Below are 57,671 nucleotides of genomic sequence, written 5' to 3' on the forward strand. Positions count from 1 at the left end.
CAGGCCGGAAGATCCAGAAATCAGTGCGATTCGCATATTTTATAATGTTGCAGCAATCAGGGGGATCAATTCCTCTGTTATTGCTTTATTTTTATCCCGTGCATACCAAAGGTGAGTACCGTCCGCAAACTCCTTGGAAGTAATGTTTTGTTGATCCAATTTATATGCCTTTAGACGGTTTTGAAGAAATTCCGGTCTAGGTCCCCAGACGAAAAGCTCCTTACTCAAATCACCAGACAAGCTAATCAAAATCGGAATTGATCGTGCTCCCTCGGTAAGATAAGCATCCATCAGGCCCGGATTCTCATCCCGCAAAACAAATTTCAAGTTGATTAGTGGATTCAATTCAGCCAGCTTGGCTATAAATGGTAAACTTTGAGCTGCATCTCCGCACCAAGCTTCAGTAATCACCAGCCAAACTTGGGGAGAAGAAATTGACTTTACCACTTTCTCCAGCTCGGGTGAAATCTTTGCCGTTTTATCCCAGCGATTCATTCGCTGCACATTCATCTTAGTATAATCCAGATAACTCTCTGAATGATTGATTCCAGTAGTCTTATTTTCAGCCAAAAGCCGATCAATCATTTCTCTATATTCTGCGTATGTCTGAGCCGATTCAATTAGCTTAGAAGAAATTAATACTGTTTGTTGGTCTAGCATTTCCTGTGATTTTGGAGACTAACAGACCTAGCTAGTCTTGAGTTCTCTCCCAATCCAAAAAATCTTCAATTTCATCTTTTACTTTGGCATAAATAGCCAAGACAACGCTTAGATCATCTGCAAAGCCAAAAAAACCCAAAAAGTCAGGAATGATATCAATGGGTGAAATAAAGTAAACTAAAGCTAAAAGTACCAAGCCAAGAGTACTATTGGTCAATTTATGCGCTCCATTAAAATGTGCCTTGATCATGCGGATAAAGACAGATAAAGGCTCAATAAGTTTTTTTACTCTTGGATTATCCCCAACACTTGAAAGCTTATGTCCAACTCCAGCAATTAACTCCGTCACTTTTTCTTTTTGCTTTATGAGTGCATCTACCTTTTTACCAAAAAGTGCTTTGGCATTATCGATAGTTGCGGAAGTCTTTGCTTTTAAGCTGCTCATTTTCAAAAGTAAATTTGAATTTCTGATTTCACTTGTTTCAACGCATATCCGATCGGATCGTTCTTTCTGTCTAAAGCTTGCGCAAAAATCGCCTTAGCCATATCCAGCCCAGTGGCTTCCTCATTAAGTACTTGTCGACTTTGATTGATGATTGTAGTCACTTCTTCTACAGCTCTTTTTACTGCTTCCCAAGTTTCCTCAGAAAAATACACTTGCTGGGAAAAATTATGATTGAATTCCTCACGAACTTCAGCAAGCAAAAGAGAGTGTAATTCACCTGAAGTCAGACCTCCTGGGTTAGATCTTCTCACCAAATTATTTGGAGTAATTCGCTCAAGAAAAAGGCAAATCCGTTCAGCCGCCTGCAAACGAATAGGAAGAATGGTTTGGGAGTTTTGGGTTTTCAACTCCACCAGTGTCTTTTCCCTTTCCTTTGAAAGAAAAGAAACGACCACTAGATACATTCCATAAAGGACTATGCCTGCTGGCAAAAGAATTTTCAATAAATCGACTGCGTATTCCATTTTTGGGGATTAAACTCGAATTTGCACAAATTATCCCCGTCAAAAAACATAAGGGGAATGTAAATTTGTATTGACGCGAACCAATTCCCTGCCAAAATCATTTTCACCACATGATAATTCCAATAAAGATCACCGAAAAGGCCGAGGTAGAGATCAAAAATATCATGGCCAATAAGAACATCCCTGCTGACTATCACCTACGAGTGGGCGTGAAGGGTGGCGGATGTGGTGGTATGTCCTACGCTTTGGGTTTTGACAAGCCGAAGGAGGAAGATCAGAAATTTGAATTAGCAGGGATTCCAGTTCTGATTGAGAAAAAGCATTATATGTTTTTGATGGGAATGCAGATTGATTTTTTTGAAGGAGACGAGGCTAGAGGATTTACGTTCGTGAATCCCGAGATTCCAAAGAGACATGATGTGTAATTTTCATTTTTAACCGCGAAGGACATGAAGGTTTCGCAGAGAACGCCATTGAAAAAGTTGTTCTGCTTCTCCAGAAGCTGGCATAAAATAGCTCTTCATAATCTGAGCATTACCTCAGAATTTTTAATAAATTCATATAGAACAAAACCTTTCCTATGAAAAAGTCAATACTCTCCTGCATTCTACTTTTTATATGTTCAATAGCTTTTTCTCAGGTGAAGCAACTTGAAAAGGATCAAGAGCCTGGTAAAGGACATGTCTCTGACTTGGATTGGCTGGAAGGTTTTTGGACCGGAACTGGTTTTGGTGGAGAATGCGAGGAAGTTTGGATGCCAGCAGTAGATGGGAATATGATTGGGACTTTTCGCTTTTGGAGTGAAGGCAAACTTGTCTTTTCTGAATTCATGAATATCGTGCAAGAGGGAGAGACTTTTTCATTGAAGCTCAAGCATTTTAATGCTGACCTTTCACCTTGGGAGGAAAAAGACAAATGGACCACATTTCGATTGGTGGAAGTTGCTGAGAATACCGTTTATTTTCACGGATTGACCATGAAGCGTGTGGGCGACGAAATCAAACTCTGGCTTGCTATGACAGAAGACGGGGTCAGTACAATTGAGGAATTGAAATACGTAAAGCGGGAGTTTTAATAATTGATGATTTCTATCAATTTTCAATTCATTGGAAATCGATAGAGTATAAAATCATTTTGATTCCGTCCTTTCAGGACTTCATTAGTTCATCTTTCCTCTATACTACAACCATCACTGGGGTATTTGCCCCTTTCAGAGCCAAAAAACCAACTCTTTACCTGAATAAATTACATCTGGCGTTGAAAAATTTGATTCTTAAGAGCTTGTTGGAATCAATAGCAATCGCATCATTAAATTCACTTGCCCTGTAAGGGCAAGATAACAAAGCAACGGTCGCTAGGCCGTTGTAAGGTTTAAGAAACATTCATTTTTAAAGCCCTGAAAGGGCGTAATAAATTATGGGACAGTCACTCGTAAAGAATTATGTACATATCATTTTTAGCACGAAGAAGAACAGAGCCATTCATCCATCGCAATTGGCAAGGTGGCTACGACGCATTTTCAGTTAATCCGAGCCAGATTGAAATTGTTAGTATTTATATACAAAACCAACGAGAGCATCATGTAAGCAAAACTTTTCAAGAGGAATACAGAGCATTTATAAAAAAAATATAAGGTAGACTATGACGAGAGGTATGTTTGGGGCTAATGCTATAATTACGCCCTTTTAGGGCTTAGATAAATATCTATCTATATATATCATCGATGGGCTTCACCCATCGCTGAGGTATTTAGCCCTTTCAGGGCTAAATTGATAATCGAGCACCCAATAAAAAATTGGCTCTGAATTGGCCCTAAAACAAAATAACTGTAGAAAACTGTTAGGAGGGAAGTTTAGTGATTTGACTCAATACTTAAATGTGACGACATGAATTTTAACTCTCAAAACCTGGCTTTACATTACTCCAAAACTCATCCAAGGCGATGATTCTGGGTTTGAGGAATGAAATGATCTCTGGCCAATCTGCTTCATTCATCACATTCACGGCTGGTAATTTTTTTTCTATTCTGGAAACCAACTGCCCAAACTCATTCTCTTGGTGCAAATTCCAACTCCACTCTTCGCCTACCGTGACCTCCAGCATTTTCCTAAACTGAGCAAATTGATCAAAATACAACTCCTGCAATTCCTCGTCAGCATGACCGATCTCTATTCCAATCGACGCAAAATCACGCTCAGCTTTCATCCTGAAATAAATATTCCGAACGCCTGTTTTGTAATTCGGCCAGTTAATTCGCCTTCCTTCCGCATTCGGAATGGGTTTCATGTATTGCCCAAAAGCAATCCAAAACTCCGAACGGATTCTCGATGTTTCAGCTTTGTTGTACAAGATTAATAGGTAGTATGGCTGTCGCTAGGTAAGACAAGGATAATTTCACCGGCTTTTGCATTTTCATCATCCAGTTTATCCAATTGATCTTGTGTTACCATGTGGATATCTAAAATTTTCAGATCTGGGAACTCTCTTTTCAAATACCACAAAATACCCTCTCCGTCTTTGGTATGGTAGGAACCATTGATATGATAGATCTGCTTTCCTTCACGAATAGGCTCAAAAAGTGATTCTGCCATGGTCGCATCTTTCAAAGCCTGAGCTTGAATCATAAAATCGGAATTGCCCGGCGCGCCATGCATCATATCCTTCATGGCAACATAGCCTGGCATGCTCATATCTACTTCTACCGGTAGCTTCGCAAAATATTTTTTCGCTTGGGAAGAAAGAGAATCCAAAGCGCCTAAACCAGCTTTACTGACTAGAGAAGCATATTTTCTTGGAACATTTGTGGCAATAAACCTTAACCCTTTCTCCTTAGCATAGCGCAAAATAGGGCGGTAATCGCTATTGTAATTCTTCCAAAGATTTGCCTCAGCTTCGAAATTGCTTTCGGTAATTTGACCTGAAAACCACTCGTCCAAGTTCAACTGATCTTCTCGCTCAAAAATCTCTGATCCTACCACCAAATCAGGATTCTGCGCTTGCAATCCTTTTAGCACCTGCAATTTTAACCAGTGCCCAAGACTGTTATTATGAAGCTCTCCAAAGAAAACCGCATCAACATCTTTAGCGTCTTTGAGAACATCCTTCAAATCTATTTTTTTGCCTTTGTTAGTAAAAAACTGATAGGCCTCTCCCTGAGCTTTGAGGGTTCCAAATGAACCAAAAACTAGCAGGAACACTAGAAAATAATTACGCATAATCTTCCGGGTATTGAATTTGCACAGAGGAGAAGCTTACTAATCCTCCGAGAGCAGGATGATGCTTTTTAAGCGTTAATCTAATTGTTGTGGTTTTGGGATAGGCCTCTAAAATATCGGTCACAATCATGTGGCCCAGATGTTCGAGCAGTTTCACTTTCACATCCATTCTGGCTTTGATCAATTTGTACAATTTGGAGTAATCCACAGTTGCACTCAGGTCATCATGAAGCATCGCCTGTCTGAAATCTGTTTCCAGTTCGAGATCCAAGGTAAAGCGATTTCCAAGTATGGATTCCTCGGGATATGCTCCGTGGTAGGCGTGAAACTCAATCCCTTCGAGACTTACTTTCCCCATCAGTCAAATTGGTCAAAAAATGAACCTGATTGGTTCTTAGCATCATCAGTATATTTCGGTTGGGTAGCCTGAGTCTTGAGCGGTTCTTCAAATGGCTTCTTCTCCTTAGCCTCCTCTATTTCTTCTATATCCTCTTCAAGAACCTCGTCTTCCAGCTGCATCTTGGTGTCTTCTAATTCCAGCTCCTCCTCTGCATCTTCTTCGATTTCTATCTCCAAATCAGGTGTTGAATCATGATCTTCTAGCTCTAAGTCCTCTTCTATCACTTCCATTTCAGCTAAAGGACTTTCATCTATTTCTTCTTCGAAAATCTCCTCTTCGTATCCAAGATTCTCAAGATTTCCGAAAGTGAATGTTTGTGACCTGCTTAGTTCATCTATCGCTCTGGCATGAGCCTTGGCGTCAATTCTAGAGTAATGCGCTTCCGAAAGATCAATCTGATTCAAGGTGTCCTGTGCAATTCTCTTGAGGCTTTTCACCATTGATTCTCTTTGCTCAGCTAGGCCTTCATAAGATCGGACTAGGCCTTGCATGCTTTCTCTGAGCTCTACGATAGTCTCTTTCGCCTTGGTTTCCGCAGCGCCGATGATCGCAGCAGCCTGCTCCTCAGCTTGTTTCCTGGAGTCAGCCAGCATCTGATCAACGTGCTTAGTCGCATTGTCAGCAGTTTCATTTGCATCAGCGATAATCAAGTCCGCAGCTTCATTCGCTTCTACAATTATTGCAGCTCCGGTATCTTCCGCAGTTTTGAGGGTACGGAAAAGTGATTCCTCCACATCCTTCAATCGCTTTGCCTCTGCTTCTGTATTTTGAAGCTTAGTTTTCAGCTCCATATTTTCTTTGTGAAGCAGGTCGACTACTTCAGATATTTCGTCCAGAAATGTGGTAACTTCTTTTTTCTCATATCCTCTGAATCCAACTTCAAAGGTTTTTTGCCGAATGGCTGCTGGTGTGATCTTCATGTGTTTATAATTTGTCTTTTAAAGGCCCCATGGAATCTCGCGTGGCTATAATCCGATATGCTTTGAGACCTTGAATCATGCTCGATTTCATAGGTTAATTCGCTTCAATTTGCCAAATAGAAATAGTACGGTCGTCTGACACAGAAATTACATTGCCTTGATAGCTACTCCAAATCACCTTGTTTATTGAAGTACCATGACCTGCATTTCTTGCTTTGTCTATGACCTTGAGGAGTTTCCGTTCGCTTGCATCCCATACCTTGATGGACTTATCCATGGAGCAGGTGACTAGAAGGTTTCCGTCCTCCTTGAAATATAAATAATTAATGGCATACATATGTGCCACAATGTTTTCTTGTAGAGAATAGCTGTCAGTTTCCCAGAATTTCAACCGAGCATCCCGACCGGCACTGACCAAAATCGACTCATCAGGAGAATACGAAAGTGCAAATACAGAATTGGTGTGGCCTGTTAAATTTGCAATGGGTTTAAAACTATCTGATAAATCAAGAATTTTTACGGTATGATCACTCAGGCCAATTGCCAGTTCGCGTTTATCTTTTGCCAAAGACATCACGCGAATACTCTTCTCACTCAATTTGATGTGCTTTTTGATCGTTTTTGAATTAATATCAACTACAATAAGCACCCCGTCACCTGTACCAATGTACGCTTCGTCCCCAAAGATTTTGATATCAAAAATTGCCTTATCCGTTAACTTCAATGACCAAATCTCCTTGCTTTCATTCAGGTCAATGACGTGAATCCCTTCGAAATTATGGCCTATAAAAAGCAAATTCCTACTTGGGTCTACAGCAAGTCCATAAACTGAATGTGGCAGTCTAGCGATCAACTTACCATCTTTCGGCTGATCCAAGTCCCATTCCACTACCATACCATCTCCAGCTCCGGTATAAAAAAATCTGGGATCACTCCCTTCTACCAATGCATAGATGCAGTCATTGTGTCCTGTTAGTGTTTGTAATTTATTAACTTCTATTTTTGACATATATTGGACTGAGACTTTGGTTGCCCTGCTGGCTATGCAAACAAAAATAGAAAAAATAGATTCTTCCTCGGCTTTGGCCATCAAGATTATCGAAACTCAAGATGAAAACGACCTGGATTTTCTCAGCTTTAGAGAGAAACTTGGTTACGCCAACATTTCGCATCATGAGAAAAAACGAGAATGGGCCACTGCAAGAATGGCAATCCGAGATGCTTTGGATGTATTGCATGTTCCATATCCCGGTTTTTTCAAAGATGAGCATGGTAAATCTCAAACCATGAATGGACATGGATATATTTCACTTTCTCATACCATGGGATATGCTGGCGCTATTTATCACAGGGAAAATCCGGTTGGAATTGACATGGATTTGATACGGGAAAAAATCCTGAGGATTGGATTTCGGTTTCTGGATCAATCAGAATTAGACTTCTTGGCTAAGGATCCCTTACATTACACCATGGCTTGGTCAGCTAAAGAGTCTATCTTTAAATGTCAGGGGAAAAGAGGCGTTTCTTTTCGAGAAAATATTCTCTTAGAACCCTTTGACCCAAAGGCAGGAATCATCAGAGGTAAAGTCCGAGGTACGGATTTTACAGATCATCATTACACAGTACAGGTTCGGGTGATCTCAGACGTTGTACTAACATACACTATTTGGTAAATGCAAAAGCTAAGCTTAATTATCCCCATTCTTCTTTCTATAACTTTTTCGCTTTCCGCTCAAAGTCTGGAAGAGATCAATCTCACTGATGCGGTAACTGGCAAAGAGGTTAATGTAGCCTCTCAAATTAAGGGGAAAGGTTTAGTCTTGATTTTCCATAGTTTGGGATGCCCTTTTGCAAAAATGTATGAAGCTCGTTTGATTGCTTTGCGAAGCAAATACCAAAATCAGGGTTTTACATTTATGCTGGTAAACCCAGAAGTGAGTCAAAAAGAAGAAGATAAAACAGCCTTGCGAAGCTATATAGATCAGTCCGATATAAACATGTCTTACTTGATTGATGATAGCCAAGCGTTGACCAAATTCTTTAAAGTCACCAAAATCCCTGAAGTAATTTTACTTACCCCAGGAGCTGTGGTCAGTTATAGAGGAGCGATTGATAATAATCCTCAAGCTGAAAATGCCGTGTCATCAAACTACCTCGACAAAGCAATGGATTCCCTATTGAAAGGTGAGTCGCCGACACCAAGTCAAGTTAGAGCTGTTGGCTGTAATGTGCGGACTTATTGATCGTTCAGCAAGGCTATTAATTCCTTAATCTCTTGAACTTTGTCAGCCTCGCCAAGCTTCTCGAATGAATTTTCCAGGTTTCTGAACATTCGAAGCATAATTTGTAGATGCGCACAAGGTTCGAAGTAATCCTCTTTTGGCTCAATCTTCAATTGCTCCAGATAGTTAAAAATATCCTTTCTACTAAAAATCAATCCTTTGTTGAAGGCATTGATGTAAAAAGTGACATCCGCTGATTTATAGGTGAGCACAAATAGATTTGGGAGGTTCACTCCATAAATCGGTAACCCCAACTTTTTTGCTACCAGTAAATAAATTGAGCATAATGTCAGGGGATTTCCACGTTTTGAATCCAAAACCGAGGAAAGCATACTATTGGCCGGTGAGTGAAAGTTTTTGGTATTCGCAGAGAATCGGAGAGTGTTGAAAAGCACATTGTTAATTGCCCTCACCTGCTCATATGGACTCAAATCATTTTTGAAAGCAGTCCAAACCTCGAAGTAAATCTGATGCATCTCAGCATTTAGCCTCGCATATTCGAGATCTGGATATTGATAAGTATTGATAATCCACAGCCCAGTCAGCAAGTCCCGATCGTCGGTATCCCGCCAATCTTTCAACCTTTCCTTTAGCAGAGAAAACTGAAGATCATGAACCAATTCTTCTATTTCTTTCTGAATATCCGGATTGAAGCTATTCTCCCATTTTTTCTCCAAAAAGGGAATAATATCATTCCCCAAAGAAATGATTCTATCCCTCACATGCATTCTTACTTCACGATCGGAATCATCCAATAAGGAAACCAAGGCATTTAATTCTCCGGGTGTCAAATCACTCATCGTCAAAAGGCTACGGTTAATGGAACGAAACTATAAAATAAGATACTAAAAATTGGCTTAAGTTTGAATCACGCCTACATTAAATCTTTCAGTTATCGGAGCATGATTAGCTGCTTCTATACCCATGCTGATTACCTTTCTAGTCTCACGAGGATCGATTACTCCATCCACCCAGAGTCTCGAAGCCGCATAAAATGGGCTCAGTTCCTCATTGTATTTGGAAGTGATTTCATCCAGCAATTCCTTTTCATCTTCAGGCGTGATCTCCCGCCCTTTTTTCTTCAAACCTGCTACTTTGATCTGAAGCAAAGTATTTGCTGCTGCAGCTCCCGACATCACTGCCATCTGAGCTGTAGGCCAAGAATATATCAAGCGCGGGTCATATGCTTTGCCACACATGGCGTAATTACCGGCTCCGTAAGAATTTCCTAGTATAAAGGTAAATTTCGGCACCACAGAATTAGCCATGGCATTGACCATTTTGGCTCCGTCCTTAATAATCCCTCCATGTTCAGCTTTGCTGCCAACCATAAAGCCGCTGACATCCTGAAGGAAAACAAGTGGGATTTTACGCTGGTTGCAATTCATGATAAATCGAGCTGCTTTGTCCGCTGAGTCAGAATAAATCACTCCGCCCATCTGCATTTCTCCCTTGGCAGTTTTGACGATCTTCCGCTGATTTGCTACTATTCCCACTGCCCATCCATCAATCCTTGCAGTGCCACAAATCAATGTTTTGCCATAGTCTTCTTTGTATTCATCGAAGTCACCAGCATCCACAAGACCTTTTACGATCTGCAACATGTCATATGGCTTCACACGCTCAGTCGGGAATGAGCCAATAAGTTCATCTCCTGTCAAGCCTGACTTGTGGGACTCTACGCGGTCAAAACCGGCAGTAGGATTATGACCTATTTTATCAAAAATCTTTCGGATCGCATCCAGACAATCCTGATCAGTATCGTATTTATTATCCGTCACTCCTGATATTTCGCAGTGCGTGGTAGCACCACCTAGTGTTTCATTATCAATCGTCTCTCCGATTGCTGATTTCACCAAATAGGAGCCTGCCAGGAAAATAGACCCAGTCTTATCCACAATCATTGCCTCGTCGGACATGATCGGCAAGTAAGCGCCCCCAGCCACACAGCTTCCCATGATCGCTGCAACTTGTATAATTCCCATTGCAGACATTTTCGCATTGTTTCGGAATTGTCTTCCGAAATGCTCTTTGTCTGGGAAAATCTCATTTTGCATGGGGAGGAAAACACCTGCGCTATCGACCAGATAGATAGCAGGAATCTGATTTTCCATGGCTATTTCCTGAGCACGAAGATTTTTCTTTGCAGTCATCGGGAACCATGCTCCTGCCTTCACAGTCGCATCATTGGCTACGATCATGCACATTCTCCCACTCACATAGCCAATTCCAGTCACAACACCACCGGAAGGACAACCTCCCTCCTCTTCATACATGCCGTCAGCTACGAAAGCCCCAACTTCTAAAAAATCAGTGTTCTTATCACGCAAGTAGTCTATTCGCTCACGAGCGGTGAGCTTCCCTTTAGCATGTTCTTTTTCTATTCTTTTGGCACCTCCACCTAGTTTAACGTGCTCATATTTTTCTTTTAACTCATGGAGTAGACCCTCCATGGTTGGATTAGAATTTCCAGTAGTTGCTGTCATTAGTCAAATTTGGGTTTAGAAATCATAACCAGTGCTTTCTGCAAATAGTTAAGCTTCCAAGTTAAAAAAGAAAAAGCTAACAGTCGTAGTATTCTAGGTTGCAGTCACCCTATTCAGTCTCAAAACAGTATTCTGACAATCCCACAAAAAAGCCCTTTACTCACAAGAAAAGGGCTCTGAATGTTAAATATTATGAAAATTAATTTTTCTCGATTGACTCTTTGTAGTCTCTTATTGACCGGTAAATCGCAGAGGCCATGTATTCTTTTCCTTGTTGACTCATTAGGAATTGCTCCTCTGTTGAATTGGATAAAAATCCCAATTCCACCAAAACAGATGGCATTGAAGGAGTCCAGAGCACATAAAAAGGCCCTTGCTTCACGCCTCTACTTTTGCGACCAACTCGATCTCTAAATTGAGTTTCTACATTATCTGCTAGAGTCACGGAGTTCTCGAAATGAACTTTAGACATTAAATTGAACATCATGTAGGATTCAGGTGAAGATGGATCAAACCCTTCGTAGTTTTCCTCGTAGTTATCTTCCAACAGGATCACCGAGTTTTCTCGTTTTACAATATCAAAGTTTGCATCAAAATGCTTTGTCCCCATCACGAAAGTCTCTGTTCCAAATGCTGATTTATTTGCAGCAGAATTGGAATGAATGGACACAAAGAGATGTGCTTTGTTATTATTGGCGATCATAGGTCGTTCCTTGAGTGAAGGAAAACTATCATCGTCCCGAGTGTATATCACCTCTACATCAGGCAAGTTTTCCTTGATGTATTTTCCAACTAAAAGTGTAACTGCAAGATTAATGTCTTTTTCCTTTGACCTAGAACCCAGATTACCAGGATCTTTACCTCCGTGGCCAGCATCCAAGACGATCTTTGTCATCTTAAAAGATGGTACCATGGATTCATTTGTGATAAATCCGCCAAATACAAAGGGAATACATAAAATTAGACTAAGAAGAATTTTTTTGTTTTTGGACCGTTCCATGAGGGCAATAAAATTAACTTTACACGAAATTTCACTCAAATTAAATAAAGCGTAAGCAACAGTGCAGGGATTCAGGCTCTTTTTATTTTGCTTTTTTGGGCTATTGATTGTTCCGCTGTTAGCGACTGCGCAAGACCCAGTCCGCAAGCTTGAAGAAAAACCACTAGTCGTTCCAGATTCTTTAATGCCACTTTCTCGGGAATTGATGGCTATGGACACTTTGTCCACTACTGCTGATACGCTCGCACTTACTGATTCGACAAAAATTATGCCCAGGAGTGATATCACCACAGATATTACTTATTACGGTGAAGATAGCATCGTATCAGATTTCACGGAAAACAAAGTTTACCTCTATAACCAAGCTTGGTTCGAGTATGGTACCATGCGTTTGGAGGCTGACTTGATCATTATTGACTGGAAAAACTCAGAGCTCTACGCCTCCGGAGTTACGGATACTTTGGGGAATGTGAAAGGAAATCCATTTTTCAAGGATGGAAACTCCTCCTATGAAATCAGGAAGGAGATGAAGTATAATTTCAAAACCCAAAAAGCTATTATCAAGGATGTCGTTACGGAACAGCAAGACGGTATTTTAAGAGGAGAAACGATCAAAAAAACAGAAGATGGGAGTATTTACTTAGCCAATGGTTATTATACGACCTGTACACTCACTACTCCACATTATCATGTGGCAGCAAACAAAATCAAGTCTATTGAAGGAGGTCAAGTAGTAGCTGGCCCTTTCAATCTCTACTTTAATGGCATCCCCACGCCACTTGGGCTACCTTTTGGGATCATACCAAATACCCCGGAAGAAAAAGCCTCAGGATTGATTTTCCCAAGCTACGGTCAAGAGCAAAAAAGAGGACTGTACCTTCGTGACTTAGGCTATTATTTTGCAATCAATGATTATATCCACGCCAGGGTAACGGGTGACATCTACTCTAATGGAGGCTGGGGTTTGAAATCACAATCTGTGTATAAAAAGCGATATAGATTTAGCGGCTCTTTCAATATTGACTTCCAAAAGTTCAAATCTCCAGAAACAGAGCTGAACCCTGTCGATTACAACACATTCAGAATTCAATGGTCACATAACCCTGAATCACGTGGAAATAGCCGATTCTCAGCCTCTGTAAATGCTGGCTCAACGAGCTACTTCAACAATATCGTTAATCCGAATAATTTCACGAATAACGTAACTTCGGATTTGTCGTCAAATATCAATTATAGTAAGACATTTACGGGAACTCCATTTTCCTTTGGAGCGAGTATGAGACACTCCCAAAGTGTTCAGACTGGAGAAGTTCAATTAAGTCTACCTACCATGAATTTGAGTATGAATAGACAGAGTCCGTTCAAAAATGTGAAATTCGAACCGCTCAAGACCTTAAATATCGCCTACAACTTTGACCTCCAAAATTCTATCACCAATAAGGTGACTCAGGAATTCGGAGTAGATCCTGACTTAGTTGAAAATACAGATACTCCTGACTTGGTACCTTTCACCCCTTCTAATTTTGGGTACTTACTTCAGAATGCTAATAATGGCGCAAGAAACAGAATTCCAATCAGCTCAAATTTCAGGCTTTTTAAATATTTCACAGGCACTGCATCTGCCAACCTAACTGAATTATGGTACCTGAAAAGGATTAATTATTTCTATAACCCGTCTGAAGAGCGAGTGGATAAAATAATAGAAGAGGGATTTAACAGAGTTACTTTTTATTCTAGCTCATTCAGTTTGAATACCAATATCTATGGATTTTTCAACTTCAAAAAAGGGAAAATCCAGACCATACGTCAGCATATTCAGCCTTCTTTGAGTGTAAACTTTTCTCCTGATTTCTCAGATCCTTCTTTAGGGTATTATCAAGAGGTAAAAGTTAATAATGATGGGGACACTCGTTTGTTTGACAGGTATCAAGGATTCTCCTATAGCGGTGCTCCATTAGGAGAAAGTAGAGCGATGGCATTTAGCATCCGAAGTGTATTAGAGGCAAAGGTGATTGATAAAAAGGATTCTACTCAAGAGAATGCTACTAAGAAAATACCTTTACTTGAAAATATCGACCTGAACTCCAGCTATAATTTCGCTGCAGATTCATTTAAGCTAGCTCCCATCCGAATCAGTGCTCGAACCAGCTTTTTCGACAGAAAGCTCTCGGTGAATATGAGTTCTACGCTTGACCCCTATGCCACGGAGACATATATTAATTCCAGTGGTTCTAACGCCACACGCTCCATCAATCAATTTGCCTGGAAAAATGGACAGGGGCTAGGATCCATTCGAAATGCTTCGCTAAACATGAATGCCTCCATCAACCCAAGTAGTGCGCAAAATCCTGGGGAAGTACGAGATGAGCTTACCAATGAATTTTTGCAGCAAGGCGGTGTGATGAATGAATTTGTAGAAAGTGAGATTAACAGAATCTCGACTGACCCTAGTCAATACATAGATTGGAATATTCCTTGGAACATGTCATTTGGCTATGTATTATCTTACAGTAATCCGGTATCCGGAAATAAGAGAGTCACGCAAACTCTCAGCGTACGTGGTGATTTCAAACTTTCTGAGAAGTGGGCAGTAAACTTCAATACAGGCTATGATGCCCAAACCAAGAAGCTTACCCAAACAATGGTAGGTATAGCTAGAGATCTTCACTGCTGGCAGATGAATGTCTATTGGGTTCCTTTTGGCGCCTTTACTTCATACAATATTGACATTCGAGTGAAATCAACAATCCTTCAAGATTTGAAGGTATCTAGGAGACGATCCTTTTTTGACAATTAGACGATTTCGGGTTTTGATTGCATTTCAGATTTTGGTGCTAGGAATTAAATGTAGATTTCCCCATCCATCAATTGCCATTCTTACTTGAGGTAAATATCAGGTTCGCTGATCCGAAATCAAACATCCGAAATCGCTACACTCGCGATCTACTAATCGGCATGGTCATGCATCTTGGTCCGCCAAGGCCCCTGGAAAGCTCCGAAGATGGGATTTCCAATACCTCCACTCCCATATTTCTTAATGCCCGGTTAGTATGAATATTTCTATTGTAGGAAATCACTCTTCTTGGGCCGATGGCAAAAACATTTGCACCGTCAAACCACTGCTCTCGCATCGCATAATCAGGATTTCCTGCTGCGGTGTGCAAAATTTCCAAATGTGGAATCTCTCTTTCCAAAATAGTCAATAGTGACTCTTTTAGCACTTCTCGCTTGATGTGCACTTTGTCATCCTTGATTTCTTTCAGGGTATAAAGGGATGTTTGCAAGACTGCATTCATCGCATCAGGGTAAGTAAGCACCAGATTCTCATCCAAAATTGTAAATACTGTATCCAAATGCATAAACTGCCGCTTCTGAGGTAGGTGTACTTCATAAACACGCTCCACAGTCCCTTCAGCTAATAGTGCTTTTGCGGCATGGTAGATTGCCTTTTCATCCGTACGCTCCGAATTTCCGATTGCTACCGCCTTTTGAGATAAGATAATAACATCTCCTCCTTCTATGCTCGGCGGATTATCATGCCCTAATACTGGATATAGTTGATGGATATTATCTTTAAAATCCATGTGATTTTCAAAAATAGTCCGAAGTAAATCCGCCTCGCGTTGTCTTCCTTCCATTCTCATACTAGAAAAAATAACCCCACCCGGAGTTATAGCCATGGGATCCCTCTGAAAGTACAAGTTTGGACAAGGAGATATCACAAAGGCAAATTCCATCAACTCCCCAGCATTCAGTTTAGGTATTTTACGCCGCAGTTCATGCACCTTCAATCCAGCTGTCAAAATCCCTGCACATTCGGCAGTAGAATAACGCTCCAGTATGTCTTCTGCCAAATGGACCATGCCTGATCTCTTCAATGATTCTCGCATCAATTGAAGCAGCATTTTCTGATCATAAAGCACTCGAATCAATAATTCCCGTAGTTGATAGACCGTAGCACCCGTAGATTCCTTGATTAGATTGGAAAAAGCATCGTGTTCCTGCTGCAAAGCTTCCAGATATGGCACATCATCAAACAGCAAAAATTCCTTATTATAGGGAGTTAACCGGTCAATTTCCTTCCCGGGTCTATGCATCAAAACTGCTTTGAGGGTACCGAATTCTGAATTAAGTCTAAGATTCATTTCATTAACAGTTTATCAGCTATTTTAAGTAATAATTGCCATATCTCAAAAAATATAAGCTTTTGTTTAAGAAAATGAAAATAATGATTTTTGTAAATGCTTCTAGATTAGTATATATTCTAGTAACAATTACCCTCAAATTTAATTGAGGTATCATTGTTGAATGGAAATAGGCTTACTTAAGATAATTCCCATGAAATTAGAAAATACGAAATTCAAAAAACTTTCCTTCACTTTTGCATTAGCCAGTGCCCTTTTTCTTGGAAGCTGCGAAACACTAACTCAACTGAGCAAAGGCTTAGACTTCGGCACTCCAACGGATGCTGAAATCAATTCAGGTCTAAAAGAGGCATTGGAATTTGGAACCAGCTATGCTTCAGAGCGTCTTTCAAAAGAGGATGGATACTTGGGAAATTTGGCTATCAAAATTGCTTTCCCTGAAGAAGCGAAAAAGGTCGAGAACACGCTTCGCTCTCTGGGCTTAGGCAGTCTTTGTGATCAGGTAATCACAAGTGTAAACCGCGCCGCTGAAGATGCTGCCATAGAAGCTAAGCCGATATTTGTAGCAGCAATCAAAGAAATGAGCATCACTGATGTTAAGAACATTCTTTTAGGTGCTGATAATGCTGCTACGCAATATTTTGAAAATAAAACGACGGCCTCGCTAGAAGGGAAATTCAAACCAATTATTGAAAGTAGCCTGACTAAAGTAGGAGCGACCAAATACTGGTCCGATGTAGTGACACGATATAATAAAATTCCGCTGATGACTCCGATCGAAGCCGATCTATCCAAGTATGTCACACAAAAGGCAATAGAAGGTCTTTTTTATGAAATTGCTAAAGAAGAATTGAAAATCCGGGAAAATGTAGCAGCCCGGAGCACTATTTTGTTGCAAAAGGTGTTTGGCTATGCAGACGCCCAAGGATCTTAATTAAAATAATCTTAATTCCTCAAGGCTAACTCCACTGGAGTTTGATTACCAGATAAAATCTAATTCACTGATTTTATAATTTCCTAAACCCAGCTATTTGACCGACATACCGTCGATCCAATTCCATAGTTACTCCATTATATTTCTAATATATTTGTAGTGGCCTTGAAATAGAAGGCTACTAGTAAATCTTTACCATGAACGAAAAGTTAACAATCTTTTATACTGATGACGACATTGATGACTTGGAATTTTTCAAGACTATTGTAAATATGATTACCGACGATTATGCGGTGGTAACTCATATGGACGGAAATCAATTGCTTCATGCACTTGACAACCCTCCTCCGACTCCCTACCTGCTTTTCCTGGACATTAACATGCCCGGAATGAGTGGTTTGGAAGTATTACAGATCGTAAGAAAATCAGAAAAGCACGCTGCTTTGCCAATAATTATGTTTTCTACTACTCAGGATAAATCTGTCATAGAGAAAACAAAGGTATTAGGAGCAAACTATTACCTACCAAAAGCAGAAAACTTCAAGCTTCTTCGCAAGTCTATAGAGCACACGCTTAAGATCAATTGGAGTAGTTTCAGTGCTGACAATACTAATTACCTCTACAACAATAATTAACAGTTTGCCTGCATGAGTAACGCAGTTTTCACTAGTACTTTTCCTCAGAGATTGAAAGTTGAAACTTCAATTCTCCATCAAGAGTTGGAGGATCTTCCTCTTTCTAAAGCAATCCTGAAGGAAGACATTTCCACTAGGGATTACATGGAGTATTTGCATCGCATGCATGATGTGATTAAGGAAGTAGAGACCTTAATTTTCCCACTACTTTACACTGAGCTATCCGATCTTTCTCAGCGAATTAAAACTCCTTTATTGGAGCAGGATTTCAATAGCCTTAGCTATATAAAAACGCAATCCGCCCCCGTTTTCAAAAACCTAGACAAGCAAATCTCAACTGCTTTTGCCTTGGGTATGCTGTATGTGATAGAGGGCTCAACGCTTGGTGGGCGAGTGATTTACAAGCACATACACAAAACACTAGGATACGACAATCAGTCTGGAGCTGCTTATTTTTCCGGATATGGCGAAGAAACTGGATTGTTTTGGAAAAACTTCATGACTACACTTGTAGCCTACGAAAAAAATCATAATACTTCGGAAAAGATTATTGAGGGGGCTAACTATACTTTTCAAGCAATCAAAACTCACTTTCAAAGTGAGTCCGAGCTATAGGTAATATGAAGGTAAAGGACATTGTTAATAGGGAAATTGTAAACCTCACAAATTGTGAACAGGAACCTATCCACATTCCCGGCAGCATTCAACCTAATGGGTTTCTTATCGGTCTGAAGGAAGACTCGCTTCTAATTGACTACTGCAGCGCAAATACCCTTGAATATATTGGTATAGCGCATACAGAGTTATTGGGAAAAGCATTCGGTGTCGCTTTTGGAGAAAAAGCCAAAAAAGAATTACTGGATTACATTTCCAATGACAGGATGCTGTCCTCGCTCCTACTTAAAACTACACTTCTAGAAAAGGAATTTCTTTGCACTGTGCACAAAAGCAATTCTACGATCATCATAGAAGCTGAACCGATCAATTCAAAAGTCAAAAAGGCAAATGAGGTATATGATCACACCTCGCAATTCCTTTCCTACATGCATACCACTCAGAGCCTTCAAGATCTTTGTAGTCTGGTAGCGAAAGGAACCCGAGAAATCACTGGGTATGACCGGGTGATGATCTATCGATTTGATGATAATTACAATGGGGAGGTATTTGCAGAAAGCTGTCGAGAGGACCTTGAGCCATTTTTGGGATTACATTATCCTCACACGGATATCCCGCCACAGGCAAGAGAGCTTTACATGAAAAACCTATTGAGGATAATCACAGATATTGATTATTCCCCAGTTCCGATTTACACTATAGATGATCAGAAAGACAAAAACCTAGATCTCAGCCTTGCTATTTTACGCAGTACATCTCCCATCCACGTGCAATACCTGCACAATATGGGCGTAGGTGCTACATTGACGATCTCTCTGATTTATAAACAAAGACTCTGGGGTCTCATTGCCTGTCATCATTATTCGCCTAAAAACCTGACGCCAGAATTGAGGTTGGCGGCACAGCTTCAGGGGCATTTCATCACTTCCCAGATTGATGTAAGGCAATCCAATGAAGAATATGAGGTTTCCAGAAAAGTCAATGCTTCCTACGATAAAATAGATGCTTTCGAACTTACTGAAGGGGCAGAATCCTTAGCAAAACTGATTAAGCAGCCAGAACTTATCGGCCTTTGCAATGCAAATGGCGTTTCTTTGTTTTTTGAAGGAAAAGTCTACAGCAATGGTGTTACCCCTTCAGACGATGAGGTGAAATTCTTAGCAAGCTATTTTGCAGAATACACTGAAAACACGAATATCAGCACCAGCAAATTGTTGGATTTACTACCAGATTTTAAATCACTCTGCGAAAACACCCCAGGAGCAATTTATCATTCACTGGATGTAGAAGGCGACAATTGTATAATCTGGTATAGATCGGAAACTAAAAAGGAAGTAAACTGGGCCGGGGATCCGAGCAAGTCTATCATTCTGGATAAAAAGGGCTTGTCTCCTAGAAATTCCTTCGAATTATGGAAGGAAATCGTGGATTGTACCAGCAAACCTTGGCTCCAACCTGAGTTGGACACAGCGGCGGCCTATGCTAATGGACTGCAGCGCCAAATTAACTTAATCAAAATCACACAGGAGGAACAAAAATATCGCAAGCTCAGCGAAATGCTCAGAGAGGCAAATGCTGAACTTGAAAACATGAACTGGATCAGCTCGCATGACCTTCAGGAGCCGTTGCGTAAGATGCAGCTGATTTCATCTCATTTACTTTACGAAGATGAGGTCCCCGAAAACGTTCAAAAATCCCTTAAGCGCCTTAATATTTCCGCAGAGCGAATGCGAACTTTGCTTCAGGACATCCTAAAATACACGCGCCTGAAATATTCTGAAGAGGATTTTGAACGGGTAGATTTAAGCAAACTAGTAGGAGAAGTAGCGCGAGAACTTGGTGATGATTCTGATCCTAACACCATCCAATTGGATGAATTACCAACGGTGCTGGGCGTACCATTTTTTCTAAAACAGCTCTTTTCTAATTTGATTTCAAATTCTATTAAGTATGCGAAAGCATACGAGCCAATTAGAGTAAAGGTGAAATCAGCGCCAAAGCCAGTAAATTATCCAACTGAAAAAGACGAACCGTATTATCTGATCAAGGTGATTGACAATGGGATTGGTTTTGACCAGAAATATGCAGAGTCAATTTTCAATATTTTCACCCGTCTCCACCTAGCCACAGAATACAGTGGATCAGGAGTGGGATTGGCTCTTTGTAAGAAAATAATGAAAAACCACCGAGGATACATAAGCGCTGAAAGTACTCCGGGGAATGGCACAGAAATCAGCATTTACTTTCCGCTCATTTGATTTTATTAGAGACACCAAATTACTGGTACAAACCAGAAATTACTTACCAATTAGCTTGATTAGCATCCCTTTACTCAGCTGGTCTGTCAGGTGCATCCCATTCAACAAAGAAAGCTCCTCATATCTCTCCGCCGGCATTCCGTAGTACCTAAAGGCAGCTTCTAGTGACATAACATTTGGCAAAGTCTTGATCTTAATTATATCTGGTTTACGATTAAGCTTTTCCGAATCCCGTAATTCCTTGAAGTCTCTGATGGTTTTAGAAAATAGGGGCTGATACGAATTAAAATTAGCTATATCCGTCACTCCCATGAGACTGTAAATATTCCCTTCAAACTCAATAACAGAAGAAAGGACTCGAAGCGTAGCTGCTTGCTCCTGTAGACGATCCCCAACCAACAGAACTGCAGGCATTCCATTGATAGTTTCTTTCTTAGATTCTACCAGCGTCAATCCATAATTTTCTAAAATTGCATTCGCAGCCTCCTCTAGGTTAGATCCAGAAGCTAAGGTGAGAATCATTACCGCATCGCCTTCTGCTGGCGCCATTTGAAACTGTTGTGGAGAATTTTGATGCTGCCACCCAGTTGGGATAGGAAACTGGATTTTCAAAACTGGATGATAGAATGCACTGTTCTCCACAAAGCCTTGTTTGGGATCTGCACCCACAATCAAGCCATCAATTTTCCTTAGGTAACTATCTCGATTTATTTCAAACTCGGTCAATTTGGACTTATCCTGCCACTTTTGCGCAAGCACTTCCACGGTTGCATTTCGTTCTACTGGGGATGGGTGGGTGGAAAGAAAAGGTGGGATTTCATCCGCTCCGGTATTTGTTTGCTGTCTTTCCAGAGTCTCAAAAAAGTCAGCCATTTCTCTGGCATCGTACCCGATCTGGGAAGAATATTCCACACCTAGCTCATCTGACTGTCTCTCAGCATCTCTACCAAACTTCAATAAAGCTAATTGCATTCCTTGGGAGAGAGGGTCTACAAACTGACCAAGTTCAGGCACCAAAATAATTCCTGCCAAAAGACCTATTTGTCCCAAAATCTGGTTTCGTTGCTGGATCACTGAGTGCCTGGCAGTCACGTGACCTATCTCATGTCCCAGCACTCCGGCAAACTCGGCTTCATTGTTAAAATGCGCCATGATACCGCGGGTAAAATAAACAAAGCCACCCGGCAAGGCAAAGGCATTAATCACAGGTGAATCGACTATTTTGAACTCATAGGCCAACTTTGGCCGGTGTGAGATCGCAGCCATTTCAGATCCTTTAGTGGTAATAAACTCTTGGAGTTCTGGGTCTTCATAAAGCCCAAAAAAAGCAACCACTTCAGGATCCGATTGCTGTCCCATAGCAATTTCCTGAGCTTCAGACATCAGAACAAGTTGCTTTTTTCCCGTTACTGGATTGATGGCGCAGGATCCTAAACTCAAGAGAAAAAGGGCCGAAAAGAGGCTAAGGTAATTCTTAAAAGTTCTCATTAAAAGTTGAAGTTGGTGGCTATCTGTTAATGAGGTATTGAAAATTTCATTCCAATTAATTTTGGAAAGGGAAGTAGCCTTCATCGCGGGTGATTTGGAAAACCTTGGGTGAAGACATTCACGGCGACAGAGCTTAGGCTCTTTGACAGTAGCAAGACTAACTATATCGCCTACACTCTTTCTTTGAGCTTAACCCCTTCGCGACTCTCTGCGCAAAACTCCGCGCCCACCGCGGTAAAAACCCAGCCACAAAAAAAACCGAGCCTCGCAGCCCGGTTTTTACTTTTATATCAATCTGGATTAGTCAACTAGTGATACAGTGATCGAATCACCTTCTTTAGTCACTTTGGCGACACCCTTGCCTGTTAGGCCTTTCATCGCTACATCCCATTTCTTTCCGCTTAGTCCAGCTTTTCCTTTCAGATCAGCGATAGCCACAGGAGACTCTGCTTTCAGCAATTCGAAAATGCCTTTTTCTTCTTCAGTCATTTCCACCTGCTTTTTCTCAGGTCTCATCTGAGGGAAGAACAATACTTCCTGAATAGTAGTATTATTTGTCAACAACATAGTCAAACGATCAATACCAATACCCAATCCTGAGGTTGGAGGCATTCCATATTCCAAGGCACGAAGGAAATCCTCGTCCATCGCCATCGCCTCATCGTCACCACGCTCAGCCAATTTCAACTGATCTTCAAAGCGCTCACGCTGATCGATAGGATCGTTCAATTCAGTATAGGCATTTGCGATTTCTTTTCCATTAACAAATAGCTCAAAACGCTCCACCAAACCTGGCTCAGTTCTATGCTTTTTCGCCAAAGGCGTCATCTCAATAGGATAATCCGTGATGTAAGTTGGCTGGATCAAATTAGCTTCCACCTTCTCACCGAAGATCTCATCCACCAATTTGCCTTTGCCCATAGTGGCATCGGTCTCAATGCCCATCTCAGCGCAAACCTTACGAAGACCATCCTCATCCATTTTGCTCACGTCGATACCTGCATATTCCTTAATGGAATCATACATAGTTAATCTTCTATATGGACCAGCAAATTCAATTTCATTATTACCTACTGTGATTTTGGTTTTGCCGTGAATCTTTTCAGTTACCTGCTCGATTAGCTCTTCCACCATTTCCATCATCCAGATGTAGTCTTTATAGGCCACATAGATTTCCATGGAAGTGAATTCAGGATTGTGCGTGCGGTCCATGCCTTCATTTCTGAACATTTTCCCAAACTCATACACCCCATCAAATCCACCTACGATCAATCTCTTCAGGTATAGCTCATTCGCAATTCTCAGGAAAAGTGGCATATCCAGAGTATTGTGATGCGTATCAAATGGACGCGCTGCAGCCCCACCATGCACAGCTTGCAGGATTGGGGTCTCTACTTCCAGCCATCCATGATCATCAAAATAGCGACGCATCTGAGTGATAATTCTAGAGCGAGTAATAAAGGTCTTCTTCACCTCAGGATTCACGGTCAAATCCACATAGCGCTGACGGTATCTCATCTCAGGATCGGTAAATCCATCGTGGACATTGCCGTCTTCGTCTCTTTTCACCACCGGAAGTGGCTTTACAGATTTAGAAAGCACGGTCAACTCAGTTACGTGAAGAGAAATCTCTCCAGTCTGCGTAGTGAAAATATAGCCTTTCAGCCCTAAGAAATCACCAATTCCCAGAAGCTTTTTGAAAACTGTATTATATAAGGTCTTGTCTTCGCCTTCGCAAATATCATCGCGACGAACGTAAAACTGTAATCTACCAGTAGCGTCTTGGATCTCGCCAAAGGAAGCTGAACCCATGATTCTACGGCTCATCAATCGACCTGCTATTGAAATGCTCTTGTAGTCATTCTTGCGATTTTCATAGTTACGATGAATATCCTCGGTGGTGACATTGATCGGAAACGCCTCAGCTGGATAGGGATTGATCCCTAGCTTCATCAGTTCTTCCCGATCTTTACGTCTTTCTATTTCCTGTTCGCTCAAAAGTTGCATTTGTATTGATTTGAGATTTGTTGTCTATATTATTGTTGGGTGTCAGATGACCGATACCCGGTGTTCGTCAGAACCTTGTCACTTTACCACCTTTTCACTTTCTACCTCACACTTTTCACTTTACTTGGCAAACATCGGTCACCCGACATCGGACATCAAGCCTTTTATTTCTCCTTCTTCCTTCTCTCCACTTCTTTCTTGATCATCGAAAACTCGCGACTGCTTTGACCAGCTATACTGGAATTCTCAGAAGCTCTACGGATCAGGTATGGCATTACCTTTTCCACAGGTCCATAAGGCACGTATTTCAAAACCCGATAACCTGCATCTGCTAGATTAAAGGAAATATTATCACTCATCCCATAAAGCTGAGCAAAGAAAACACGGTCAGACTTTTTGTCAATTCCATACTTTTCGATCAGCTCAACTACGAGATGGTTACTTGCTTCATTATGCGATCCACTTACTAAGTATACTCCATTAGCAATGCAAAACTCCACACCTAGATTATAGTCTGTATCAGTAGCCGATTTGCTAGGTTGAATAGGACTAGGATAGCCCATTTCTTCCGCTCTCTCTGCCTCTTTCTCCATGTATGCACCACGTACCAACTTAGCTCCTAAAAGAAACCCAAGTTCATCTGCCAAAACTTTAGCTTCCTTCAATCTCCCCAGCATGTCGTGGCGATACATCTGATATGTATTATATACCACACATCTTTCCTTATTGTATTTCTCCATGGCTTCATAGGTCAGCGTGTCGACCACATCTTGAAACCATGACTCTTCTGCATCGATCAAGATCTTCAATCCTAAATCATAAGCAGTTTTGCAAAGTAGATCCACTCGGGCTTTACAACGCTCATACGCCTGATATTCGGCAGGAACGAGAGCCTCACCTGCTTGGATTTTGATCAGAATATGATAATCTCCCAAACCGGTAACCTTAATTACTCCAAAAGGCATATAATCAGTCTTGGCAGACTCCACCATCGTTTGGCGGATTTCCTCACAGGTTTTATCAAAACTCTCTTCGTCGCCTTTTCCCTCCACGGAGTAGTCCAGGATTGACTCCACTCCAAATTTGGCAAGACTTTTACAATCTTCGATAGTTTCTGAGATTGTTTCACCCCCACAGAAATGCCCAAACATAGTTTGCTTCATAATACCTTTGATTGGCAAATGAAGCGCAAAACCGATTTTGGTCAGTGCAATCCCCATATCTGAGACAAATTTATTGTTCAACATGGCAAAGACTAAATGCATTTTCTTCAGTTCTGCGTCACTTTTTGAGGCAAAGGCAACTTTTAAGTTGTCAAAAGAAATAGTGGGTTTGGCGGGCATATTCCAGAAATAAAGCTGCAAAGATATCAAAAAAACTGCTTTTGGGTTGGTTTTGTTGGGATAATTGAACCAGTGAAAAGCGACTGTATTGTAGGCATTAGAGACTGAAGAAAAGCAATTGCTTGTTTCCTTATGTGATTCATTGCAAGTAAAAGTAAAATTTTACCCAGACGCTTATTCTTTCTAAAACCAATATCCTTTCTCCTTAAACCCTGCCAGCATTTTTAAATTATTCCAAAAAATATTTCACAGCTCTAAAGAGAAGTATTTTCATATAAGTCAAAATATAATTCCGAAAGCACTGAATATTTTGTCAAGATTTAGAAATATTCAACAAATCACCTGAATCTTTGCCGATTAAATAATACCTGTGGCAAAAAATTAATTTTGATTTTAAAAATCACCACTTTACATTTGGCACATGTTAAACACAGCAGCGACATATTTTAGCTTCTTTTACTTTTACTTTCGAAGACAAAATCGAATCGGAGTTGTGTATTGCCTTGCCTAAACTTAGAAACAAAATATAACACATAAAGCCCGATTCGAAAGAGTCGGGCTTTTTTCATTTAAAGCTCAGTATGATGAAAGAACACAAGCAAATCAAAGACTGGGGCCTAGGACTAACAGGCCCAACAATTATCGCAGGACCTTGCTCCGCTGAAACTCCAGAACAAATCGAACAGATTTGTATCGAGATGAAGGAAAATAATGTCATCCCTTCTATGTTTCGAGCAGGAATCTGGAAGCCTAGAACTAGACCAGGAAGCTTCGAAGGCATCGGGGAAGAAGGATTGAAGTGGATGGAGATCGTTCGTCACCACTTGAACATTCCGATCACTGTAGAAGTAGGAAATGCAGCTCATGCTGAAATCGCCCTTAGAAATAATGTAGACGTGGTTTGGGTAGGCGCTAGAACTACTGTCAACCCATTTGCAGTTCAGGAAATTGCTGATGCATTGGCAGGTTCTGATATCCCAGTGATGGTGAAAAATCCGATGAATCCAGATCTTGATCTTTGGATGGGTGCTTTGGAAAGATTCCATGCCGTAGGACTTACTAAGTTAGCTGCGATTCACAGAGGATTCTCTGATGCATACGACAAGAGATTCAGAAACAAACCAAACTGGTCTATGCCAATGCACTTAAAGCGTGTTTGGACTGGAATGGAAGTAATCAACGATCCTTCTCACATCGTTGGAAAGAGAGATGGAATTCTTGAAATCTCCCAGAAGGCAATGAATTTCGGTTTGGATGGTTTGATGATCGAAACTCACCACGATCCGGACAAAGCTTGGTCTGATGCTAAGCAGCAAGTGACTCCAGCACGATTGAAAGAAATTCTATCTGCTATAGATTTCAAAAAACCAATGGAATCTGAGCAGCCAAGTGAGCGTCTGAACGACTTAAGAAGGGCTGTTGACCACATGGATGATCAATTGTTGGATATCCTTCAGGAGAGATTTGCAGTGATCGATCAAATCGGTGCGCATAAAAGAGAGCATCATCTATCCGTATTTCAGTCTGATCGCTGGAAAGATGTGATGGAGAGCCGTACTCAAAAAGGCGTTGCAAAGAATCTTAGCGAGAAATTCATGAAGGAGTTGCTTTATTGTATTCACGAAGAGTCAGTAAAGCGTCAAGAAAAGCAGCTAAGAGAAGCTGATCCAGTAAAAAAGTAAATTCATAATCACTGAGCTTTTAGTAAATCTGAGGGGAATATTTCTCCTCAGATTTTTACTCTAATTTTAAGTTCAGTAAAATTTCTTCTTCGTGAACTCAATTATCTTTTCTGAAAATGCATCTGTCGATTTGACTGCCGTACTCGGTGAGATCAAATTTTCAAGTCTTTTTATTCTGACAGATGAAAACACCAAGGAGCATTGCCTACCCTTGGTTGAAGAAGTTTTTCCTTCCAACACCACTTTTTATACGATTGATTCTGGCGAAAAAAACAAAACCATCGCTACCTGTATGAATATCTGGGCTGCGATGACCGAAGCGCAGCTTGATAGAAAAGCTCTTTTCATCAATATAGGAGGCGGCGTTTTGGGCGATATGGGTGGCTTTTGCGCCAGCATATACAAAAGAGGAATCCGTTTTATCAACATGCCTACTACCCTACTTTCCCAAGTAGATGCTAGTGTTGGCGGAAAATTAGGAGTGGATTTCGAAGGATTGAAAAATCACTTGGGCGTATTCAATGAACCAGAAACGGTCATTGTAGCATCCGAATTTTTAAAAACTTTACCCCAGCACGAATTAAGATCTGGCTTTGCTGAGATTATCAAGCACGGTTTGATTCGGGATAAAAAATATTTCGAAAGCTTGGATTTTGAACACTGGGAAAAATCCTACTGGACTCCCTTGATCCATCATTCTGTGGAGATCAAAAAAGCCGTGGTCAAAGAAGATCCTAAAGAAGCAGGCTTGCGCAAAATCTTGAATTTTGGGCATACAATTGGACATGCTTTTGAAACGTACTTTTTGGATGGACCTAGACATTTATTACACGGAGAAGCCATAGCAGTTGGAATGATTTGCGAAGCATGGCTTTCACACAAGAAATTAAACCTTTCGATGGCAGAAGTGGAGCAAATCCAGGCTGCCTTTTTGAAAGTTTATGGCAAAATAGAAATCCTGGAAACTGACCTGCCTGCGGTCCTTGATTTCTGCCTGCAAGACAAGAAAAATGAAGGCAAAGAACTGATGTTTTCTTTACTCCGTTCGATCGGCGATTGCACTTATAATATTCCAATCACACGGGAAGAAATCCGGGAAGCAATCCATTATTACCAAAATTTACCTCAGACCTAATTACCAATATTTTGACTACTGAAACCAAGGAAACGATTCATCTGGCTCAGAAAACAGATTTTTCGGCTACACATATCCCACTTCCGTCTTCGAAAAGTGAATCAAATAGAGTTCTTATAATTGATGCGCTGACAGAAGGCAAAAACGAACTCAGCAATCTCGCCGAGGCTCGTGATACGCAGACTATGATCTCCTTGCTGGAGAAAAACCCACCAGTTTTTGATGTCTTGGACGCAGGAACGACAATGCGATTTTTGACAGCTTATGCTGCCATCACCAATCAAAACAAAGTCATGACTGGAACTCCACGAATGTGTGAGCGTCCAATCGGGATTTTGGTAGATGCGCTACGAACTTTAGGAGCTGAAATTCATTATTTAGGTGTGGAAGGATACCCACCTATGGCAATTCATGGACTTTCTGAGCAGAAGAGCAATCAAGTAAAAATACGAGGGGATGTTTCCAGTCAATACATTTCTGCCATTCTCATGATCGCGCCTTTATTGCCTCAAGGCTTGGAACTCGAATTGGAAGGAAAGGTAGGATCGCGTTCTTACATTGAAATGACCTTGGATTCCATGTCTCAATTTGGGATCAGCTATGAATGGGTAGAAAATAAAATATCCGTTGCACATCAAGCATATCAACCAACCACGTTCGCAGTAGAAAGCGACTGGTCAGGCGCTGGATACTGGTTCAGCTTATTAGCCTGTGCTGATTCCGGAGAGCTTTTTCTTTCTGGCTTGAAAGAAAATAGTCTTCAAGGAGACTCTGCCGTGGTGGAAATCATGGGGCAACTAGGCGTGAAAAGCACTTTTAAGGATGGTGGCGTCTTATTGGAAAAACAAGCAGTGAAAGGGTTAAGACATTGGGATTTCACACATTGCCCAGACTTAGCGCAAACTATCGCTGTGACATGCGCGATTCTAGGACAAAACGCGACGTTCACAGGATTGGAAAGTTTGAAAATCAAAGAAACAGATAGAATCTACGCTTTGCAGCAAGAGCTGGCGAAGTTCAATGCTGACTTGAAGGAAATCGAACCGGAAGTTTATCAGGTGATTCCTTCAGTGACCATGCCTCCTGAAGTGAAAATACATACTTACGATGACCACAGGATGGCTATGGCTTTTATGCCTTTGATCACCAAGACGCGCGTAAGTATTGAAGATCCATCCGTGGTGGATAAATCTTATCCAAGTTTCTGGAAACACTGCCAGCTTGCAGGAATATCCATCGTCAGCCAATCATAAGGAGATTCTAAGCTCTGTAAAATCATTGTGGGAAATCATAAAATTTTTGAAACTGAAAGACTTCTGCTCGTTCCTATATCGGTAGAGGATGCAGAATTCATCTATGAGCTTTTCAACCTGCCCACATTCATCGAAAACATAGGAGAAAGAAATATCAAATCTGTGGACATGGCAAAGGAGTATATTTTAAATAATATGCTTCCTCAACTGGAAAAACTCGGTTATTCTACTTACACAATTGTCACCAAAAATAATCATACGAAAGTTGGAACATGTGGCTTGTACGATAGAGATGGATTAGAAGGCATAGATATTGGGTATGCGCTGTTGACAAAATTTGAAAAAAGAGGATATGCTTTTGAAGCCGCTGAAAAATTAAAAACACTTGCATTCACTGAATTTGGTCTTGAAAGACTGAGTGCTGTTACTTCTAAAAATAATTTGGTTTCACAAAAGCTATTGGAAAAACTGGGTTTGACTTTGACTGGAACGACCAAATTACCAACTAGTGAAGAGGAGTTATTTTTGTTTGAAATAAAAAAAGAGTCTTTAGTAAAATGAATAAACTTAAAATAGCCATTCAAGGAGTTCCTGGCTCTTTTCATCATCAAGTTGCTCTGCGCAATTTCGGTGAAGACATAGAAATCCTAGATTTCACCACCTTCGAACCGGTAGCAAGAGCTGTAGCAAATGGCGATGCAGACTTTGCCGTGATGGCAATTGAGAACTCCATTGCCGGTGCGATTTTGCCAAATTATGATCTAATAGATCGCTATGGCCTGAGCATTCGAGACGAATATTACCTTCCTATTGGGCATCAATTTATGGCTCTTCCTGGCCAAACTATTCAGGATATTTCGGAAGTTCGCTCCCACCCTATGGCTCTTTTGCAGTGCAAGGCCTTTTTTGCGCAGCATCCACATATCGCACTTAAAGAAGATACCGATACGGCTTCTGTAGCAAGAGATATAGCTGCCGGAAACTGGAAGGGAGTAGCTGCAATTGCTTCGAGTATTGCTGCTGAGATCTATGGAATGGAAATTATTGCGCCGGATATTCAGACGGTTAAAAGCAATTTTACCCGCTTTATTATCCTTCAAAAAGAATCAGTCGAAGCTGTTGAAGCTGTAAACAAAGCATCAATTAAAGTCACCATTCAAAATCAAAAAGGTGGGCTGGCAAAATTGCTAACCTTGATTTCTGAGAAAGGAATTGATCTAAGTAAGATCCAGTCGATTCCTGTAATTGAAAAACCTTGGGAATATGCATTTTTCATCGATCTGGTTTTTGAAGATCATAGCGTCTTCACTCAGACAATTGAAGAAATTCGAGCTAGCTTTGGTGAAGTGAAAATTTTTGGGGAATACCTAAGTAGAAAATAATGAAGGGCTTTGCAGATCGAGTGAGTAGTGTAGAGGAATATTACTTTTCCTCCAAACTACGTGAGGTGAATCAGATGATTGCTGATGGAAAACCTATCATTAACCTAGGAATTGGAAGCCCTGATTTGGCTCCTGACAAACTTGTGATAGATGCGCTGAAAAGCACAGCCGAAAATTCCCAAGCTCATGGTTACCAAAATTATCAGGGAATCCCGCAGCTCAGAACTTCCATTGCCTCCTTTTATTCAAGAGAGTATGGTGTCACCTTGGACCCTAACAAAGAAATTCTCCCTATGATGGGATCCAAAGAAGGAATCATGCATTTAAGCATGACTTTTTTGAATCCAGGAGATGAGGTATTGATACCAAACCCAGGCTATCCTACTTATACTTCAGTGAGTAATTTGGTTGGTGCACAACCGAAATATTATGGGATTGACCTGACAAGGGCAGGTAGACCAAATCTGGAAGAGCTGGAAAGTCAAGACCTTAGTAAGGTAAAAATCATGTGGATAAACTATCCTCATATGCCAACTGGCGCACCTGGAAACAAAGCTATTTTACAGGAGTTGGTAGCTTTTGCCAAAAAGCATCAAATCGTCTTGCTTCATGACAATCCTTACAGTCACATTTTGACGAAGGAGCCAATCAGTATTTTATCAATCCCTGAAGCTAAGGATGTTGCAATGGAATTGAATTCACTAAGTAAGGCTTTCAATATGCCAGGCTGGCGAGTCGGAATGCTTGCAGGTCGGGAAGACTGGATAGCAAAAGTCTTGAAGGTGAAAAGCAACATGGATTCCGGGATGTTTCTGGGAATTCAGAAAGGAGCAATAGCCGCTTTGAATTTAGGGGAAAGTTGGTTTTCTGATATTGAAAGCACTTACCAAAGCCGCAGAAAATTGGTGTGGAAACTTGCAGACAAGCTTAATCTGACCTACGACACCAAAGCAGCAGGACTATTCGTCTGGTGCCAAGTGCCGGAAGGAAAGACGGCAGATCAGGTGGTTGACGAGTTACTTTATGAGAAAAACATATTCATAACTCCCGGAAAAATCTTTGGATCAGCCGGAGAAGGCTACGTTCGCTTTTCGCTATGTATGCCTGAGTTCAAGATTTTGGAAGCAATAAACAGGATTAAGTAATATCTTAACCGCATTTTTATTATTGGCTTAAATTTCTTTGGTTCATGGGCTGGAAGACCGAAGACAGGAGACAGAAGAGGCCTCAATACCAGAATTAAGCATATAATTAAGCTTTGAGAAAAGCAGAAAAAAATTAAAAAATAGACACATGAAAAAAATACATATTATCGGCTTAGGACTTCTGGGAGGCTCTTTTTCCTTGGCGGCAAAGGACAAATTTCCGGAGATTTTCATCACAGGAACTGATGCTGATGAGAAGAATTTGCAGGATGCATTGAATCTTGGAATTATCCAGGAAGCTAAAGATACTCCTGCTGCTGATACTGACATCGTTATTTTAGCAACTCCAGCAGATACCTTGGGAGATCTTCTACTCAAAACTCTGGATCAGGTCGGTGAAAACACTCTGGTTTTTGATGTGGGATCTACGAAAGCTAAACTTTGTGCCATGGTGGCTCAACACCCAAAAAGAAAGCAATACCTCGCCGCTCACCCGATTGCCGGTACGGAGTATTCGGGACCAAAAGCAGCTTTTGGGGATTTGCTAGATCGCAAAGTCATGATCATCTGTGAGCTGGAACAAACTGACCTAAGTCTGAAAGAGAAAGCTTATGAGCTATTTGATGCTCTGAATCTAAAATTGAGATTTATGGATCCAGAGGAGCATGACCGCCACTTGGCTTTTGTGTCTCACCTTTCGCATATTTCTTCTTTTATGCTGGGCAAAACTGTCTTGCAGAAAATGGCAGATGAGAAAAACATCTTCGATATGGCGGGTTCTGGCTTTGCCTCCACAGTTCGACTAGCGAAGTCAAGTCCAGCAATGTGGTCACCTATTTTCACTGAGAACAAAGACAATATCTTATCTGCACTGGATGGATACATCTCCAATTTGAGCGCTTTCCGCGAAAAAATTGCCGCAAGCGACGGGCAAGGACTGTCTAATGATATGACTGAAATCAATAAAATTGGAGATATTCTGGATTTGGAGAAGTAAATCGATTTCGGGGTTCCGATGTATGATTTCGGATTTTAATCAACGCCATTTGAAAGTTCAAGTGGCGTTTTTTTTAACTATGAGTACGCTGAGTTTTTCCTGGAGGGTGCAAGAAAGTTGATCACCGGACTATTATAATAACCATTCCAAATTCAGTAATTTGAACTCCATAAAACGACCCAATCCTATGAAATCCTTTTTCACGCTAGCATTTCTCCTTATTGCTGTATCAGCATTTTCTCAGTCCAAGGATCACTGGACGACTATAGAAACAGAAAACTTCCCCCTTCCAAGGCATGAAAATTCCTTTGTAGAGAACAATGGTAAATTTTATCTTTTAGGCGGACGTGGGATAAAACCTATTGAAGAATACGATCCGAAAACTAACATGTGGAAGACAATGGCAATGGCTCCTATGGAATTCCATCATTTTCAAGCCATCTCATTCAAAAATGAAATCTACGTGATTGGAGCCTTAACAGGTGGATATCCTCACGAAACGCCATTGACCCATTTTCTGATTTTCAATCCAAAAACAAATGAATGGCGACAGGGAGCCGAAATTCCTGAAGATAGGAGAAGAGGCTCAGTTGGAGTAACAGTTCGTGGTGATAAAATCTACCTGGTATGCGGTATCGTCGATGGACATTATGCCGACTTTGTTCCGTGGTTTGACGAGTATGATACCAAAACAGGCCAATGGACAGTTCTTCCGGATGCACCAAGACCCAGAGATCATTTTGGGGCTGTATTGGTAGAGGATAAAATCTATGCAGCTGGCGGGAGAACTTCTCACGCCGAAATTGGAAAAGTGCTGGATTTGGTAATTCCCGAGGTTGATTTCTTTGATTTCAAAACTAATTCCTGGAATACAGTAGAGGCAGGTTTGCCTACCCCAAGAGGAGGCACTTCATCCATTGGAAATGGAAAATATTTACTGGTGATGAATGGTGAAAGTACAGTGCAAGAATCCTCTCATGCAGAGGTTGAAGTTCTCGATACTCGAACTGGCGAATGGTCAAGCCTTCCTGATTTGAATCGAGGGCGACATGGCACTGGAGTGATCTACTACAAAGGCAAGCTCTATGTGGCAGCTGGAAGTGCCAAACGCGGTGGAGGCCCAGAGCTGAACACCATGGAAGCACTGGACTGGAAGTAGGAATCTCTTATTTCGGAATTTTTAATTAGGAAGTTGGCAACGTTGAAAATGATAAGTGAAGATTGAGTTTTGAATTCCCATTCCCTTAATTTCCCTTAATTGACACTTTGATTTATAAAACTGGCTTCCATTTTGAATACATGTAGTCGTAACTAACCAAACTGATATGAAAAATTACTTAACCATACTATTCGCCTTACTCTTAGCCGTTCCAGTTTTTGCGCAAGACGATATGACTATTCCTTTGATCGAAGTGGAAGGGTTTAGCGAAAAAAAGATCGCACCTGACGAAGCGACTTTCCAAATTAATCTGGAAGAAAAAGCAATGAAAGTTACCGATGCCGTTGCAGTGATCAATAAGAAAACGCAATTACTCGCTGACGCCTTGAAAAAAGCTAAAATCAAGGATTATAAATTAATTGCAGACAATTATTCTGTAGATGTGAATCGAATCTATCGAAGTGGTGTACAACGGGATTCAGGCTATGTAGCACGTCAAGCTTTACGGGTGGTGACTAACAGCAAAAATGAAGATTTGCAGAAAATTGTAGAGTCTATCCAAGGAGCTGGAGACATGAGCTTTAATCTTCATTTTCAGATCTCAGAAGCTACTCAAAAGTCTCTAGAAGACGAATTGCTTGCTGCAGCATTGAGAAATGCAGAAAGCCGTGCACAACTCATCGCCCAGACATTGGGAATCAAATCCATCCGAGTACACAGAGTCTCATTGGATTCTCACCCAATTCCTGTGGCCTATGCTAAAATGGAAATGATGCGAACCAATGCAGATGGAGCTCCTGCACCTCCATTGTTAAATCCTGATGAGCAAAGTCTTCAAAAGAGGGTATATGTGAAATATACTTACTAAATTTAAATCCGCGAAAGCGGATTTTTACGTTACTTTTTGGGTCTTCGAACTCTACCAACTTTAAAATTTTTATTAGATGAATCTTTCAGCAATTGTTAATAGACCTAGAGCACATGCTACTATTGAAGCAAAATGTCAAGAAATAGGCTTTGATAAACCTTCCGATATTTACATAGGGACACTACTGAAATCACTAGTAGCGAGCAAACCTTGCGGAAATTTCCTTGAACTTGGGACTGGAATTGGGCTTTCGCTTTCTTGGATGACCGATGGTATGGACGATTGTGGAAATATCATATCCATAGACACTGATCCGCAACTCACAGAAATAGTGAGCCATTTTTTCATGCTAGATCCAAGAGTAGATATCCTATGTCAAGACGGCTCAGAATGGATCAATAACTATTCAGGAGATAAATTTGATTTGATTTTTGCTGATGCATGGCCAGGAAAATTCAGCGATTTGGACAAGGTGCTGGAATTGGTGAAAATAGGTGGCATCTACATTATCGATGATATGAATGAGCAACCAAATTGGCCTGATGGCCATGCCCAAAAAGTAAAAAAGCTAGTATCAACTCTAGAAGCACGAGAAGATTTTTGTATGACCAAAATGGACTGGTCTACGGGAATTATTTTGATGACAAAATTGAAATAAGCCCCATTCATTGCTCAATAGCAAATACCACTTTTACAAAACATCTTAATATTACTTTCCTTATTCTTAAAATCTGGATTCTTGCATTTGCGCAAGCATAAACTATCACATGAGAACCTTAAATGATTAGGGGAAATGTGGAGGGGATTCGTTAAAGCTTTGCGTGAAAAACGGGCGTTACTAGTTACTTACGTGAATGCGATATGGTGCGCTTTCGAGTATATTACAAAGCGATTAAGTAAATAAAAAACGTGATCACTCCTATCGCCAAACCAATGATAAAAACAGTGTAAGCATGCGCCAAAAGCTTATATTTTCTATTTAAAACCTTTCCTTGATAGTATAAGGAAATAGCCATCTGCTCTTGAACTTGTTTTTTGCATGGTAAGATTTCGTCCAGTTCTGTGAGGTATTCCTGAAGGGTAAAGTTGGAACTAACTCCAAAAAACATCATGCTGGACTTCACTTCCTCTTCATTATTTTTTCTCTTACCCAGAAATTTGGGTCTAGCTGCCTGCACCGCCAAGATAGTAGACACCAAGCAAGTAGTAATCAAAACCATAATTGGTATCAAAGTAACTGTCCTTTCGTAATCAAATTGATGGGATAGCGTACCGTAGCCTATAATCGCAACTACTGAGGAAATCACCAGCGCATTGATGCTGATTACAATATTGGCTTTATTGTCTGCGATCTGAAGCAGGTTACAATTATTCATGAAAGTCACACGGAAAAAAGTCTGAGTTGCTCTTTCTGTTTTATCTTTTTTAGGCTCCAAAATTTCTTCCATTTCAATAAAATTGTTCGTCCTGAATTTACAAAATAATTTACCGATCCGAGGTAAGTCTTTGAAAGAGTTCAAATTAGCCATTTCCTCTCAAATTCATAACAAAAAGGAAATCATTGATTACTTATCGGAAATGGAAAAAGTCCCTATACTTATCCTTCAAATCAATAAGAAATGAACGATTCAAGAAGAGAATTTTTAAAGAAAGCTGCCTTGGTAACAGGCGGAGCAAGTATATGGAGCTCGATGCCTATGGCTGTGCAACGCGCAATGGCTATTCAAGCAGCGCCAGGAACAACTTTTTACGATGCCGAACACGTGGTGATGCTGATGCAAGAAAACAGGTCTTTTGATCACTGCTTTGGCACCATGAAAGGTGTGCGCGGATTCAATGACCCCCGAGCTATTTCTCTTCCTGACCAAAACCCAGTCTGGCTTCAGCCTGATAAAGAAGGAAATCGCTTTGCGCCTTTTCGCTTTGACATCAAAGACACAAATGCAACCTGGATGGGCGGCACTCCTCACTCTTGGGAAAATCAAGTAGATGCCAGAAATGACGGAAAATATAACAATTGGATAGAGGCTAAAAGACCTGGTAAAAAACATTATAATATCCCACTGACAATGGGGTTCTATAGTCGTGAAGATTTGCCTTTCTATTATGCACTTGCAGATGCTTTCACCGTCTGTGATCAGCACTTTTGCGCAGCTCTAACTGGAACTACTACGAATAGGAGCTATTTCTGGACAGGAAAAACACATGGAGAAGATGGGGAAAAAGCAAAAGTGCGAAATGGGGAATTGACCTATGGGAAAGAAGGGAATTGGAAGACATTCCCTGAGCGATTGGAGGAAAATGACATCTCTTGGAAGGTCTACCAAAATGAATTAAGTATCACCACAGAATTGGAAGGTGAAGACGAGTCACTTCTGGCGAATTTCACAGACAACAACTTAGAGTGGTTTTCACAGTTCAATACAGGTTTTCATCCCGCACATTACCTCTTTCTCCAGGCAAGAGAAAAGGCCCTTCCTGCCGAAATCGCAGCACTCAAGGTAAAACTGGCAAGTAACCCAACCAATCTCGAGGAGCTTCAAAAAGAATTGAAAGAAAAGCAAGATGGCTTGGCTTACCTGAATATCTACTTGAAAAAGTGGAATGCTACTGAGTTTGAAAAACTCTCAGAGCGCTCTAAAAACCTGCATAAAAAGGCCTTTCAGACAAATACTGGCGACCCTGATTATCATAAAACGGAAAAACTTTCTTACCAAGAGAATGGAGAAGATCGCGAGACGCTAATCCCAAAAGGAGATATTTTGCATCAATTCCGAAAAGACGTAAAAGAAGGAACACTTCCTACTGTCTCTTGGATGGTCGCTCCGCAAAAATTCTCTGATCACCCTAGCGCGCCATGGTATGGAGCTTGGTATGCTTCGGAAATCATGAACATACTCACCGAGGATCCTGAGGTATGGAAAAAGACGATCTTCATCATCAATTACGATGAAAATGACGGGTATTTCGATCACATCCCTCCTTTTGTCCCACCAAATCCACATTCTCCTAATGGGAAAATGTCTGAAGGACTTTCCAGCATTGGAGAATATGTGACAGCCGAGGAAGAAATCCGCGACGGGTTTAAACCTGAAAATGCGAGAACCAGCCCAGTTGGGCTTGGATATAGAGTACCGTTAATCATCGCATCCCCTTGGTCTCGCGGTGGCTGGGTCAACTCTGAAGTTTGCGACATCACTTCTACCCTACAGTTTCTGGAAACTTTCCTCTCGAAAAAGACAGGAAAAAAGATAGAAGAGACGAATATCAGCTCTTGGAGAAGAACAGTAAGCGGAGATTTGACTTCGGCTTTCCGACCTTACAATGGGGAGAAGATAAAACATGCTGATCCTATAGACCAAGAAGAGTTCGTGAAGCAGATCTACAATGCGAAATTCAAGAACATTCCCACCAACTTTAAAAAGCTAACTCCAGAGGAGGTTAAGAAAGAAGCTCAGAACCAAGCGAATTCTACTGTTTTCGCGGCACAGGAACCAGGCACTAAGCCTTCCAATGGCTTGAAGTACGATTTACATGCAGATGGAAAAGTTAGCAAAGACGGCAAGAAATTCATCATCACATTTACTGCATCCCAAGAGGTTTTTGGTGATAAGGCATTAGGTTCGGCTTTCAACGTCTATGCACCTGGCAACTATTGGAATCAGGACACGAAAGAGTTTGAGCCGGTGAAAACTTGGGCATTTGCCGTGAAGTCTGGGGATAGCATTAGCTACGAGTGGCCAGTTTCCGAATTCGAAAATGGCCTATATCACCTTCGTGTCTATGGGCCAAATGGTTTCTACAGGGAATTCAAAGGCTCAAATCCTTCGCAGAAAGTAGAATTGAGCGCTAAACCAGTTTTCAAAAACAATAAAGCTACCGAAGAGCTAGAACTGACAATTAATAATACTTCGGCTTCCAATCTAACACTATTTGTAAAGGACGAGATTTACCTAAAGTTCAGGAAGGAAATTAAGCTGCCTGCTGGTAAGAAAACTAGTCTCAAAGTCGATACAAAAAAGCACAAAGGATGGTATCAGATCACCCTTGCGGATAAAGAAAATAAGGATCTGAAATTTACCTACGCCGGAAGGTTGGAAACCGGAAAAGACAGCATTTCAGATCCTCATATGGGAAAAGTGGTTTAAAGTTGGTGGTGGAGTATACTCTTAGCTACACTGCCCTAGTAGCATAAAGATGATCACAAATACCAAGATGGTTCCTAGGCAACCTCCGCCTAGTTTGTAAGCTCCGTAGCCTGCGATTAGTCCTTTGAAAAGATTGTTCATGAAGGGGAAAGTTTAGTAGTTAAAATGATTGCTATGGCAACAATTCACAAGTTGTGCCATAGCAATTTTTTGTTTCAAAACATCTATACAACCTTCCCTACTATGCCAATCATGCACTTCCTGATAGCTTTCCGTTTTTTCTTTGGGTAAGATATTCCCGTTTTGAGACAAGATCCATTTCCCGAATTGGGAAAATGAAAAATTTCTTGAATGGACTCTGTTAATACAGATCGTGCCGTTGGCAATCTTGGGTGACTTTCACTTATTCTTTCCCCAAAATTCGCTTCGCTGTATTCGGGGCTACTACAGATTGTACCGTTAGCACAAAAAAATACGTTGATAATGCCACTTGCCAAACCCAAGGCCGTAAAAGCCCAGAATACAATTCTGGGTTAAAGAAATGAAACCAATGATACTGCTAGAGTGCCAACGGCACGATCAGTAATCAAAGCTATTAAAACACCAACAATCCTTGCTCTCTCAGGATTTCCCAGACTTCGGATTCCAGCATTTCTTCAAAGTCTCCAAATTGAGATTCATAGCTTTCCCGAATTGGCTTGAGAGTATTGAGTTTTTGATCATAACCAACGGTACTTAGCAAATCAGCAACCCACCGTCCCAAGTCCAGCGGGATCTCCATGGCGAAATCTTCCTTTTTCCCTGAAAAAATCAACTCGGAAAGATCATCTTCCTCGAAAATCTGCAACTCGGGTTGAGCCCCTATCCAAAGAATTCTGTTTCGATCTTTATATTCTGGAGCTGGCTCGTTATTGATTTCTTGAGCTATGTAATTCTTAGAAATAGTAGTTTTGGGTACTTTGGTCTCAAACCAATCCTGAAGCGGCACATCGAAACAGACTCCATGCATGTAATTGAAAAGTGATTTGCGCAAGCCCTCACCGAAAATTTCATGATCAGCACCCGTAGGATCATCATGAGGCAGGTCATTATTTGCAAAAGTACCTGCTGTAGGCATGAGATTAATAGCTCCAAAAGACTTTGGATCCAGACCAACTGGACTATGTGCAGTCATGGCGAAACGATGCCAGAAACCGGATTGGATCACTCCAGCCTGAATCAGCTGTCGCACCATTTCCAGAGAATCAATTGTTTCCTGAGCCGTCTGGGTAGGAAAACCATACATCAAATACGCATGAACCATGATTCCTGCTTGGGTAAAATGGTTGGTTACCTGGGCGACCTGAGAGACGGTCACACCCTTTTTGATCATTTTCAGCAAGCGATCAGAAGCGACTTCCAAACCTCCAGAAACCGCAATACATCCAGAAGCTCTGAAGAGACGACAAAGGTCTGCCGTAAAACTGCTTTCAAAACGGATATTTGTCCACCAAACCACAGAGAGTTCTCTGCGAAGAATCTCTATCGCCAGATCCCGCATCAAAGCAGGTGGTGCCGCTTCATCTACAAAGTGGAACCCATTTTCGCCCGTCTGAGCGATAATCTCCTCTATGCGATCACACAAAATGGAAGCCGTGATCGGCTCATATCTCCCAATGTAATCCAGTGACACGTCGCAAAAAGTGCATTTTCCCCAGTAGCAGCCGTGCGCCAGGGTCATCTTATTCCAACGACCATCCGACCATAGTCTATGCATGGGATTAGCCACTTCGATCACGGATAAGTAATCCCGAATCAGCAAATCGCTGTAATCCGGCGTACCCACTTCACGTTGGGCTACATCTTTTACCCTGTGATTATTGCAAAAAGTCACTTGACCGTCAATTCGGGTAAAGGTTCGCTTCAGCTCAGCAACAGGTATCTTCCCATCCAGATGATCGAGCAACAACCGAATCGGCGCTTCTCCATCATCAAGTACAATAAAGTCCATGTAATCAAAAACCCGAGGTTCTTTGAGCGAGCGCAATTCTGTATTTGGATATCCTCCACCCATCCAAAGCACTAAGTTTGGATGCTGCTTTTTCAGGTATTGCCCGCATTTGAAAGCCCCATAAAGATTTCCTGGGAAAGGAACTGAAAAGGCAACAGAAGTAGGCTGGTACTGCTGAATCTTTTGCTCCAATAAATCACAAAGCAACTCATCAATCAAACCGGAAGGCTGATTCAGTGCTTCCTGCATCTCATCAAAAGTATTGGCTGACATGCCCAATCGCTCAGCGTATCGGCTGAAGCCGAAATGCGGATCGATCTGCTCAGAAATCAAATCACCGATATCTTCCAAATAAAGAGTCGCGAAATACCGGGCTTTATCCCGAATCCCCAGCGTACCAAAAGCCCATTCCAAATCATCCAATTGCTCGAATCTACTGGCCTCAGGCAAGTAATCTCCCTCAGCTATTCTATAAGCCAGCGTAGGATTTCTATCCTGTAGGAAAGCAATCACAGGATCTATGGTTTGCAGGTAATTTGCCTTCAGGCGCAGGATTCTAGCCACATTATCAGACAATTCCGGCTCATCAGCTTCTATCTCCTGGAAGATTCTATTCAATCCAGCCTTTGAAAAAAGCTGCAAGATCACCTCAATTCCCAAATCCACCTGATTAGAAGCCACACCGATTTGATTGAGGTATCCTTTCAGATAAGCCGTCGCTGGGTACGGTGTGTTCAACTGAGTAAAAGGCGGGGTGATGAATAGAACTTTTGAAGCCAAGGGAATAGTCAATGATTTGTGCGTGCAAGTTCGGAAGAATAGTATGAAATCTAAAGTATGAAGTTTGAAGGCTGAAAGGTGAGAAAGGGGAAAGGTTGAAAGGTTGAAAGGTGGATGGTCGAAGGGTTAAAGGGTTTTCTATATCTAATTTCTAATGTCTTGATTCTCGATTCTCGATTCTTGGCTCTTGATTCTTGGTTCTTAATACTTGATACTTTGTACTTATTTCATGTAAATTACACTACAACCCATAACACCAAAACAATGAAGGAATTAAAAAAAGAAGACATAGACCAAGGCGTATTTGACCTATACGATGCATACGCACACAACAAACTGGAGCGTAGGCAATTCATAGAAAAACTATCCGCCTATGCCGTAGGAGGCGTAACGGTTGCTGCGCTTATGAGTGCGATGATGCCAAACTATGAAGACACTCGTACCATCAAAGCAGATGATCCTCGCTTGGAATCAAACTACATCACCTACGATTCTCCAAAAGGAGGAGGCAAGATCAAAGGATTGCTTTCTACTCCTGCAGGAATGAATGGTAAAGTGCCTGGAGTGGTGGTTGTGCATGAGAACCGAGGCCTGAATCCATACATAGAAGATGTGGGAAGAAGAACTGCTGTAGCGGGTTTTATTTCTTTGGCGCCGGATGCGCTCACCCCACTGGGTGGCTATCCAGGCAATGACGATGAAGGACGTGCAATGCAAAGCAAACGAGACCGGGATGAAATGCTGGAGGACTTTATCGCTGCATATGAGTATTTGAAAGCGCACCCTGACTGCAATGGCAAGATCGGTGTGGTAGGATTCTGCTTCGGAGGCTGGATCTCCAATATGATGGCGGTTCGCATTCCAACCTTGAATGCTGCTGTTCCTTTCTACGGAGGTCAGCCATCAGCAGAGGAGGCCGCAAAAATCAAAGCTCCACTCATGCTACAATTTGCAGGACTGGACGAGCGGGTAAATGCCGGCTGGCCAGCGTATGAAAAAGCATTGAATGAAAATAATGTGGAAAATCAAGCTTTCATCTATCCAGATGTAAATCACGGATTCCACAATAACACCACGCCTCGCTACGATGAAGCGGCTGCGACATTGGCTTGGGAAAGGACGATTGGGTTTTTTAAGGAGAAGTTGGGGTAAGGAAATCTAATAGATATTAAATGAGAGTGCTGAGAGGCGCTCTTTTTTTTGAGGAATAAAATAAATAATGACTAGTAAGATAACCCCGGTCTGTGTCCTCACAGACCGGACCTTGGCAACTGTCCAGAGAAAATATTCAGACAACTTTTGACCTTCCTAAAACTAAAGTTTGGAGGAGAAGGGAAGAGAAGGTATTTTGAGAAGGATTGTTTTAATTTGAAAATCCTCACTTTTAATATACATCACCTTACTATGAAGTCTGAGATATATTTAGAAAAAGAAATTAACAAGGCTGCCACAAAAATTGAAGGGAGGCAAGAGAAAATTGAGAAAGATTTAGAAATATTAGCTGCAAAGATCGGGACTTACACCACTTGGGCTTGGGTTTTTGTATGGGCAGGAATATTTATAGGAGTTTTTTCAATCATAGTTTATTTATGTACAAACACTGAAAAAGGATTTGGGCTAAATTTATTAGGAGACTTCATGGCAGGAACAGTTTCTTCTATTTGGTCGCTAGCAGGATTATTTTTCATCTATGTCGCCTTTTTAGGCCAAAAGCAACAATTACTGAATCAACAGTTAGAAATAATGTATAGCCAACTTGAAGTCAAATACACACGACTTGAACTTGCCGGGCAAAAAAAAGAAATGAAGCAACAAAACGAAACCTTAAAGTTGCAGAAATTTGAAAACACTTTTTTCAATCTACTTTCATTACATCATCAAATCGTTGAGGGAATTGATGAAATAGAAGCAAAAATTACTTCTGGAACCACCAGACAACCCTGGGGAAGATCTGCATCTCATTCAGATAAAAGCACATATCAACATGTAACAATTAAAGGCAGAGACGTATTTAAAAAATGGTTCATTGAACTGTCGGGTATTATAGAACAACAACCAGATAAAGGTTACCTTGATCATTACTTGGACATATACAGTATCATACAAACTGATTTTGGCCATTATTTTCGCAACCTATACCGAATCATTAAATTCATTGATGAGGCAAATTTTAACAGCGAACCTACAGAAGATTTTAACATTAAATATTCTTACACATCGATGGTGAGAGCTCAGTTATCTGATTTTGAACTACTATTCCTTTTTTACAATTGTCTAAGTGTAAATGGGATTGAAAAATTCAAGCCTCTTGTTGAAAAATATTGTTTGTTCAAAAACTTACCACAAGAAAAACTCCATGATCCACTCTTAATTGAATTATATAAATCGAGTGCTTTTAGACAAAACCAATAAATATTCAATAAAATACACTTAACTAAACACCCCCAGAACAACAACCACACTAAGATATCATATAATCACTTAATAAAACTTTATTCTCTTTAAATTCTCTTAATGGATATTTCTCAATTTTTATACAATTTCGCATCCATATTAATTTCACTGTTAATACTCTATATATTCAAAGGATTTTTACCAAAATATTTCGAAGCTAAAGGAGCTAACCAAGCAACCAAAGAGGATATTGGTGAAATAACAAGTATCGTTGAAAATGTTAAATATGATTTATTAGAGCAAATGGAATTATTAAAAGCTAAAACTTCTTTTAGAAATGAGCATATACTTAATTTAAAAAATGCTGAACGTGATGCAATTTTCAGCTTCAACAAACATATTTCGGCGTGGATATATTTTCTAATTCGATTCAAATTCTCACAATACAATCTTAACAACTACAAAGATTTAAAATTGGTGTTTGGAGAATTATCAAGAAGACAATACGAATGTGATTTAGCCGAGGCACACCTTACCCTTTTTATACACGATAAAGAATTTGTAAATTTAAAATATAATCTAATCATATCAATAATTAATCACGAGAGAATTATTGAAAATTCTATTAATGAGATATTTTTCCTTTTTTCAAAATGCGACTTAGAATTGGAGCATGAAACAGATAGCCATGAGTGTTCCATAATTAGAGGAAATTTAAATAAGAAACTACTACAGCTCATCGAGGCAAGCCGAGTTAATAGTCTTGAGAAATATAAGGAGGTTAATAAGTTTTATGTTCAAATGACTGAGTTAATTAATAAAAGACTTAAACAATTAGAAGATGATGAAATTAACATCCATAAATCCTCATCAAGCGAAGCTCAAACCTTGACCTAAATGCAATTCCGTACAACAACCGGAAGTAACTCCCTCTCGAACATAGACCAAACCCTTAAAGTAAGAGAAGTTCTCCACTTAGCGAAGTCAAAGCATTCGATTAGGTGAGTTAGTAACTACACTTTAAATTTTTCTAGAATTTGTAATTCAAATCCATTGTCAAGTGGTTTGCGAGACACAATCCACGCCGACAGAGGTTCAACACACAGCCCAATCGCTCCGCCGTTGTTCGTGTCATCCCTAACAACATCAATACAGTCTCTCTATCCTTCCGGAATCATAAGACAAGGAAAAATACTGCTAATCACACCTCTCTTTCCTAATGTTTCCTTTCCAATTTCCAACCTCGGCGTACTAATTGCTACCTTAAGGGCAATAACTTATATTTTTATACATGAATAACAACAAATTCAACATCGCAGTCCTCATAGACGGGGATAATGCACAAGCAAAATTGATTAAGGAAATTCTCGAAGAGGTTTCCAAATACGGCAAGGCCACCATCCGTAGAATTTACGGGGACTGGACCACACCACATATGAACAGCTGGAAGGAAATGATTAACCTTCATTCTTTCAGTCCTATCCAGAAATTCTCCTACACCACCGGCAAAAACTCTACGGATAGCTCCATGATCATCGATGCGATGGACATCCTGCACAGCGGCAGTGTGGATGGGTTTTGCATCGTTTCCTCGGATTCAGATTACACAGGTTTGGCTAAAAGAATCCGTGAAGAAGGCATGTTTGTGATGGGAATTGGACGCAGGATTACTCCAAAAGCCTTTGTGCAGTCTTGCGAAATTTTCACCTATGCAGAAAACCTTTTGCCTGCGGAAAAGCCAAAATCAACTGCTAAAAAAGCAGAGAAATCACAAACCTCCACCACGCGCAAGAATGTGGTCGTGAACGAGGAAATCAAAAAAGAACTACCTGAGAAAGAAACCGCGGAACTGGATCTAAGCATCATTGACAAGGCATTTGAAATCTCTTCGGATGAAGAAGAGGAAATCCACATTGCCAAGATCGGGGCATCGTTGAGAAAAATCGACCCCAGTTTTGACCCCAGATCCTATGGCTTCCGTAACCTCACAGAGTTATTCAAGAATTTGGACAAATATGTAGTAGTAAAAAACTTAGTGAATGGATTGAACTATCCGCTGGTGAAGTTGAAGTAGAAAAGCCTGAAGACCGAAGACAGGAGACCGAAGTATCGTCAATTTTAGTGTTAACCATTTCCTATTTAGCTTACTTTTTTTTTGGTCAAAAAGACGCAAGCATTAAAGATTTAGCTAAGCGTTTTGAAGGAGGCTACTTCTGTCTTCGGTCTCCTGTCTACCAGCTTTTCCTCCGGACATCAAGCATCATACATCTAGCACCGGCCATCCGGCATCGGGCACCAAACATCCTACCTCACTCCACTTCCTTCAGTTTAAACACCTCAAAACTCATCAGATCTTCTTCATTTGCTGGGTTGTCTGGATGAGAGATTGAGATTAAAAGTCCATCCTTGCTCACGAAGGAATTTGCAGGGAAGTAGGTATTATCTGGCATCAGCGTTTCGCCTAACACATTTAAATCTTTATCTAAAATCATCACGGAAAACTTCCGTGGAAATCTTCTGAGTTGATTGATTTCCTCTATATTTTGGACTTCTATTTTTGGAAAGACAAAGCGGTAAAAAACTCCTCTATATTCATCATATAATAGGCGCTCGTAGCGATCTGAGGCGTATAAGAACTTTTGAGTTGCTATTCTATTTGTTACGTCAGAAAGAGTTTCGAAGCCGGCAGTCAAGAATTGACTTTTTGCTTGAACAGTGTCCTTAGGATTCCCTTTCAAATCAGAGACATACAACTTATGATCAGATATGAAGGAATAGACAAGTTTATCGCCCGCTCTAGCCATACTAAAATCCAATTGCTTTACACCTTCTGAAAGATAATCTTCTGGATACCTCATTGCTGAAAGTCTAGCTGCGCCTGATTTAAGATCAATTGAATAGGTTAGTTTTTTATCAATAAGATCCTCCCTCTTCACCTTAGCCAATTCAACTTCAGGCCTTGTTTTTACAAGTAATTGATTACCAGACAAGATTGGATCAGTAATAAAATGTGCATTATGAATGAAAGCTGGACTATGTCCAACAGGTGGCTCATACTTAATTTTGAAGAGAACAGCTCCACTGGTATCGACAAGATGAAGGTTTTTGGATGGAAAGTCAAAAAGAAAAATGCTATCCAAACTCTCTACATGAATGCCCTGAATAAAACCAACTCCCTCCGACCCTTCTACATCGAAGACCATTCTCTTCTCCATTTTTTTGGATTCCAAATCGTAAAGTTGAATCTCGTTATTCGTGTGATTCACATTGAATAACCACAAGTTATTTTCATCCTGAAACGGCACCAAACCTGCGCTTACATTCGAAGTCTGACTATCTATAGGTAGGGAAACCAGCTGTCCATCAGAAACCAATTCCTGAGGAGTTGTGATGTTATCAGACTCTGACCCGCAACTCACCAATAAGCTCAAACTGCCAAAAAGAAGAAATAAAATGAAAGGATTTTTTCTCATGCACCTAATTTAAAAGTTTCAGTTTATAGTAGGTTACAAAATCATCTTCCACTCCAAAATGATCTTGATTTTTTAAAGCTAGAATTTCTCCTTTCTCAGTGATTGCTCGACTAAAAACCAAACCCTCAGGCACTGGAATCCCATTCTGTAAAAGGTTGTTATTATCGTCAAAAACAGCTGCATAACTCTCATTTACCAAAACAACACTAGCATCAGTTTGATTAAGTAGTATCGTCTCCTGGGAGATCCCTTTCGAATAAATCACAACCGTTCTGTCCTTATATCTATACAAATGCTCAATTTTTCCCGGTCGTTGATTACCTATCGAGTAATTCTCTGCCTCTGAAAACGGAACTCCTACTGGTAGGATCGCATCATTCACCTCCATATCGACAGTCCTCTGCAATACTATTTCCTCCCCATCCTCTTTATACACAAAGTATTTTAGCTCATTCATAAAATATAAATACCAGAAATCACCTTGCTTAGATACAGTCGGAAATGGGATGAAATAATAATTACCGTCCGCATAAATAGAAGTTTTAGGGAAATTGATAGTATGGGACATACTCCCTGACAAGCTATCATAAAGCTCCACAATGGGTAATTCATACATGTATTTTACAAGTCCACCCATCGTCCCGCCTTTTAAACTATCAGATCGCTCGGGCCTGAGGTAAGCTAGCTGATTTTTCACTTGATAAAATGCTGGATGGATCTTGTTATTAACAAATATGTATGGGTATGGAAGTGGTAGATTCGATTCAATAATTCCATCATGGGTGAGGAAATGAAAACCATTCCTAGAATCGAAAATCTGTATTTCACCATCTCTATAGGACAGGGAAAAAATACCCTGAATGGAATTAGGCCCTTCTAATGGAATCACAAAACTTGATGTCACTTGGCCTTTTTGATCAAAAATTACTAGCTCTTGATCTACCCTAGTAATACTAATATATTCCTTGGAGATAGAATCATAATCTTGAATCCACAAATTTCCCAAGTAATCAATTCTAATCGAATCGACAATCTCCAAATGAAAATCATTGGCTTTTGTCGAGCTAGTCTGCTCTCTTTGGCCACAAGAAAAATAACACAGCATGACAACTAAGGGAAGTAAAAGTCTTTTCATCCCTGAATATAATTAGCACAAACTAACTACCTAAGTTAATATTCCTTAACTCAGTTCTTTGCTACAATATTGAATACAAAGGCCCTGTACTTCAGCAAGGCTACAAAAGTGGCCCCGCCAAATGCGTTACCAACCAAAGCCGTGCTTTGAAAAGAGAGGTAATCCCAAAAGCTGATATCAGGAGAACTCAGCATACCGGAAAACACTTCTACACTGCCGATAATGCTATGGTGCAACCCTGTAAAAGACATTACTGCGGTGATCACAAAAATCATTACAATCCTACTTATCGTGTCTCTGGAAGAAGCCAGCAACCATGATAGCAAGCCCATCAACCAGCCCGCAAGAATAGCGCTGACGAATACCACCTGCATCTTCACATGCAGTACATGCTTCGCAATCTCCACAACTACGTCCCTGTCAAAAATCCCTAAATGAGGCCCGAGCCACAGGAGAATACCCGACATAATATAACCTCCCACCAGATTACCCGAGATCACCACTCCCCACAGTTTCAGCATACTACCTATACTGCGCTTTTTGTTCAATACAGGAAGGGTAAGAAGTGCCGTCTGCTCAGTGAAAAGTATGCTTTGCCCCAATACCACCAAAATAAAACCAAGCGGATAGACCAATGCGGCAATTCTAATTATGGAAGAGTCCTCCACCTTGCCAATGAGAAAGAAATACAAGGTGCAAAGCATCAAATAACTAAAACCAATCTCCAGCCCGGCAGTGAGCGAACTGGTAAACAAACTTTGGTAGCTTTTGTCATAGGTCTCCAGCGCATCGATAATCTGATCACGCAATATCTCACCATGCGTTTTTAATGAGTCTGCGCTTTTAGACTTTGAGTTTCGCAGTTCTTTATCAATCTCCTTCTGATGCTCTTCAGCAACTTGCTCCTCTGTTTTCTCTTTTTTCCAAGCCATTAAAATCGGTGGTTACTGGTGCTTTTTGTCTTTAATTAATCAGTATAGACTAGCAGAAAATAAAAGCCATTTAATCAATTTTACCTTTCTAGTCATTGATCAACTAGAAAAACTACTCGGAGGTTCTGCAGGCAGATAAAATATTGATTTTAAATAGTCGATCGTCTTTCATCACATCAAAAAACTCTTCCATATAATTAGTCATATTCCTAACCTCCTGATCAGACACCAAATGTGCCAACTGCTGAATATTATCCAAAAGAACCTGCTCTTTGCTCAAAAACTCATCTCTTATAGCATTCATTAGTTCCTCATCCCTACAAAACCCTCTATACAATCTTTGGCTCACATCCTTGATATCAACTAAACTACTGACCTGCGCATAAGGTGGCTTTACCATGCCGGTCATGTCAAAATCGTAGGCCAGGGGAATTGCAGTTTTCGAGTCCAGCTTCAAAATTTTCATGTTATGCTGGTATAGACTCGACCAGTCTGTGTTACCAATCATGTATTGAAATAGATCATGACGAACTGCTGCAGAATCCTCTAAAAAAGTTCCTGCTACTTTCTTATTTTCCAACACCTCAGCATCAAAACGCTCGGCAACCTTATCGTCATCTTCAATCAAAAACGCCAAAAATTGTTCAGTACGAGCCTTTTTATCGTCTTCGTTTTGAAAGTTGATCCGGATCATCCGTGTCTTAAATGTGTATTGACTCACTTCTTCATAGAGTTGGTAGCAGAGATATTCTTTTACTATAAATGTCTCAGCATTATTATTAGTGGCACAAGGAAAAACTATTTTCAAATTCCTGCTGCCATCAAAAATATTCCCTTTTCCTTCTTTCTTATTTAGCCTCATTCTGACTGGGGGATAAAAACAATTTTCCCGACGGAAGTTTCCTCTGACCCTAAGCCCCACACCCAAGGTGTCTTGGGTCCCAGCTGGGGTGGTATAAATTAAAAAAGAATCCAATAGTGTGGAATCATTCGTTTCATTGCGAAGTTTTTTCACTGAAAACTTCATGCTAACCTCTAAGATATCTTCTGAATCAAACAATAACTCTTCCTGCTGTGCGATTGCAGCAAAAGAAATAAAAATGAAACAAGAAATGAGGGACAAAAACTTTTTCATACTCTTAGATTTTAAGCTAAAAAAACAAATTAAACTACATCTATAAGCCTTTTCAAGACTGCATAACTCTTTCTAAGGTATACATTTTCAGGACTTCATACCCACTATTTCTATTGATTAAGGTACTGTCGTGTAAGGTTAAAGCTTTGTCAGCATCACATTTTTAAACTCTACCTCTGCTCCTTCGGCTTGCAGGGCTATTTTACCTCGGGTAGCTGTTGCATTAAAGCCATCATTGACCAAATCACCATTTAGCCACACAGTGACCTTATCGGCATCACAGCGGATTTTGATATGATTCCACTCGCCCAGGGGCTTTTCGGAATCATCGGTGAGGTTTTTTATTCTTCTCAGTTTCTTGCCATTCACACCCCAATTCTCCTTTGGTCCACGTCTGGCTTCCATATCCTCCACTTCTATGTTTTGCTCAATACACCAAAAATCTCCTGCATTACTGTGCATCAGCTGGACTTCAATTGACTTAGGAAACATACCGTAAAGCGCTCGTGGAGTAGATGCATGAACCAGAATTCCGCAATTCCCAGGCTCACCTGCAAAGCGATAATCAAGTTCCAATGTGTAATTTTCATACTCAGCCTCGGAGATCAGGTGTCCCTGAGGAGTACCCAAGCTCACCAACAGACCATCTCTAATAATAAATGGAATGCGTAAAGAACTATCCGCCTGCAGATCCGGAACATCCATATACCAACCAGCTAGACTTTTTCCATCAAAGAGGTTGACGGTTTGACTTTGAGCGAAAAAAGCAATGGAAATAAAAAATAGGGCTAAGGTTATTCTTCTCATGATTTCGGGATAGTGTTAAAGATTCCTTAAGCTAAAAATAATCCACCAATTCTCATGAGATACTTTTTTTAGGCCAATTACAGAGCTGTACCTATAGCACAGCTAATTTTCGGATTAATCCTTTTTCTACCCATAGATTGTCCCCAAAGGCACTTCCGCACATTTTGATTCAAGTTTATTGACTTGGACCTAACGTAATGAAGACCTAAGACGGTCTTGTGGTCATAAGGCCTATATTCACCTACAGCAGCCTGAAGCATGCACTGAAAAAGGCCAAAGTCAGGAAACTTGCACCAAGGCTGTGACTGAAAACTGAGACCGCAAACTGCCCTCTACTTAACTCTCGCTTCCCAAATCCTCATAAAAAGCATGTGCGCCATTCGCCTTGCATGTTCTTTGGCGTAGTTGGCCGTCTCACCTTCGAAGTACCTATCTAAAGTCTGAAACCAGAGTTCCAACCAGTTACCGAAATGTGCCTGCTCTATGCTGTTATTCACTTCGGCATCAACTTGGCGATGAACTTTTACCGGATTGAATTGCCCTGCACCGGGTCCAGTTTGAAGCAAAATCATTTCCCAGAAATCACTTAGGTGCACTAGATGCGTGTCCCAATCTTTAACTACTCCATTGAAAATCGGCCCCAAAGTGTCGTGTTGGCGTATTTGATCATAAAAACGTCTTACCAAAAAATCAACTTCCTTCCTCGATCTTATATCAATCTTATCCATCTTTTACTTTAAAATTGGTTCTAGCACTTCCAGTTTACCATCAATATTCTCAGGAATCGGAAGCCCCAGTATCTTACATACTAAAGGATACACATGGATATTCTGAAAAGTTTCAATTTCCAATCCTGATTTGAAAGCAGGACCATTAGCGTAGAAGATAGCATGCATGTCTTTGTATGCTGGGCTATACCCATGTTCTCCAAAAATATCCGTATCTAACCTATCCATATTGTCTTGCATCCGAGTAAGTGTGGTCTCCCAAGCCAAGTAATAGCATCGGTCAGGAATGATCAAAATATCACCTATCCTATCCTTATACATCAAATCCTGGTAGTTTTCCTTATCATCCACATCGGTGATATGAATCGGAAGCTCAGACTTTTCCAGCTGCTTTATGATTTTCTCCTTGTCCTTTTGGTCTTCCAGATACACATGGGCTAGCGCACCACTATTCACGATTCTGGCGGGAATACCCTTGGTTAGATCAGTCAAATTAAGGAAGTGATCTGGTGTAACGTCCATCATTCCATGATCAGACACCACGATGACATTGATATCCAAGTCATAGCTTTTGATGCCCTCGAAGAGCGCACCCAACTCATGATCTAGCTGAGTCAACCTTTCGGACAGCCTTTCATCATTGCTAGGCCCATATCTATGACCTACATCATCCATGTCCGAAAAATACAGGGTAATCAACCTTGGTCGCTTTTCCTCTGGAAGTTCCAGCCATTTGAACACTTCAGTTACTCTGGAGAGATTGCTTACATTCCCATCGTAATCATAATAGTAGCTCGGCCGTACCCCTTGTACATCCGCTTCAGAACCTACAAAAAAATAACTTGCTGCGACCATATTGTTTTGCTCTGCAAGTACCCAAAGCGGTGTTCCTCCATACCAAGTTCCATCTTGCACTATTTCCTTTTTCCCTATCCCATAGGTTAGATCTTTCTTGGGATCGTAGAAAGAATTGTCTACCAAACCATGATGCTCAGGCTTCAAACCGGTGGCGATCGTATAGTGATTGGGAAAAGTCTTGCTGGGAAAAGACGGCATCATACTTTCTGCCGCCACACCACTGGCTATGAAGCGGCTGAGATTTTCTGGTTTAAACCGCTCCACATAATCGTATCGAAAGCCATCGAGCGAAATTAAAATGACTATGGGCTCTTTCTTTTCTTGGGAAAAAGTAAGAACTGGAAATGAAACCAGTGCAATCAGAAAGAGCGAACAGAATCTTTTCATGGCGTATTCTTTTTTCAAAAATACCTCCTGCAGGATTGCGATACAATCCGATTGTCACTAATAACAGTTTGATAAAACCAGAGGGATTGGCATCACTCACTTTTTGACATTGCCTTGGTCTTCCAATCGATCCCATTTGGAGCAAAAAGACAGAAGAACATCACTAGTTGATCATTTTTTTTCAGATAATAACTCAACTACAAACTAGCATTTTTCGGGGAAAGCAAGATCAATTGCATCCCTTGTTACCACAAAATCGGGAACATTTTCCCATGATGATAATCCTTAAATGACTCTAATTAGCTCCTAAACGATATGGTACATGAATTGGAATGAAGTATAGCATCAAACAAACAATGATATGAAGACGACCAACAAATTTTTAATGGCAGCACTAATCACCTCTACCACACTAGGTGCTGTAAGTTGTAAATCAAGTAATGCTGTCAAAGGTGGCGCTATAGGTGGCGCTGCTGGTGGTGTACTAGGAGGCGTGATAGCAGGCAAAGACAACACTGCCGTAGGTGTACTGATAGGTTCAGCTATAGGCGGATCTGCCGGTGCTATCATCGGAAATGAAATGGATAAAGCAGCAGATGAACTTCAGCGAGATTTGGAAGGAGCTACTGTAGAGCGCGTAGGTGAAGGGATCAAGATCACCTTTGACTCTGGGCTAATGTTTGGAGTAGATAAATCTGAATTGAGCGAGGTGTCTAAGCAAAACTTAAGCGAACTGGCAGAAACGCTGAAAAAGTATGAGGAAACCAATATCCTCGTAGAAGGGCATACGGATAATACCGGAGCTGATGACTATAACATGGATTTATCCCGTAGAAGGGCATATTCCGTGGAGGACTACCTGACGGAAAATGGTATTTCCAAAGGAAGAATGGAAATCTCAGCCTATGGCGAGATGCAACCTACTGCTACCAATGAAACGGAAGCAGGTCGTCAGCAAAACAGACGAGTAGAAGTTGCGATCTATGCAAATAAGAAAATGCAAAAAATGGCTGAACGAGGTGAAATCGGAGAATAATTTTCTTTGATTGATCCCTATTTATAAATCCGAAAGGCGGCCTCTGGTCGCCTTTTTTAATTTTTATGATTATTCGCTTTTGTGCCAGTATTCAAAAGCAAAAAAGTATAGGTTAAACTTAGGTATTGAGGCCTCTTCAGCTTGTCCTGCCAGTGCGGGAGTCGGTGGTCATCCGGCCAGATAAGCAAAGAATCTAAGGTGACTGGCATCTTTGCGGATAATCATAGTAAGTATAGAAAATACATTCAGAAATGAATTCGCATCAAAAAATCTGTTTGAATCTCATCACCAAATGGGAATGGATGTGAGCTAAAAATACTCAGGCCATTTTTTTCGTAAAATTTGATCGCTCGAACATTCTTTTCCCAGACGCCTAGCCACAGGTACTTTTTCTTATTCAGCTTCGCAAAATTAATGGTGTGATTCAGCAGCACCTTCCCTAATCCTTGACCGATATAACGTTGAAGAAGATACAATCTAGCAACTTCCAGACTAGAATTATCCTGAAGATCTGTCTGAGCGGGAACAAAATTAACCTTGGCGTAGCCTGCCAACTCCCCGTCTACTTCCAGAAGAAAAAACACAGAAGCTGGATTCTCCATTTCTTCCGAGAATTGTTCTTCGGTAAATGCCTCTTCTAAGTAGGCGTTGACATTTTCAATTTTATTTCCTTCTGTGAAAGCTTCGACAAATGAAATTCTCGCCATTTCCACCAAAGGATTCAGGTCAGCAAAATTGGCTTTTCTGATTAAATAGGGCATTCGATAATAGGATAATAGGAAACACTCCTTTATGGAGCCTCACAATTTTCGCACAAAGCTAATTTGATTTTTTTTCTAGGACCTGAAACTCTCGCTTTTCCTCGCAGAAAAAACCTGCAGGCCTTCCATATTAAATTGAAGGAAAAACTTTACCACCTTGATTTTCAATGAAAATCGGGCTAACACCTACTTTAACATTTTTTTGATTTCCGCATCAATTTCTCTCCCTTTAGCCTGGGCTTCTTCTAAAGGAATCCCAGCATTTATACCCGGTCTAAGATGCCCAGTGGCCGTAAGCCAAGCATCCCGAAGTAAAGCTTGTCTTTTTGAAACAAGGGATAGAATTTCCTCTCCCATGGCATGTGAGGCGATAGCATCGTGGATGTCTACATAGTTTTTTACTTCAGACTCACCAATACTAATTAGAATCTCCTTTGCCATCAGCCAGTGACCGATTTCTCCTGGATGCACGCCATCTTTTGCGAGATAGAAGGCACTATCCAATTCACGCTGATCTTCTAAATACTTTCGCATTGGCCAATGAATATCAATTACCTTCCAATCCTCAGTATATCTTTTAGAGATTAGCCATTCCGAATAATTGTCTAACACATTGGCATAAGCCGCATCCTTTTTCGGATCATATACTGGCGGAGTCACGAAAATCGCCTCAGCACCAATTTCCCCAATCTTTGTATCCAGCCAATTGATCCCATCCTTATACTTTTGGTACCTCTCTTCGTCTAAAGGCAAATAAATCCCATCGTTCATGCCATAATTCACAAAAACCAAGTCGGGCTTCATCTGCTCGAATACCCGATCCAATCGCTCATGCAGATCTGGTCTTGGAAAAGCGCCATTCGCATGATTTTCCTCAGATAGTCCAGAAACCGTCTCAGATGGCAGCCCCACATTGATCCAATCTAAATCCCGATCTGGATATTTTAAACGAAAATACGTCTCCACATAACTTATGTACTGTCCTGCATACGTGATGCTATTTCCCAAAAACACTATTCGCTGCGTATCTGCAGGGATTTCATAATTCGACTGTGAAAAGACAGAAACTTTTGGAAGAATAAATAGTAGGAAAACAAAGGCAAATCGCATCATAATCTGAGTTTTGGAATAAAACGTGTATTAATTTTCAAGTTAAACAGATTCTAGCGCAGTCCAGCAAATCGCTCATTTAGGAAATCTTGATTTGTGCACCTCGCTGGAGCAAAGTATCTTCACTTTCAATTGTCCTTTTTTCGGCATCTACCTTCTTAAATTTTAATAACAAAATGGCTTCTGGAATATTTGCATTGCTTGATGATATCGCTACTCTGATGGATGATGTAGCAGTAATGAGTAAAGTGGCAGCGAAGAAAACCGCCGCAATTTTGGGCGATGATCTTGCTGTAAATGCAGAGAAAGCTTCTGGTTTCGTGTCGGATCGTGAAATCCCTGTGCTTTGGGCGATCACCAAAGGTTCACTTCTTAACAAGGCTATTATTCTGCCTTTTGCTTTTTTACTCTCTGCTTTTGTACCAGCAGTCATTAACTATATTTTACTACTCGGGGGTCTTTATCTGGCATACGAAGGCGCTGAGAAAATCTACGAATACATCGTGCCTCATAAGCCACACAAGGATGTAAGTCTTGACGAAAACCTTACTAAAGAGCAGATTTTAGCTAAAGAAAAAGAAAAGGTAAAGTCAGCTATCGTCACAGATTTTATTTTATCAATAGAGATCATAATTATTACGCTTGGCACTGTAATAGGCGAACCACTACTAGAGCAAATCCTAGTGGTATCCGCAATCTCTATGCTCGCAACAGTCGGAGTATATGGAATCGTGGCATTGATTGTTCGAATGGATGAATTTGGCTATAAACTGATTGCCATTAATGATCGTAATGACAGCTTTTCTGATAAAGTAGGACTAATCCTCGTCAACGCTTTGCCAAAAATCATTAAGGGAATGGGGATAGTTGGAACCATCGCATTGCTTTTGGTATCTGGTGGAATCTTCGTTCATAACCTTGATTTCATGCACCACATTTTACCCTCTATCCCGTCTATCATCACCGAATTCCTAGTAGGTTTGGTGGTAGGGTTCGTTGTGTGGGCGATTATTCATTTT

Annotated in this window: 53 protein-coding genes (2 of these 53 cut by a window edge); 26 read left to right on the forward strand and 27 right to left on the reverse strand. The window is 40.7% G+C overall.

The window, feature by feature from the left end; all coding sequences use genetic code 11:
- The 4 genes in view from QOL76_RS18830 to QOL76_RS18845 are tightly spaced (at most 31 nt apart) and all read right to left on the reverse strand, a layout consistent with a single transcriptional unit that may run on beyond the window.
- A protein-coding gene (locus tag QOL76_RS18830; RefSeq protein ID WP_283414509.1) for an NAD-dependent epimerase/dehydratase family protein crosses the window boundary here: on the reverse strand, positions 1–36 show its 5' portion. It extends 684 nt beyond the left edge of the window; the window shows 36 of its 720 coding nt (coding positions 1–36); it begins with the start codon at positions 34–36; the stop codon falls past the left edge of the window.
- Between the two features lie 3 nt (positions 37–39).
- Positions 40–660: a thioredoxin family protein gene (locus QOL76_RS18835; RefSeq protein ID WP_283414510.1), complete on the reverse strand. Its 621-nt coding sequence runs from the start codon at positions 658–660 to the stop codon at positions 40–42.
- Between the two features lie 31 nt (positions 661–691).
- A complete protein-coding gene (locus QOL76_RS18840; protein WP_283414511.1) occupies positions 692–1,105 on the reverse strand; it encodes a YkvA family protein in 414 nt (137 codons plus the stop codon).
- 2 nt (positions 1,106–1,107) lie between these two features.
- Positions 1,108–1,629, reverse strand: coding sequence for a DUF7935 family protein (locus QOL76_RS18845; RefSeq protein WP_283414512.1), 522 nt, complete (start codon positions 1,627–1,629; stop codon positions 1,108–1,110).
- A gap of 110 nt (positions 1,630–1,739) precedes the next feature.
- On the opposite strand from QOL76_RS18845, the gene QOL76_RS18850 reads away from it, so the two are divergent.
- Positions 1,740–2,054: a HesB/IscA family protein gene (locus tag QOL76_RS18850; RefSeq protein WP_283414513.1), complete on the forward strand. Its 315-nt coding sequence runs from the start codon at positions 1,740–1,742 to the stop codon at positions 2,052–2,054.
- 155 nt (positions 2,055–2,209) lie between these two features.
- A complete protein-coding gene (locus QOL76_RS18855; protein WP_283414514.1) occupies positions 2,210–2,704 on the forward strand; it encodes a DUF6265 family protein in 495 nt (164 codons plus the stop codon).
- Between the two features lie 818 nt (positions 2,705–3,522).
- Here QOL76_RS18855 and QOL76_RS18860 read toward each other — a convergent pair.
- The 5 genes from QOL76_RS18860 to QOL76_RS18880 form a co-directional block, all read right to left on the reverse strand.
- Positions 3,523–3,978, reverse strand: a complete 456-nt coding sequence (locus QOL76_RS18860) for a DUF4268 domain-containing protein (protein ID WP_283414515.1) — start codon at positions 3,976–3,978, stop codon at positions 3,523–3,525.
- A gap of 2 nt (positions 3,979–3,980) precedes the next feature.
- A complete protein-coding gene (locus QOL76_RS18865) occupies positions 3,981–4,844 on the reverse strand; it encodes a ChaN family lipoprotein (RefSeq protein ID WP_283414516.1) in 864 nt (287 codons plus the stop codon).
- Positions 4,837–5,202 (reverse strand): dihydroneopterin aldolase, encoded by a 366-nt coding sequence (gene folB, locus QOL76_RS18870; protein ID WP_283414517.1) that lies wholly within the window; start codon positions 5,200–5,202, stop codon positions 4,837–4,839. Before folB ends, QOL76_RS18865 begins: the two co-directional genes overlap by 8 nt.
- Positions 5,202–6,164, reverse strand: a complete 963-nt coding sequence (locus QOL76_RS18875; RefSeq protein WP_283414518.1) for a DivIVA domain-containing protein — start codon at positions 6,162–6,164, stop codon at positions 5,202–5,204. The genes folB and QOL76_RS18875 overlap by 1 nt, the downstream gene beginning before the upstream one ends.
- A 94-nt stretch (positions 6,165–6,258) precedes the next feature.
- Entirely contained in the window at positions 6,259–7,173 is a 915-nt protein-coding gene (locus QOL76_RS18880; RefSeq protein WP_283414519.1) for a WD40 repeat domain-containing protein, read from the reverse strand.
- A gap of 34 nt (positions 7,174–7,207) precedes the next feature.
- Between QOL76_RS18880 and QOL76_RS18885 the strand changes: the two genes are divergently transcribed.
- Together QOL76_RS18885 and QOL76_RS18890 are read left to right on the forward strand one after the other, a co-directional pair.
- The gene (locus tag QOL76_RS18885; protein ID WP_283414520.1) at positions 7,208–7,837 is read left to right on the forward strand and encodes a 4'-phosphopantetheinyl transferase family protein; all 630 of its coding nucleotides are present in this window, start codon (positions 7,208–7,210) and stop codon (positions 7,835–7,837) included.
- The gene (locus QOL76_RS18890; protein WP_283414521.1) at positions 7,838–8,407 is read left to right on the forward strand and encodes a redoxin domain-containing protein; all 570 of its coding nucleotides are present in this window, start codon (positions 7,838–7,840) and stop codon (positions 8,405–8,407) included. It abuts the gene before it with no gap.
- On the opposite strand, the gene QOL76_RS18895 is transcribed toward QOL76_RS18890, so the two are convergent.
- From QOL76_RS18895 to QOL76_RS18905, 3 genes are all read right to left on the reverse strand, one after another.
- Positions 8,401–9,246, reverse strand: coding sequence for a transglutaminase-like domain-containing protein (locus QOL76_RS18895; RefSeq protein WP_283414522.1), 846 nt, complete (start codon positions 9,244–9,246; stop codon positions 8,401–8,403). The two genes, QOL76_RS18890 and QOL76_RS18895, sit on opposite strands and share 7 nt — an antisense overlap.
- 57 nt (positions 9,247–9,303) lie before the next feature.
- The gene (locus QOL76_RS18900; RefSeq protein WP_377919220.1) at positions 9,304–10,899 is read right to left on the reverse strand and encodes an acyl-CoA carboxylase subunit beta; all 1,596 of its coding nucleotides are present in this window, start codon (positions 10,897–10,899) and stop codon (positions 9,304–9,306) included.
- A gap of 232 nt (positions 10,900–11,131) precedes the next feature.
- Positions 11,132–11,932, reverse strand: a complete 801-nt coding sequence (locus QOL76_RS18905; RefSeq protein WP_283414524.1) for an N-acetylmuramoyl-L-alanine amidase family protein — start codon at positions 11,930–11,932, stop codon at positions 11,132–11,134.
- Between the two features lie 184 nt (positions 11,933–12,116).
- On the opposite strand from QOL76_RS18905, the gene QOL76_RS18910 reads away from it, so the two are divergent.
- Positions 12,117–14,729, forward strand: coding sequence for a putative LPS assembly protein LptD (locus tag QOL76_RS18910; protein ID WP_283414525.1), 2,613 nt, complete (start codon positions 12,117–12,119; stop codon positions 14,727–14,729).
- 133 nt (positions 14,730–14,862) lie between these two features.
- On the opposite strand, the gene QOL76_RS18915 is transcribed toward QOL76_RS18910, so the two are convergent.
- Complete coding sequence (locus QOL76_RS18915) at positions 14,863–16,077, reverse strand: arginine deiminase (protein ID WP_283414526.1); 1,215 nt, start codon at positions 16,075–16,077, stop codon at positions 14,863–14,865.
- A 193-nt stretch (positions 16,078–16,270) separates the two neighbouring features.
- Here QOL76_RS18915 and QOL76_RS18920 point away from each other — a divergent pair, with 193 nt between their 5' ends.
- The 4 genes from QOL76_RS18920 to QOL76_RS18935 all read left to right on the forward strand — a co-directional run bounded on the left by QOL76_RS18920 (position 16,271) and on the right by QOL76_RS18935 (position 20,519).
- Positions 16,271–17,011, forward strand: a complete 741-nt coding sequence (locus tag QOL76_RS18920) for a DUF4197 domain-containing protein (RefSeq protein WP_283414527.1) — start codon at positions 16,271–16,273, stop codon at positions 17,009–17,011.
- Positions 17,012–17,208: 197 nt separating this feature from the next.
- Entirely contained in the window at positions 17,209–17,646 is a 438-nt protein-coding gene (locus QOL76_RS18925; protein ID WP_283414528.1) for a response regulator, read from the forward strand.
- Positions 17,647–17,658: 12 nt separating this feature from the next.
- Complete coding sequence (locus QOL76_RS18930; protein WP_283414529.1) at positions 17,659–18,261, forward strand: biliverdin-producing heme oxygenase; 603 nt, start codon at positions 17,659–17,661, stop codon at positions 18,259–18,261.
- A 5-nt stretch (positions 18,262–18,266) separates the two neighbouring features.
- The gene (locus QOL76_RS18935) at positions 18,267–20,519 is read left to right on the forward strand and encodes an ATP-binding protein (protein WP_283414530.1); all 2,253 of its coding nucleotides are present in this window, start codon (positions 18,267–18,269) and stop codon (positions 20,517–20,519) included.
- A 39-nt stretch (positions 20,520–20,558) separates the two neighbouring features.
- Here the strand turns inward: QOL76_RS18935 and QOL76_RS18940 are convergent, their stop codons facing one another.
- From QOL76_RS18940 to QOL76_RS18950, 3 genes are all read right to left on the reverse strand, one after another.
- Positions 20,559–22,007 carry a M48 family metalloprotease gene (locus tag QOL76_RS18940; protein ID WP_283414531.1) on the reverse strand — a complete coding sequence of 483 codons (1,449 nt, stop codon included), beginning with the start codon at positions 22,005–22,007 and terminating at the stop codon, positions 20,559–20,561.
- 300 nt (positions 22,008–22,307) lie between these two features.
- Positions 22,308–24,014 carry a lysine--tRNA ligase gene (gene lysS / locus QOL76_RS18945; RefSeq protein ID WP_283414532.1) on the reverse strand — a complete coding sequence of 569 codons (1,707 nt, stop codon included), beginning with the start codon at positions 24,012–24,014 and terminating at the stop codon, positions 22,308–22,310.
- Positions 24,015–24,178: 164 nt separating this feature from the next.
- Positions 24,179–25,357, reverse strand: a complete 1,179-nt coding sequence (locus tag QOL76_RS18950) for a proline dehydrogenase family protein (protein WP_283414533.1) — start codon at positions 25,355–25,357, stop codon at positions 24,179–24,181.
- A gap of 584 nt (positions 25,358–25,941) precedes the next feature.
- Between QOL76_RS18950 and QOL76_RS18955 the strand changes: the two genes are divergently transcribed.
- The 10 genes from QOL76_RS18955 to QOL76_RS19000 all read left to right on the forward strand — a co-directional run bounded on the left by QOL76_RS18955 (position 25,942) and on the right by QOL76_RS19000 (position 35,636).
- The gene (locus QOL76_RS18955; RefSeq protein WP_283414534.1) at positions 25,942–27,039 is read left to right on the forward strand and encodes a chorismate mutase; all 1,098 of its coding nucleotides are present in this window, start codon (positions 25,942–25,944) and stop codon (positions 27,037–27,039) included.
- A gap of 91 nt (positions 27,040–27,130) precedes the next feature.
- Positions 27,131–28,174: a 3-dehydroquinate synthase gene (gene aroB / locus QOL76_RS18960; protein ID WP_283414535.1), complete on the forward strand. Its 1,044-nt coding sequence runs from the start codon at positions 27,131–27,133 to the stop codon at positions 28,172–28,174.
- An 11-nt stretch (positions 28,175–28,185) separates the two neighbouring features.
- Entirely contained in the window at positions 28,186–29,427 is a 1,242-nt protein-coding gene (locus tag QOL76_RS18965; protein ID WP_377919211.1) for a 3-phosphoshikimate 1-carboxyvinyltransferase, read from the forward strand.
- Positions 29,428–29,454: 27 nt separating this feature from the next.
- On the forward strand, positions 29,455–29,988 hold the full coding sequence (locus QOL76_RS18970) for a GNAT family N-acetyltransferase (RefSeq protein WP_283414536.1): 534 nt from the start codon (positions 29,455–29,457) through the stop codon (positions 29,986–29,988).
- Positions 29,985–30,809, forward strand: coding sequence for a prephenate dehydratase (locus QOL76_RS18975; protein ID WP_283414537.1), 825 nt, complete (start codon positions 29,985–29,987; stop codon positions 30,807–30,809). Before QOL76_RS18970 ends, QOL76_RS18975 begins: the two co-directional genes overlap by 4 nt.
- Positions 30,809–31,954, forward strand: coding sequence for a pyridoxal phosphate-dependent aminotransferase (locus QOL76_RS18980; RefSeq protein WP_283414538.1), 1,146 nt, complete (start codon positions 30,809–30,811; stop codon positions 31,952–31,954). Before QOL76_RS18975 ends, QOL76_RS18980 begins: the two co-directional genes overlap by 1 nt.
- Before the next feature lie 148 nt (positions 31,955–32,102).
- Complete coding sequence (locus QOL76_RS18985; RefSeq protein ID WP_283414539.1) at positions 32,103–32,951, forward strand: prephenate dehydrogenase; 849 nt, start codon at positions 32,103–32,105, stop codon at positions 32,949–32,951.
- 187 nt (positions 32,952–33,138) lie between these two features.
- Positions 33,139–34,110 (forward strand): Kelch repeat-containing protein, encoded by a 972-nt coding sequence (locus QOL76_RS18990; RefSeq protein WP_283414540.1) that lies wholly within the window; start codon positions 33,139–33,141, stop codon positions 34,108–34,110.
- Between the two features lie 166 nt (positions 34,111–34,276).
- On the forward strand, positions 34,277–34,978 hold the full coding sequence (locus QOL76_RS18995) for an SIMPL domain-containing protein (RefSeq protein WP_283414541.1): 702 nt from the start codon (positions 34,277–34,279) through the stop codon (positions 34,976–34,978).
- Between the two features lie 76 nt (positions 34,979–35,054).
- Positions 35,055–35,636, forward strand: a complete 582-nt coding sequence (locus tag QOL76_RS19000) for an O-methyltransferase (RefSeq protein WP_283414542.1) — start codon at positions 35,055–35,057, stop codon at positions 35,634–35,636.
- Between the two features lie 223 nt (positions 35,637–35,859).
- On the opposite strand, the gene QOL76_RS19005 is transcribed toward QOL76_RS19000, so the two are convergent.
- On the reverse strand, positions 35,860–36,426 hold the full coding sequence (locus QOL76_RS19005; RefSeq protein WP_283414543.1) for a Pycsar system effector family protein: 567 nt from the start codon (positions 36,424–36,426) through the stop codon (positions 35,860–35,862).
- Positions 36,427–36,597: 171 nt separating this feature from the next.
- Between QOL76_RS19005 and QOL76_RS19010 the strand changes: the two genes are divergently transcribed.
- Complete coding sequence (locus QOL76_RS19010) at positions 36,598–39,126, forward strand: phosphocholine-specific phospholipase C (RefSeq protein ID WP_283414544.1); 2,529 nt, start codon at positions 36,598–36,600, stop codon at positions 39,124–39,126.
- A gap of 595 nt (positions 39,127–39,721) precedes the next feature.
- On the opposite strand, the gene QOL76_RS19015 is transcribed toward QOL76_RS19010, so the two are convergent.
- Positions 39,722–41,896, reverse strand: a complete 2,175-nt coding sequence (locus tag QOL76_RS19015; RefSeq protein WP_283414545.1) for a B12-binding domain-containing radical SAM protein — start codon at positions 41,894–41,896, stop codon at positions 39,722–39,724.
- A gap of 264 nt (positions 41,897–42,160) precedes the next feature.
- Here QOL76_RS19015 and QOL76_RS19020 point away from each other — a divergent pair, with 264 nt between their 5' ends.
- The 4 genes from QOL76_RS19020 to QOL76_RS19035 all read left to right on the forward strand — a co-directional run bounded on the left by QOL76_RS19020 (position 42,161) and on the right by QOL76_RS19035 (position 46,364).
- Entirely contained in the window at positions 42,161–43,048 is an 888-nt protein-coding gene (locus QOL76_RS19020) for a dienelactone hydrolase family protein (RefSeq protein WP_283414546.1), read from the forward strand.
- 252 nt (positions 43,049–43,300) lie between these two features.
- Entirely contained in the window at positions 43,301–44,308 is a 1,008-nt protein-coding gene (locus QOL76_RS19025; protein ID WP_283414547.1) for a putative phage abortive infection protein, read from the forward strand.
- 102 nt (positions 44,309–44,410) lie between these two features.
- A complete protein-coding gene (locus tag QOL76_RS19030) occupies positions 44,411–45,187 on the forward strand; it encodes a hypothetical protein (protein WP_283414548.1) in 777 nt (258 codons plus the stop codon).
- 394 nt (positions 45,188–45,581) lie between these two features.
- A complete protein-coding gene (locus QOL76_RS19035; protein WP_283414549.1) occupies positions 45,582–46,364 on the forward strand; it encodes an NYN domain-containing protein in 783 nt (260 codons plus the stop codon).
- A 235-nt stretch (positions 46,365–46,599) separates the two neighbouring features.
- Here QOL76_RS19035 and QOL76_RS19040 read toward each other — a convergent pair whose 3' ends face one another.
- From QOL76_RS19040 to QOL76_RS19070, 7 genes are all read right to left on the reverse strand, one after another.
- Positions 46,600–47,763, reverse strand: a complete 1,164-nt coding sequence (locus QOL76_RS19040; protein ID WP_283414550.1) for a DUF4221 family protein — start codon at positions 47,761–47,763, stop codon at positions 46,600–46,602.
- Positions 47,764–47,767: 4 nt separating this feature from the next.
- Positions 47,768–48,898, reverse strand: coding sequence for a hypothetical protein (locus tag QOL76_RS19045; RefSeq protein ID WP_283414551.1), 1,131 nt, complete (start codon positions 48,896–48,898; stop codon positions 47,768–47,770).
- Between the two features lie 50 nt (positions 48,899–48,948).
- A complete protein-coding gene (locus QOL76_RS19050) occupies positions 48,949–49,830 on the reverse strand; it encodes a formate/nitrite transporter family protein (RefSeq protein WP_283414552.1) in 882 nt (293 codons plus the stop codon).
- Positions 49,831–49,942: 112 nt separating this feature from the next.
- The gene (locus QOL76_RS19055; RefSeq protein ID WP_283414553.1) at positions 49,943–50,965 is read right to left on the reverse strand and encodes a hypothetical protein; all 1,023 of its coding nucleotides are present in this window, start codon (positions 50,963–50,965) and stop codon (positions 49,943–49,945) included.
- A gap of 138 nt (positions 50,966–51,103) precedes the next feature.
- A complete protein-coding gene (locus QOL76_RS19060; RefSeq protein ID WP_283414554.1) occupies positions 51,104–51,772 on the reverse strand; it encodes a 3-keto-disaccharide hydrolase in 669 nt (222 codons plus the stop codon).
- 332 nt (positions 51,773–52,104) lie between these two features.
- Positions 52,105–52,500 carry a group III truncated hemoglobin gene (locus QOL76_RS19065; RefSeq protein WP_283414555.1) on the reverse strand — a complete coding sequence of 132 codons (396 nt, stop codon included), beginning with the start codon at positions 52,498–52,500 and terminating at the stop codon, positions 52,105–52,107.
- Positions 52,501–52,503: 3 nt separating this feature from the next.
- A complete protein-coding gene (locus tag QOL76_RS19070; RefSeq protein WP_283414556.1) occupies positions 52,504–53,745 on the reverse strand; it encodes an alkaline phosphatase family protein in 1,242 nt (413 codons plus the stop codon).
- 361 nt (positions 53,746–54,106) lie between these two features.
- On the opposite strand from QOL76_RS19070, the gene QOL76_RS19075 reads away from it, so the two are divergent.
- Positions 54,107–54,781, forward strand: coding sequence for a YiaD family glycine zipper/OmpA-like lipoprotein (locus QOL76_RS19075; protein WP_465251390.1), 675 nt, complete (start codon positions 54,107–54,109; stop codon positions 54,779–54,781).
- A gap of 245 nt (positions 54,782–55,026) precedes the next feature.
- Here QOL76_RS19075 and QOL76_RS19080 read toward each other — a convergent pair whose 3' ends face one another.
- The gene (locus QOL76_RS19080; RefSeq protein WP_283414558.1) at positions 55,027–55,542 is read right to left on the reverse strand and encodes a GNAT family N-acetyltransferase; all 516 of its coding nucleotides are present in this window, start codon (positions 55,540–55,542) and stop codon (positions 55,027–55,029) included.
- Between the two features lie 186 nt (positions 55,543–55,728).
- On the reverse strand, positions 55,729–56,655 hold the full coding sequence (locus QOL76_RS19085) for an SGNH/GDSL hydrolase family protein (protein ID WP_283414559.1): 927 nt from the start codon (positions 56,653–56,655) through the stop codon (positions 55,729–55,731).
- Positions 56,656–56,828: 173 nt separating this feature from the next.
- Here QOL76_RS19085 and QOL76_RS19090 point away from each other — a divergent pair, with 173 nt between their 5' ends.
- Positions 56,829–57,671 carry the 5' portion of a DUF808 family protein gene (locus QOL76_RS19090; RefSeq protein WP_283414560.1) on the forward strand. 27 nt of this gene lie beyond the right edge of the window, so only the first 843 of its 870 coding nucleotides appear in the window; it begins with the start codon at positions 56,829–56,831; the stop codon falls past the right edge of the window.

This window comes from Algoriphagus winogradskyi, assembly GCF_900182815.1.
Lineage (GTDB): Bacteria > Bacteroidota > Bacteroidia > Cytophagales > Cyclobacteriaceae > Algoriphagus > Algoriphagus winogradskyi.

What these genes read in the sequence shown, in the direction of transcription:
- QOL76_RS19070 (WP_283414556.1), bottom strand. Translation starts at nt 53,745, where the DNA reads ATGAAAAGATTCTGTTCGCTCTTTCTGATTGCACTGGTTTCATTTCCA.
- QOL76_RS18890 (WP_283414521.1), top strand. Translation starts at nt 7,838, where the DNA reads ATGCAAAAGCTAAGCTTAATTATCCCCATTCTTCTTTCTATAACTTTT.
- QOL76_RS19035 (WP_283414549.1), top strand. Translation starts at nt 45,582, where the DNA reads ATGAATAACAACAAATTCAACATCGCAGTCCTCATAGACGGGGATAAT.
- QOL76_RS19085 (WP_283414559.1), bottom strand. Translation starts at nt 56,655, where the DNA reads ATGATGCGATTTGCCTTTGTTTTCCTACTATTTATTCTTCCAAAAGTT.
- QOL76_RS18905 (WP_283414524.1), bottom strand. Translation starts at nt 11,932, where the DNA reads ATGGAACGGTCCAAAAACAAAAAAATTCTTCTTAGTCTAATTTTATGT.
- QOL76_RS18850 (WP_283414513.1), top strand. Translation starts at nt 1,740, where the DNA reads ATGATAATTCCAATAAAGATCACCGAAAAGGCCGAGGTAGAGATCAAA.
- QOL76_RS18865 (WP_283414516.1), bottom strand. Translation starts at nt 4,844, where the DNA reads ATGCGTAATTATTTTCTAGTGTTCCTGCTAGTTTTTGGTTCATTTGGA.
- QOL76_RS19020 (WP_283414546.1), top strand. Translation starts at nt 42,161, where the DNA reads ATGAAGGAATTAAAAAAAGAAGACATAGACCAAGGCGTATTTGACCTA.
- QOL76_RS18840 (WP_283414511.1), bottom strand. Translation starts at nt 1,105, where the DNA reads ATGAGCAGCTTAAAAGCAAAGACTTCCGCAACTATCGATAATGCCAAA.
- QOL76_RS19065 (WP_283414555.1), bottom strand. Translation starts at nt 52,500, where the DNA reads ATGGATAAGATTGATATAAGATCGAGGAAGGAAGTTGATTTTTTGGTA.
- QOL76_RS18880 (WP_283414519.1), bottom strand. Translation starts at nt 7,173, where the DNA reads ATGTCAAAAATAGAAGTTAATAAATTACAAACACTAACAGGACACAAT.
- QOL76_RS19000 (WP_283414542.1), top strand. Translation starts at nt 35,055, where the DNA reads ATGAATCTTTCAGCAATTGTTAATAGACCTAGAGCACATGCTACTATT.
- QOL76_RS19060 (WP_283414554.1), bottom strand. Translation starts at nt 51,772, where the DNA reads ATGAGAAGAATAACCTTAGCCCTATTTTTTATTTCCATTGCTTTTTTC.
- QOL76_RS19025 (WP_283414547.1), top strand. Translation starts at nt 43,301, where the DNA reads ATGAAGTCTGAGATATATTTAGAAAAAGAAATTAACAAGGCTGCCACA.
- QOL76_RS18875 (WP_283414518.1), bottom strand. Translation starts at nt 6,164, where the DNA reads ATGAAGATCACACCAGCAGCCATTCGGCAAAAAACCTTTGAAGTTGGA.
- QOL76_RS18885 (WP_283414520.1), top strand. Translation starts at nt 7,208, where the DNA reads ATGCAAACAAAAATAGAAAAAATAGATTCTTCCTCGGCTTTGGCCATC.
- QOL76_RS18900 (WP_377919220.1), bottom strand. Translation starts at nt 10,899, where the DNA reads ATGGAGGGTCTACTCCATGAGTTAAAAGAAAAATATGAGCACGTTAAA.
- QOL76_RS18925 (WP_283414528.1), top strand. Translation starts at nt 17,209, where the DNA reads ATGAACGAAAAGTTAACAATCTTTTATACTGATGACGACATTGATGAC.
- QOL76_RS19030 (WP_283414548.1), top strand. Translation starts at nt 44,411, where the DNA reads ATGGATATTTCTCAATTTTTATACAATTTCGCATCCATATTAATTTCA.
- QOL76_RS18855 (WP_283414514.1), top strand. Translation starts at nt 2,210, where the DNA reads ATGAAAAAGTCAATACTCTCCTGCATTCTACTTTTTATATGTTCAATA.
- QOL76_RS19050 (WP_283414552.1), bottom strand. Translation starts at nt 49,830, where the DNA reads ATGGCTTGGAAAAAAGAGAAAACAGAGGAGCAAGTTGCTGAAGAGCAT.
- QOL76_RS18940 (WP_283414531.1), bottom strand. Translation starts at nt 22,007, where the DNA reads ATGAGAACTTTTAAGAATTACCTTAGCCTCTTTTCGGCCCTTTTTCTC.
- QOL76_RS18920 (WP_283414527.1), top strand. Translation starts at nt 16,271, where the DNA reads ATGAAATTAGAAAATACGAAATTCAAAAAACTTTCCTTCACTTTTGCA.
- QOL76_RS18895 (WP_283414522.1), bottom strand. Translation starts at nt 9,246, where the DNA reads ATGAGTGATTTGACACCCGGAGAATTAAATGCCTTGGTTTCCTTATTG.
- QOL76_RS18995 (WP_283414541.1), top strand. Translation starts at nt 34,277, where the DNA reads ATGAAAAATTACTTAACCATACTATTCGCCTTACTCTTAGCCGTTCCA.
- folB (WP_283414517.1), bottom strand. Translation starts at nt 5,202, where the DNA reads ATGGGGAAAGTAAGTCTCGAAGGGATTGAGTTTCACGCCTACCACGGA.
- QOL76_RS19040 (WP_283414550.1), bottom strand. Translation starts at nt 47,763, where the DNA reads ATGAGAAAAAATCCTTTCATTTTATTTCTTCTTTTTGGCAGTTTGAGC.
- QOL76_RS19005 (WP_283414543.1), bottom strand. Translation starts at nt 36,426, where the DNA reads ATGGAAGAAATTTTGGAGCCTAAAAAAGATAAAACAGAAAGAGCAACT.
- lysS (WP_283414532.1), bottom strand. Translation starts at nt 24,014, where the DNA reads ATGCAACTTTTGAGCGAACAGGAAATAGAAAGACGTAAAGATCGGGAA.
- QOL76_RS19055 (WP_283414553.1), bottom strand. Translation starts at nt 50,965, where the DNA reads ATGAAAAAGTTTTTGTCCCTCATTTCTTGTTTCATTTTTATTTCTTTT.
- QOL76_RS18930 (WP_283414529.1), top strand. Translation starts at nt 17,659, where the DNA reads ATGAGTAACGCAGTTTTCACTAGTACTTTTCCTCAGAGATTGAAAGTT.
- QOL76_RS18990 (WP_283414540.1), top strand. Translation starts at nt 33,139, where the DNA reads ATGAAATCCTTTTTCACGCTAGCATTTCTCCTTATTGCTGTATCAGCA.
- QOL76_RS19010 (WP_283414544.1), top strand. Translation starts at nt 36,598, where the DNA reads ATGAACGATTCAAGAAGAGAATTTTTAAAGAAAGCTGCCTTGGTAACA.
- QOL76_RS19075 (WP_465251390.1), top strand. Translation starts at nt 54,107, where the DNA reads ATGAAGACGACCAACAAATTTTTAATGGCAGCACTAATCACCTCTACC.
- QOL76_RS18980 (WP_283414538.1), top strand. Translation starts at nt 30,809, where the DNA reads ATGAAGGGCTTTGCAGATCGAGTGAGTAGTGTAGAGGAATATTACTTT.
- QOL76_RS19080 (WP_283414558.1), bottom strand. Translation starts at nt 55,542, where the DNA reads ATGCCCTATTTAATCAGAAAAGCCAATTTTGCTGACCTGAATCCTTTG.
- QOL76_RS18935 (WP_283414530.1), top strand. Translation starts at nt 18,267, where the DNA reads ATGAAGGTAAAGGACATTGTTAATAGGGAAATTGTAAACCTCACAAAT.
- QOL76_RS18955 (WP_283414534.1), top strand. Translation starts at nt 25,942, where the DNA reads ATGAAAGAACACAAGCAAATCAAAGACTGGGGCCTAGGACTAACAGGC.
- QOL76_RS18950 (WP_283414533.1), bottom strand. Translation starts at nt 25,357, where the DNA reads ATGCCCGCCAAACCCACTATTTCTTTTGACAACTTAAAAGTTGCCTTT.
- QOL76_RS18845 (WP_283414512.1), bottom strand. Translation starts at nt 1,629, where the DNA reads ATGGAATACGCAGTCGATTTATTGAAAATTCTTTTGCCAGCAGGCATA.
- QOL76_RS18975 (WP_283414537.1), top strand. Translation starts at nt 29,985, where the DNA reads ATGAATAAACTTAAAATAGCCATTCAAGGAGTTCCTGGCTCTTTTCAT.
- QOL76_RS19045 (WP_283414551.1), bottom strand. Translation starts at nt 48,898, where the DNA reads ATGAAAAGACTTTTACTTCCCTTAGTTGTCATGCTGTGTTATTTTTCT.
- QOL76_RS18835 (WP_283414510.1), bottom strand. Translation starts at nt 660, where the DNA reads ATGCTAGACCAACAAACAGTATTAATTTCTTCTAAGCTAATTGAATCG.
- QOL76_RS18910 (WP_283414525.1), top strand. Translation starts at nt 12,117, where the DNA reads ATGCCACTTTCTCGGGAATTGATGGCTATGGACACTTTGTCCACTACT.
- QOL76_RS18915 (WP_283414526.1), bottom strand. Translation starts at nt 16,077, where the DNA reads ATGAATCTTAGACTTAATTCAGAATTCGGTACCCTCAAAGCAGTTTTG.
- QOL76_RS18985 (WP_283414539.1), top strand. Translation starts at nt 32,103, where the DNA reads ATGAAAAAAATACATATTATCGGCTTAGGACTTCTGGGAGGCTCTTTT.